Here is a 56,062-nt window from a genome sequence, read left to right as displayed (position 1 = left end):
GGTGGCTCGATCACCTTCCGCACTCCGATGCTCTGGGCTATCGGCTTCATCTTCCTGTTCACCGTTGGCGGTGTGACGGGTGTGGTGCTGGCCAATGCTGGTGCAGACCGCATGCTGCACGACACCTATTATGTGGTCGCGCACTTCCACTACGTGCTCTCGCTTGGTGCCGTGTTCTCGATCTTTGCTGGCTGGTACTACTGGTACCCCAAGATGTTCGGCTACATGTACTCCGAGTTCCTGGGCAAGCTGCACTTCTGGACCATGTTCGTCGGCGTGAACCTGATCTTCTTCCCGCAGCACTTCCTCGGCCTCGCCGGCATGCCGCGTCGCTATATCGACTACCCGGATGCCTTCACCCTGTGGAACCGTGTTTCTTCCATCGGCTACTACGTGACCTTCGTGGCAATGATCATCTTCTTCTACGCCACCTGGGAAGCCAGCCGTAAGAAGCGCCCGGCCGGCGACAATCCGTGGGGCGACGGTGCGACGACCCTGGAATGGACGCTGAGCTCGCCTCCGCCGTTCCACCAGTTCTCGACCCTGCCGCAGATCGACTCCTCCAAGGCGCACTAAGCGGCCGGACTTATACACTCTCCGCGGAGCGCGCCCTGTGCGGTCCGCAACATGAAGGAAACGCAAGTGGCATACATGGACAGCATGAAGGATGCGCCCGCTCTGACGGGCGAAGCACGGGTGGGCGACTACCTTGTTCTCCTCAAGCCGCGCGTCATGTCGCTTGTGGTTTTCTGCGCCCTTGTGGGCATGCTGATCGCTCCCGGTGAAATCAATCCGATCATCGGGCTCATCGCCATCGTGGCGATTGCCATCGGCGGCGGCGCCTCCGGCGCGCTCAATATGTGGTACGACGCCGATATTGACGCGATCATGAGCCGAACGATCAACCGCCCCATTCCGGCCGGCCGCGTTACCAAGGGCGAAGCCCTGGCATTTGGCCTGATCCTGTCTGCCTTTTCCGTTGCTCTCCTCGGTCTTGCGACCAATTGGGTCGCGGGAGCATTCCTGGCCTTCACCATCTTCTTCTACGCTGTCGTCTATACGATCTGGCTGAAGCGATCGACGCCCCAGAACATCGTTATCGGCGGCGCTGCTGGAGCCTTCCCGCCCATGGTCGGCTGGGCGGCGGTCACTGGATCGATCACGCTCGACAGCTTTGCGCTTTTCCTCATCATCTTCCTGTGGACGCCGCCCCATTTCTGGGCTCTGGCGCTCTACAAGCAGGGTGACTACGGCGCCGCTGGCATTCCGATGATGCCCAATGTTGCCGGCGTCGCCTCGACCAAGCGTCAGATCTTTGTCTATTCGGTTCTGTTGGCGCTGAGCTCGCTGCTGCCGGTCATCCTGGGCTTCTCGAGCCTGATGTATGGCGCTGTTGCCGCTGCCACGGGAGTGGGTTTCATTTTCCTCGCGTTGCGCCTTCTGCGTGCGCCGGACGGGGTCGATATGCGCAAGGCTGCACGCAAGCTCTTCACCTATTCGCTGAGCTATCTCTTCGTGCTTTTCATGGCCTTGCTCGCAGACCACGTCGTCATCAGCCTAGGAGTGTTGTGAGATGGCCAGCCATACCGATCAATTGCCCGCAGGGAACCCCTCACCGGTGGCGCCTAGTCCGTCCCGCCGTCGCGCCCGTTCGATCGCCCTGGCTGCGGCCCTGCTGCTCTTTGCCGTTACCTTCTACGTGCTGACCCTGGTCAAGATGGGCCCGGCGCTGTTCGACCGGATGCTGTAATGAGCACTGAAATCCTTCAGCCGCAGCCCCGACGCAACGAGAAGACAGGCCTGGTCCTGCTCGGCCTTGCTGCCGGCATGGTTGGCCTCGCCTTTGCGGCTGTTCCGCTCTACCAGCTGTTTTGCCAGGTGACCGGCTATGGCGGGACCACTCAGGTCGCCGATGCCAATCCTAAGGGCGTCATTGCACGCGAGATGAAAGTGCGCTTCGACGTCAACGTCGAAAATGCGCTTCCCTGGACAGTCAAGGCCGCTGCGCCGATCACCGATCGCATCGGTCAGGTCGACACGGTGCACTACCTCGCGACCAACACATCCGACAAGCCAGTGACCGGTCAGGCGATCTTCAACGTCTCTCCGGACAAGGCTGGTATCTACTTCAACAAGATCGAGTGCTTTTGCTTCACCGAGCAGACACTCCAGCCTGGGGAAACGGTCGAAATGCCGATCGTCTTCTTTGTCGATCCGGATCTGGACGACAACCCCGAACTCAACACGATCAAAGAGATTACTCTCTCTTATACCTTCTACGCTTCAGAGAATGAGGGAAGCTGAACATGGCCGCGATTGAAAAGAACCATGACTACCACATGGTAGAGCCGAGCCCGTGGCCCGTTGTGATGTCGGCCGCTGTCCTCGTGATGATGGTCGGCGTCGTTTTCTGGATGCGCGACTGGACCCCGTGGATCTTCGCCATCGGCTTCGCCGGTGTGCTCTATTCCTTCTACGGCTGGTGGTCCGATGTGATCAAGGAAGCCAATAATGGCGTTGATCACACCCCCGTGGTGCAGATGCACCATCGATACGGCATGATCCTCTTCATTGCCTCGGAAGTGATGCTGTTCGCAGCCTTCTTCTGGGCCTATTTCGACGGCTTCTTCCGTCTCGACGACGTCGAGCAATATGCGCGCGTTGCCGCCACGGGCGGTCATTGGCCTCCTGCCGGGGTCGAAGTGTTCGATCCGTTCCACCTGCCGCTGTTCAACACCCTCATTCTGTTGACCTCCGGTACGACCGTGACCTGGGCGCATCACGCCCTTCTGGAAAATGACCGCCAGGGTCTGCGTTGGGGCCTGGCCCTGACCGTCGCTCTGGGCGTTCTCTTCTCCTTTGTTCAGGCGCTGGAATACAGCCATGCCGGCTTCTCCTTTACCGGCAACATGTATGGCGCGACCTTTGTCATGGCGACGGGTCTGCATGGCTTCCACGTTCTGGTCGGCACGATCTTCCTGGCCGTGTGCCTGTTCCGTGCGCAGGCTGGTCACTTCACCCCCGAGCGTCACCTCGGCTTCGAATTTGCAGCCTGGTACTGGCACTTCGTGGACGTTGTCTGGCTCTTCCTGTTCGCTTCCATCTATGTGTGGGGCAGCTGGGGCGTAGCGCTCAACCACTAGCCCCGAGCAGGGGATCTTTCGGGGGCGCAGCATCTGCTGCGCCCCCTTTCTCATTGGAGGCGCTCATGGCGGCATCCAGCCCAATCCTGACCGGCATTCTTTGCCGTTGCCCGCGCTGCGCCAAGGGGTCACTGTTCTCGAGCTACCTCAAGCTTGCGCCGAATTGCGCCCGCTGCGGTCTCGACTATGCCTTCGCCGACAGTGGCGACGGACCAGCCGTATTCGTGATTTTCCTCGTCGCGCCCCTGGTCATCATTCTCGCCTTGGCTGTTGGCTCGGTCATCCCCATGGCCCCGTGGGTGCACCTCCTGGTCTGGATACCGGTCACGCTCCTCCTCTGCCTGGCGCTCCTGCCCCCGTTCAAGGGCGTCCTGGTCAATCTCCAATTCAGCAATGATGCCCATGAGGGACACCAATGACCGCGACTACCACCCGCTCGCTGCGCTGGACCGATTGGCTCTTTGCGGTGCTGATGCTGATCCTCGCGGCCGTGTGTGCCTTCCTCGGCTCCTGGCAGATGCAGCGCCTCGCTGAAAAGGATGCGCTCGTGGCGGCCGTCGATGCACGGTTGACCGCTCCGGCGATCCCGGTTCCGACTGCGGAAGAATGGTCAGCCCTCGATTACGAGCAGCTGGTTTTCCAGCCCGTTTCCCTGACCGGCGCCTATCGCTACACCCAGACCGTCACGGTCTTTACCAGCCTGTCCAATGCCAACGGCCAATATGGTGGTCCCGGCTATTGGGTTGTCACCCCGTTCGAGCTCGAGCAGGGTGGCACGGTTTTCGTCAATCGCGGATTTGTGCCTACGCAACTCCAGGAGGCCGCCGCACTGGGAGACCTCCATGGCGAGGATCCTGGCACCGTGACGATAACCGGCCTGTTCCGTACGGCCGAGGCGGCGGGCATGATGACGCCCGAGCCAAATATGTCGGATCGGATCGAGTGGGTGCGTGATCCAGCGCGCCTTGCCAAGATGGTCGATCCGAACCTTGCTCCGATCGCGCCCTTCTATGTCGATTTGCCGGCAGGGGCACCCGGCGATCTCCCCCAAGCTGGCGAGACGGTCATCAGCTTCCCCAATAATCACTTCGGCTACGCACTGACGTGGTACGGTTTTTCCATCGTGGCCGTGGTCATGGTCGGCTTTTGGCTCTGGCGCCAGCGGCGGCCACTGGCAAAGTGAAAGCATGCGGAAGCTTGCGGCTTTTCCGTGCTTTGACTAGGTTGCGACAATTCCAAGAGGGCTCCTCCACCCGATGCAGTTTGTTTCAACGCGCGGCCAAGCGCCAGCGCTAGGCTTCTCCGACGCAGTTTTGGCCGGTCTTGCTTCTGATGGCGGACTCTACGTTCCCGCGTCCTGGCCGCAGTTCACCTCTGATGAAATTGCCGCCTTTGCCGGTCGGCCCTACGCGGAAGTCGCTTACGACATCATCTCGCGCTTTACGGGCGATGAGATTCCCCCACCGGCGCTGCGCAAGATCGTCGACGGCGCATACGCTTCGTTTCGCCACCCGTCCGTTGCGCCGCTGATCGAGCTTGAGCCGGGCCATTTCGTGCTCGAGCTCTTCCATGGGCCGACACTGGCGTTCAAAGACGTCGCCATGCAGTTCCTCAGCCGCATCATGGACCACATCCTGACCGAGCGCGGCCTAAAGGCGACAATTGTCGGGGCTACCTCGGGTGATACCGGCTCGGCTGCAATCGAGGCCTTCCGCGGCCGTGATACGACTGACATCTTCATCCTCCATCCGCAGGGCCGCACCTCCGAAGTGCAACGTCGGCAGATGACCACAGTGCTCGACACCAATGTGCATAACATTGCCGTCGAAGGGACCTTCGACGACTGCCAGGATGCCGTGAAGGCGATGTTCAATCATCACGCCTTCCGCGACCGTGTTCGCCTCTCCGGGGTGAACTCCATCAATTGGGGCCGTATCGTCGCCCAGATCGTCTACTATTTCACCTCCGCAGTGTCCCTTGGCGCTCCGCATCGGCCGGTAAGCTTTACCGTGCCCACCGGCAATTTTGGCGACGTTTTTGCCGGTTACTGCGCCAAGCGCATGGGCCTGCCGATCGAAAAGCTGGTGATCGCCACCAATGCCAACGATATCCTGCGGCGGACGATGGATACGGGCCGTTACGAAATGTCGGGTGTTTCGCCTACGATCAGCCCGTCGATGGACATCGAGATATCCTCCAATTTCGAACGTCTGTTGTTTGAATCGGTGGGTCGGGATGCCACTGCCGTGAGCCGGATGATGGCCGCCTTGAAGCAGTCGCGCGGCTTTGAGCTTCCCGAGCAATCCATCGCTGCCATACGGCGCGAATTCTCGGCGGGCACGACCGACGAGGCCCAGACCAGCGCCACCATTTTGCAGACTTGGCGCCAAGCTGGTTATCTGCTCGATCCGCACACTGCGGTTGGCGTTGGGGTTGCGCGTCACGAGATCAAGGCGGGGACGCCGATGATCTCGCTGGCGACCGCCCATCCTGCCAAATTCCCGGCAGCAGTGTCCGCTGCCGCAGGAACAAATCCTGCCTTGCCTGATTGGCTCGGCGATCTTTATCAACGGCCGGAGCGGCTGGACGTATTGCCCAACGATCAGAGGGCGCTGGAAGACTTCATCTCGTCGCGCACGCGCGCGGCCTGAAACCACTTTATGGGAGTGACGGTGCTTCGTACCGTTGGCTCAGGAGAACGAGTGTGAGCGTACAATCGACGACCCTCGACAACGGCATGGTTGTGCTGACCGACGACATGCCCCATCTCGAAAGCGCCTCGCTTGGCGTGTGGGTAAAGGCAGGCGCGCGGTCCGAGCGAAAGGCCGAGCACGGCCTTTCCCACCTCCTCGAGCACATGGCCTTTAAGGGCACCAAGTCTCGCAACGCCTTGGAGATCGCCGAGTCGATCGAGAATGTCGGTGGGGACCTGAACGCCGCGACGTCGATTGAGCATACCGGCTATTTCGCGCGCGTCCTCAAGGACGACGTGGTGCTTGCTGCCGATATCCTTGCCGATATCCTCCAGAATTCTACCTTCGATGAGGACGAGATGACCCGCGAAAAGCAGGTTATCGTCCAGGAAATCGGCGCGGCGCGCGACAATCCCGATGACCATGTCTTCGATCTCTTCCAGGAAGCCGCGTTTCCCTCGCAGCCGATTGGACGCACGATTCTGGGTACAGTCGACTCGGTCCGGGACTTCTCTCCCGAAATGGTCCGCAAATATATGCGTCGGAACTATGTGGGTGACCACATGGTCCTCGCAGCGGCGGGCAATGTGGACCACGATGGTCTCGTGGAAGTGGCGCGGGAACGCTTTGCAGATCTGGCGCCGAACGGCGCGCCGGCGCCACAGCGCGCGGAATATAGGGGCGGCCAGGAACGTCTCGTTTCCGACCACGAGCAGGCCCATATCGTGCTTGGTTTTGAGGGTCGGGCCTATAATTCCGACGGTTTTTATGCCGCTCAGGTCCTCGCATCCGTTCTGGGCGGCGGCATGAGTTCGCGTCTCTTCCAGGAAGTGCGTGAGAAGCGCGGCCTCTGCTATTCGGTCTATTCGTTCCACTGGGCCTTCGCCGATAGCGGGGTGTTCGGCGTTGCGGCGGCCACCGGGGAGGATGAGGTCCCCGAACTGATTCCGGTTGTCATCGACGAACTGCGCCGTGCCGCACAAACCATTTCCGAAGAGGAAGTGGTCCGTGTGCGCAATCAGATTCGCGCTGGCCTGTTGATGTCGCTCGAAAGCCCCTCGGCTCGCGCCGGGCAATTGGCGCGCCAACAGATCCTCTGGGGTCGCACCATTCCGATGCAGGAGACGGTTGAGCGGATCAACCGGATCACGGCCCAGCGCGTTCGCGAAGTTGCCGAGCAGATTTTTACGTCCGGCACGCCCACTCTTGCGGGTATTGGGCCGATCAGCGGCCTGGCCGATGTCGAGAGCATCGGCGAGAGGCTTCGGCGCTGACCCCATGCAGTGGCCCTGGTCTTCTCCGGCGCCATTAGTCGAACTTCGCGGCAAGCGCTTGAGCATGCGTTTGCCGCAGATGCGGGACTATGAAGAATGGGCCGAACTGCGTCGCGTCAGCCGGCCGTTCCTAAAACCATTCGAACCCCGCTGGACCGAAGCTGACCTGACCAGGCGATTGTTTGCCATGCGCGTCAAGCGGGCGCGCCTGGAGGCGGAGCAGGGGACCGACTACACGTTTTTGTTGTTCGTTGGCACCGGCGGCAAGCAGGCGCTCGCCGGCGGCATGACCCTGTCCAATATTCGCCGGCGAGCGGCCCAGTTCGTTACCCTTGGCTATTGGATGGGCCAAAGCTATGCGGGCAGGGGCCTGATGAGCGAGGCCGTTTCCATGGCCATGCCGTTCGTCTTCGAAACGCTCGACCTGCACCGCGTCCACGCGGCCTTTCTCCCCACAAATATCGCCTCGCGGCGTGTTCTCGAAAAAAATGGCTTTGTCGAAGAGGGCTTTGCCGAGCGCTATCTGCAGATCGACGGGCGCTGGGAGGATCATGTGCTGATGGGGCTCACCCGCGAGCGCTGGGATCTGCTGAGGCTTGGCCGGCGCACGCCTTCGTTCTAGCTTGGCCAAGGTGTTGCCGGCGCGCAACACCCGCTAAAGCTTGTCGCAGCCTGCAATCTCCCGTACCAAGGAGGCGCTCCCCAGGGAGGTCCGAATAATAAACGGCGCGTCCGCACCGCACGATTGCGCGGAGAGCTGCCACAAAGAAGCCTTGTGCAGGAATTAGCTGCCCCTGATGCGTCATTTGCTTTCCCTCGCGTGTTTCCTCGTTTTCGCGCTCTCTGGCCTTGCGCCCGCGCGCGGCTTCGAGGTCATCTCCGTCCCCGAGGACGTGAACGCCGTCAATCTGTCCGAAGTCATCGAAGTGGTGCGCGGCAATGACGGCCGCGTTCAATTGTCCACGGCGCCCGACGCGGACGGCATCATCCGGCGCATCGAGGTCTTGGCGAGCGAACAGGGCACCAATCCCAGCTTTGCCCTCTTCGCCCTGCGCAACGATAGCGACCAGCAGATCGAGCGACTGCTTGTCGCCCCGTTCTTCCGCCTGCCAGGCTCCGGTGTCTTTCAGCCGGATTTGGGCGAGGCCCGGGTCAGCGCGGTAACGCCGAGCGTGGGCATCCGGCCCGTCAGGCTATCGGATCCCGAGGCCGATGTTTTCGAGGTCACTCTCGATCCCGGCTCGACGGTCACGCTGGTTGCCGAATTGTCGTCCGGCAACTTGCCGGAGCTCTATCTCTGGCAGCCCAACGCCTATCGCGACTATGTCAACTCCTTCACCCTGTTCCGGGGTGTCGTGCTCGGCGTGGCCTCGCTGGCCGCCGTCTTTCTCACCATAATGTTTGTGGTCAAGGGGCGCGGTGTTTTTCCGGCGACGGCGGCCTTCGCATGGGCGGTGCTGGCCTATCTCCTCATCGATTTCGGCATTCTGGGCCGCCTGTTCTCGATTTCGGCGGGCGGGGTGCAGCCTTTGCGTGCCGCCGCGGAGGCAGGCATTGCCACCACCTTGGCAGGCTTCCTGTTCATATATTTGAACCTGCATCGCTGGCATTTGCGCTTCATCCATCTCGCGCTCGGCCTCGCAGCGCTTTTCCTCGCCCTTTTCGCTTTTGCGTTCTTCCAGCCCGCTATCGCCGCCACCATCTCGCGTCTTGTGCTGGCCATGCTGGGGCTCTCCGGCTTCTTCCTGATCTTGCTGCTGGCGCTGCGTGGCTATGACCGTGCAGTGCTGCTCGTGCCCACCTGGATCATCTTCATCGCCTGGCTGTTTTATGCCTGGCTGGTGATTTCCGGACAGGTCAGCAATGACGTCGCCCAGCCGGCCGTCGGGGGTGGCCTGGTGCTTGTGGTCATGCTCCTGGGGTTCACAGCCGTCCAGCATGCCTTCTCGGAGGGGCAGGTCTCCATCGGCACATTGAGCGAGGTGGAGCGGCGGGCGCTGGCGCTTACCGGTTCCGGCGACTTTGTCTTCGATTGGAATATCGATCGCGATCGGGTCACCGTGAGCGATGAACTTGCCATTCGTCTCGGTGAAAAGCGCGGTGCCCTGCGCGGCGCCATCAAGCGCTGGCTCGACCGGGTGCATCCCGATGATCGCGATCGTTTTAGAACGGCGTTTGATACGCTCGTTGAGCTGCGCCGCGGCAAAGTCTCGTCAGACATCCGGGTCGCCGGCCATGACGGCACCTATCGCAGTTTCCGCATGCGGGTGAAGCCGGTTCTTGGTGGCGATGGCCAGGTAAACCGCATCGTCGGAACCCTGCAGGACGTCACCGAAGATCGCGCAGCGCGCGAACGCCTTCTCCACGACGCGGTCCACGACAGTCTTACCGGCTTGCCTAACAAGCAACTTTTCCTCGATCGCCTGGAGCGCGCCCTGGAGCGTGCGCGCCTGCCGGGCGGTATCAAGCCGGCGGTGTTCCTTATCGACATCGACAGGTTCATGGAGCTTGAGGAGCGTATCGGCCACTCTGCGTCCGACTCCGTGCTGCTGGCCATGTCGCGCCGCATATCCCGCGCGATCCGTCCCCTCGATACCGTGGCGCGCATCACCGGCGATCAGTTCGCTGTCATCCTTGCCTCCGAACAGGCAGCCGGCAAGATCGCCGAGATCGCCGAACAGATCCGCAAGGCACTGAAGGCGCCCTTCAACTTTGGTGATCGCGACCTGACGCTTTCGGCCTCTATCGGCGTCACGATCTACGACAGCAATCCCGCCTCTGCGGCCGATGTGCTGCGCGACGCCGAACTGGCCATGTACTACGCCAAGCGTCTCGGCGGTGATCGCATCGAGGCCTACCGGGCCTCGGCGCGCTCGATTTCGACCTATAATCGCGCTAGCGAGGAAGATCTGGAACGCGGGATGAAGGACGGCGAGTTGCATGTGCAATTCCAGCCCGTAACCGACATCATCACCGGCCAGATCGTCGGTGCGGAAGCGCTGATGCGCTGGAACCACCCCACGCGCGGCGCCGTGAACCCCGATGAGTTCGTGCCCCTGGCCGAGCGATCCGGCCAGATCGACAAGCTCGGGCGCCTGGCCTTCGAGCAGGCAGCCACCCAGACACGCGAATGGATGAACAGCATCGGGCTTCCCGAGGAGTTCTTCGTTTCCGTCAATCTGTCGCCGACCCAATTGGCGACGGAAAGCATGCTGGCGGACATGCGGAGCCTGCTCGACAGGGATAAGGCACTGGCGTCACGCCTCAAGCTGGAGGTCACTGAGGGCCAGGTGATGAGCAATCCCGAGCATTCCGCTTACATGCTGGAGGCGTTGCATGGTCTGGGGGTCGGCCTGGCGCTCGACGATTTCGGCACTGGCCACTCTTCGCTGAGCTATTTGCATCGCTTTCCGTTCGACACGATCAAGATTCCAGCCGCTTTCGTGAAGATGGGAACGGATACAGGAATTGCGCATACCCAGGGGCCCATCATCAAGGCGATCGTGGCCCTGGCGCGGGACCTGGACTTGATGGTGATTGCCGAAGGCGTGGAATCGCTCGACGAGATCGAACGTCTCCGTCAGCTCAATTGCCGGCTCGCCCAGGGCTTTGCCTTTGGCACGGCGATGACGGGCGCCGAGCTTGCCCGCAAGCTGATGGCGCAGCAGGGCCGTTGACGGCCGTCCGGGCTTCAGGCGTGGCCGGCGTCTGAGCTCAGGGATGCTCTCGTGATATGCAGTCGGGCCAGCGCCTCGTCATAGCGATCCTCGACCGGAACGTCGAAGAGCAGCGCCCGGTCGAACGGCACGGTCAGCCATCCATTGGCGCCGATTTCGGTCTCAAGCTGGCCCGGACTCCATCCGCAGCACCCCAGCGCGAAGAGGGCGGCCTTGGGAGCAGGTCCGAAGGCGATGGCCTTCAGGACGTCAAGCGTTGCCGTCAGCCCCAGTTCTTCCGAGATCTTGTAGGTATTGCCGCTGTGATAGTCGGCGGAGTGAAGCACGAAGCCACGGCTCCGCTCGACTGGACCGCCACGCATGACTGCGCGGTCGCGAATGATGTCTGGCAAGCGGATGACGGCGTCAGGATCTCCCAGGTCGAGCTCGTCGAGAATGTCGGAAAAGCGCAGGCTGGCGAGTTCGTGATTGATCACCAAGCCCATGGCGCCATCGTCCCCGTGCCCCACGAGGAGGATGACGCTTTCCGCAAAGCGTTCGTCCTCCATATCGGGCATTGCGACCAGGAATTGTCCTTCGAGCGAGTTCATCTCTAGATAGTAGGGTGCCGCTTGCGCCGTGCCAAGCGCAGCAAGTCTCCACGCTTGACATTGACCATCACGAAGGCCTGAACTGGCGTCAGCTATTCCTTCATGCTCTCCTGCGCTAATGCCACGGTCATGCGTATCCTGCCCCTTCTGCTCGCCCTGATCGTTACCCCTCCCTTCGCCGTTTGCGCGGCCGAGACGCCGTGGCAGGAGGTTGCTCCCGGTGTTTCGATCCGCCTGATTTCAACGGGGACGGTGAGCGCTGAAGGAAAGACGCTCATTGGCCTCGAAATCGATATGCCGGCGGACACCAAGACCTATTGGCGTGTTCCTGGGGATACAGGTTTGCCACTCGGTCTCGATTTCCTGGGGTCGGCAGGAATATCCGGACATCAGGTGATCTGGCCCTACCCGATCCGCGAGAAGAAGGGCTCCTATCTCGACTATGTCTATTATGGCCCCACAGTGCTGCCGATCGAGGTCACGCTGGCTGGCGCCGAAGCCGAGGCGGCAGTCAGCGCCACATTAGGCATCTGCTCCGATATCTGCGTTCCCGCCCGGGCCAGCTTCGATCTCAACCTGGAAGAGGGGTCTGTCGACAAGGTCAATTCGCTTCGCCTCCGCCAGGCGGTCGCACAGGCGCCGATCGCCTGGGATGGTGGCGACCAACCCCTGGGCGACGTCGATTTTCTCCCCGACGAGAAGGCGATAGCGGTCGAGATCACCGACCCCGGTTTCGACATTTCTTCGCTTATCGCGACGACGCAGACAGGAAAGCCGCTTTTTGGCATGCCGCAAAAAAGCCCCCAACAAGACCTAGTGCTGCTTCCCATCCTGGAGAAAACCGAGAATAGTGGCTTGGAAGGCCAGGATGTTCAGCTCACATTCATGACCGGTATGGGAGCATTCGAGCTCAGCCGGACGATTGGGGCCGACGACGAGTAAATAGTGCTGCCCATGGCGAAGGGACCATCTGGTCTTGTATGTAGGCTGAAAGCCGCATATCGCAGGGCAGAGAGTTTTGGGCGTATGGCGGCTCCTAGCCGCCGAGAGGGTATAGGGCACATCCACGAATGATTGAGCGGGGCAACGCGATCCCTTCTGTCGGGGTCAAGCTGGTGAATGCGTCCGGTATTTCCGATGTAACCAGCGATGCCGTCCTGGGCGAGGGGATTGTGGTTCTCTTCTCCGTCCCCGGGGCTTTCACACCCACTTGCCACGTCAATCACCTCCCCGGGTTTTTGGCGAATGCCGGAAAGCTCAGAGCGGCGGGAGTGAGCAAGATCGTGTGCGTCGCCGCCAATGACCAACACGTCATGAAGGCCTGGGCGGAGTCCAGCGAGGCCCTCGATACCATCGAGTTCATGGCCGACGGCAATGGCGAACTGGCGCGGATGCTTGGTCTTGCCAAGGATCTTTCACCCTTCGGAATGGGCACGCGCTATGCCCGCGCCGCAATGATCGTGCGCGACGGTGTGGTGTCCGATGTTTTCGTCGAGGATGGACCGGGGGTGAACGCCAGCGGCGCCCCTGCGATCCTCATGGCGCTTGAAGCCGCCAATGCATAATCGAGCCGGGAGCACGCTCATGACCAAGAACACCTTGATCCGTGTCGTCGCCTCGGCGGGCCTTGCCACCCTGCTGGCAGGTTGCTCGATGGGCAGCATGTTCGGGGGCGGGTCGACCGCCTCCAGCGCCAATCTGCAGAATGCGACGGCCACCCCGGCTGCGGTTGCGCAGGCACAGACCAATGCCCTTCCGGCCATCGCCACGCAATGCCCGCCCATCAAGGTCCGCCTTGGCGGCGAAGCCATGTTCTACTATGGCGGCGGCCGCACCGGCGATCCCAAGGCGCTGCAATATCAGGGCGTCATCGACGAGACGACGCGCAATTGCGTCGTTTCCAATGGCCTCATCACTGTCAATATGGGTGTGTCGGGCCGTGTCCTCCTTGGCCCTGCAGGGACGCAAAGCTCGGTCAATGCGCCGATCCGCTTTGCAGTCGAGCGCGATGGCCAGGCCATCTTCTCGGAAAAATACACCATTCCCGTAGCCGTCACTCCGCCAGCCCAGTCAGCTGAATTCGTCAAGGTGGTGGAAAATGTCGCTGTGCCCTATCTGGGCGGTGAGACCATCACCATCTGGGTCGGCTTCGACACCCGCGGGTAACAAGCTCAGCTTCCAAGAAAAAAGGCCCGGTGCAAACGCTCCGGGCCTTTTTCGTTACTCTGCTGCCTTCGGCAGTTCGGTCGGTCGTTCCCAGCGCAGGATTGGCTGGCGGGCCGCCCGCGTTTCGTCGAGGCGACGACGCGGAGCCTTCATGGGCGCGGCAGTGAACCGGGCGCTGTTGCCTGATTTGGCGTCCTGCGCCAGCTCGGCCATGACGTCGCAAAACTTGTCGAGGGTCTGCTTGCTCTCGCTCTCGGTGGGCTCGATCAGCATGGCCCCGTGCACGACCAGCGGGAAATACATGGTCATCGGGTGGAAACCCTCGTCGATCAGCGCCTTGGCGAAATCGAGCGTGGTGACGCCGGTGTCCTTGAGGAAGCTGTCGTCGAACAGGGCCTCGTGCATGGTCGGGTAGTCGGGGAAGGGGACCGAGAACAGGTGCTCGAGACGCGCCTTGACGTAATTGGCGTTGAGCACGGCATCCTGAGCCGCCTGTGCGAGGCCGTCAGCGCCGTGGCTCAGCATATAGGTCAGCGCCCGCACATACATGCCCATCTGGCCGTGGAAGGCCGTTACGCGGCCCAGTGCTTGGCTCTCGACATGTTCCACCAGCTCAAGGCCGTTCTCTGCCTTGCGCACGAAGGGGACGGGCGCAAAGGGCGCCAGCGCTTCGGACAGCACAACCGGACCCGCACCCGGCCCGCCGCCGCCATGGGGCGTCGAGAAGGTCTTGTGGAGGTTGATGTGCATGGCGTCGATGCCGAGATCGCCCGGACGCACCACGCCCATAATGGCGTTGAAATTCGCGCCATCGCAGTAGAAGAACGCGCCGGCCTCGTGGATCGCCTTGGCAATCTCGATTACCTGGGGCTCGAAGAGGCCGCAGGTATTGGGATTGGTCAGCATGATCGCCGCGACGTCGGGCGAGAGCGCCGCCTTCACAGCCTCCACGTCGACCGTGCCGTCATCCTTGGCCGGCACGGGCTTCACGCTATAGCCGAGGAAGGCCGCGGTTGCCGGATTGGTGCCGTGGGCGCTTTCCGGGACGAGGACGATGCGGCGATGGGACTGACCGCGGGCCTCCTGTGCAGCCTTGATGGCCATCATGCCGAGGAGCTCGCCATGCGCGCCGGCCTTGGGCGAGAGCGCCACGGCAGCGGTATTGGTGAGCGTCATCAGCCAGTAGGAGAGCTCGTTCATAAGCTCCAGCGCACCCTGCACGGTGGAGACCGGCTGCAGCGGGTGGATGTCCGAAAAGCCCGGCAAACGGGCCATTTTCTCGTTGAGACGCGGGTTGTGCTTCATCGTGCACGACCCCAGCGGATACATGCCGCTGTCGATCGAGTGGTTCATCCGCGACAGGCGCACATAGTGGCGCATGGCTTCGGGTTCGGTGAGGCCGGCCAGGTCCAGCTTGGTCTGGCGGCCAAAACCGCCGAGACGGTCGTTGGAAAACTCGACCTCGGGGAGGTCGACGCCGGAATGTTCGGTGTCGCCGATCTCGAACAGCAGCGGTTCATCGGGGATCAGCGCCGAACCGGAGGCATTGGTGCTGCCGCCGGTGCCGATGCCGGTGGGGCGGCCTTGCGTGTTCATGCTCATGCCAGTTCCTCCGTCAGAGCCGCGGAAAGAGCAGCAATATCAACGTCTGTAGTGAGTTCGGTGGCAGCCAGGATGATGAGGTTTTCCACCTCCGGATCCCCCGGCAAGAGGCGGCTGGCGGGGACGCCGGCGAGAATGCCGCGCCGGGCCAGGCGCTCGACCACCGAAGCGGCCGGCTGGGTGACGCGGATGGTCATCTCGTTGAAGAAGGTCTTGTTGAGGACCTCGACGCCCGGGATTGCGGCCAGAGCATCGGCCAGCTTGATCGCGTTGGCGTGGTTGAGGCGGGCGAGGCGAACGAAGCCGGCTTCGCCGAGAAGCGACATATGGATCGAGAAGGCCAGGGCGCAAAGCCCTGAATTCGTACAGATATTTGACGTCGCCTTCTCGCGACGGATGTGTTGCTCGCGGGTGGAGAGGGTGAGGACGAAGCCCCGATTGCCATCGGCATCGACGGTTTCACCGCAGAGCCGGCCGGGCATCTGGCGGATGAATTCCTTCTTCGTCGCCATGAGGCCGAGGTAGGGGCCGCCAAAATTGAGAGCATTACCAATGGATTGGCCTTCGGCGACGACGATGTCGGCACCCAGTGCACCGGGGGCTTCGAGCAGTCCCAGCGACACCACCTCGGTGATGACCACGATCAGCAGCGCACCCTGGGCGTGGGCTGCATCGGCAGCCGCCTTCATATTGCGCAAATGACCATAGAAATCAGGGGTTTGGATGACGATGGCGGCGGTGTCGCCGTCAATCTTATCCAAGATATCCCCCTGGCCCTGCGGCGAGGGCGACAGGCAGACAAGGTCGGAATCGTCCTTGAGATAGGCCTTCACCACGTCCCTATAATGGGGGTGGAGACCACCGGAGAGGATAATCTTGTTCTTTTTCGTTATCCTGCGGGCCATTAGCACCGCTTCGGCCGTGCCGGTCGAGCCGTCATAGAGCGATGCGTTGGCGACGTCCATGCCGGTGATCTTGGCCACCTGCGTCTGGAACTCGAACAGCATCTGCAGCGTGCCCTGCGAGATCTCCGGCTGGTACGGCGTATAGGCCGTAAGCCATTCAGAACGCTGGATAAGATGGTCGACCGTGGCGGGTACATGGTGACGGTATGCACCGGCCCCGACGAAGAACGGACCATCGCCGGCAGAATGGTTCTTGCCGGCCAAGGCGCGCATATGCGCTTCGACGAGAAATTCAGGGCTATGTGCCGGAAGATCCAGCACAAAATTCTTGAGTGCAGCCTTGGGGACGGCGCTGAACAGCGCGTCGATATCGGGCGCGCCGATGACGCCGAGCATGTCGGCGCGCTCATGGGCGGAGTGGGGGAGATAGCGCATGAAACTCAGGGGCTTAGAGGGTCAGATCGGCATAGCCGTCGGCGTCGAGCAGGGTCTCGATTTCGGCGGAATTGGCCACGCGGATCTTGAACATCCAGCCTTCGCCCTCGGACGCAGTGTTTAGCGTTCCGGGCGAATTCGTTAGCACAACGTTAACTTCGACGACCTCACCGGAGACAGGCGCATAGATCTCGGAAGCGGCCTTCACCGACTCGACTACGGCGGCCTCGTCGCCCTTCTTGAGCACCTTGCCGATCGCCGGCAGTTCGACGAAGACGATGTCGCCGAGCTGCTCCTGGGCATAATCGGTGATGCCGACGGTGCCGATGTCACCCTCGACGCGGATGTATTCGTGGTCTGGCGTAAATTTCGTGGTCATGGCGGGGCCTCAGGCTGGCTTGCGGAAATAATTGTGGGGGACGAAGGGGGCGGCGACGGCTTCGGCGGGCTGCAGGCGCCCCCTGACCGAGACTTGCAGCTTGCTGCCGATAGCGGCGTGTTCTGGTGGCACGAAGCCAAGGGCGATGGCCTTGCCCAGCGTCGGAGCAAAACCGCCGCTGGTGACGACGCCAATGGCATTGCCGGCAGCATCAAGAATTTCAGCGCCTTCGCGGGCCGGCGCGCCTTCGACGATGAGGGCGACACGTTTGCGGCTGAGCTTTCCCTCACGCTCGGCGAGAATACGCTGGGCGCCGGGAAAATCGGCGGCCTCGCGGCGGCGCTTGGATACGGCAAAGCCAAGATCGGCTTCGATGGGGGAGATGGTCTCGTCGAGGTCGTGGCCATAGAGCGGCAGGCCGGCTTCGAGACGGAGGGAATCGCGGGCGCCGAGACCGATTGGTTTGACACGCTCGTCGGACAGCAGGGTCTCCCAGAGGCGCGGGGCCTGCTGCGGCGAGCAGAGGATCTCGAACCCATCCTCGCCGGTATAGCCGCAGCGGGAAATGGTCAGGTCTTCATCACCCCAGGGGAAGGTCGAATAGGTCATGAAACTGAGTTCGGAGACGCCAGGAACGAGCTTGGACAGAATTTCGGCGGCCTTAGGGCCCTGGAGGGCGAGGAGCACGTTGTCGTCGGCGCGCTGGAGCCTGGCCCTGTCGCCGGCGGCGGCCTTGAGACGCGAAAAATCGGCTTCCTTGATCCCGGCATTGACCACGATATAGAGCGCGCCCGGATGGAGCGGGGAGCGGCCAATCATGAGGTCGTCCAGAACGCCGCCGTTCTCGTTGAGGAACAGCGTGTAGCGGATCTGGCCGGGCTTGAGGTTGAGGATGTCGCCGCAGACCAGAGGTTCGACGATACCGGCGATCTCTGTATAGTCGCTGTCGGCGTCGCCAGTCGAGCCGGTGAGGGTCAGGAAGCACGGGCCCATATGGCTGACGTCGAACAGGCCAGCCTGTTCGCGGGTCCATTTGTGCTCGGCCATGATGCCGGTGGGATATTGAACGGGCAGGGAATAGCCGCTGAACGGCACCATGCGGCCGCCCGCAGCAATATGCTGGTCATTGAGCGGCACGGTAAGGAGGGTTTCAGCTTCGGACGCGGACATGGAGCGCTCTCTGGTTGGGCAGGCGACACGACAAGGCTCCGCCATTTGGCGGAAATGCGTGCCCCCTCTGTCCTTGCCCTGAGAGATTTCCCGGCTGAGCGCCGGTTGCTCCTTCGGAGAGGCCGCAAGCGACCTGCTTTCCAGAGTGTTTGTCCGACTACGGTCCGGTTGCCTGAGAGTTTCCGGGGCGGTTGCTCCTTCGGCGCCGGCCTAAGCCGATCTCTCCCGCAGTCGCCGGCACCATGGTGGAGAAATTTAATGGCGTCAATCGGGGTTGGTGATTGTCCACGTGGGGTGGGGGAGATGGATGGGTGGGAGTTGCGTGAGTGCTTTTGTCTGCTCTGGGTGCCCTCGGGCTCGACCCGAGGGAAGGGATGGAAAGGTCTTGGGGGTGTTGGCCGCACTTGGGCCCTGACCAATTGTTTACGGTGTCATTCCTGCGCAGGCGGGAGCCTCTGTTAACGGAGGTCCCCGCGTTCGCGGGGATGACACAGAGGCGGGACAGAGCTTGGAGCGCTGTGCGGGTGGTTAGTGGCCCTCGGGTCAGGCCCGAGGGAAGCCCGGTGATTGGGGGAGCGCTGTGCGGGAGCGGTGGGGACTGGGCGCACAAAACAAACAACAAAAAAGGCGGGCATTGCTGCCCGCCTTCAAATCTGGAGAACCAAGAGGACTTAGTTCAGACGACCGGCGACGTCGGCGATGGCCTTGTCGATGATCTGACCGCCCTTGGCATTCATTTCGTTGCTCAGCACGGTGCGGGCAGCTTCCACGGCCAGATCGGCGGAGCGGGCACGCACTTCGGCGATGGCCTGGGCTTCGGCCTGGGCGATCTTGTCTTCCACCGACTTGGTGCGGCGGGCGACGAGGTCGGCCAGGGAAGCCTGCGCTTCGGCGGTGAGGCGAATGGCCTCTTCCTTGGCGGCGGTGATGATGCCTTCGGCTTCGGCCTCGGCAGCGACGCGCTTCTGCTCATATTCGGCGAGCAGGGCGGCGGCTTCCTCGCGCAGGCGCTTGGCCTCGGAGATGTCCGTCTCGATCTGCTTGATCTTCTTGTCGAGCATGTTGCCGATGACGCGCGGGACGCCAACATAGATCAACAGGCCGATGAAGAGGACCAGGCCGACGAGGGCGTAGAAGCTGTTATCGAGCCATTCCATCGCGATTACTCCTTGGCCTTGGCGACTGCAGCGCGGACATTGTCTGCATTGACGTCACCGACGAGCTGGCTAACCAGCGCCTGAGCCGTGTCGGCGGCGATTTCGTCGACATGGGTCAAAGCTTCAGCCTTGGTCGCGGCAATGCGGGCTTCGGCAGTGGAGACCTTGGTGGCGAGATCGGCTTCGACAGCGCCGCGCTTGGCAGCGAGATCAGCCTGGATCGCCTCACGGCTCTCGTTTGCGATGCCCTGTGCCTTGGCCTTGGCCTCGGCAAGTGCCTTCTCATAGGCGGCGATGGCGGCGTCAGTCTTCTGACGAGCCTGGTCGGCGGCGGCCAGATCGGCTTCGATCATGGCCTGGCGCTTTTCGATGATGCTGCCCATCTTGGGAAGGGCAATCTTGCTCATCAGCAGGTAAAGCGCGGCAAAGGAAATAGCGAGCCAGAGCAACTGGCTGGGAAAAGTAGCCGGATCGAAGGGCGGGAACACGTCCGAATGATGGGCATCCCCATGCGCTTCGGTGGTGGCGTGCGTGTCGGCCGTCGGATCGGCATGGACTGCGTCGGCGCCTTGCGCTTCTACATTGTCCTCGGTCGGCGTTTCCGCCTCTTGGGCGAAGGCTTGCGTTACCATCTGGTCGGTCCCGTTTAATCCAGCGTCCGGCACATGCCGGACAGAATGGGCGCAGCCGGGCAGGCCCGGCTGCGCAAATTCATCGTCAACCTATTAGGCGACGAACAGCAGGATCAGAGCAACCAGGAACGAGAAGATGCCCAGAGCTTCGGTCATGGCCATACCAAAGATCAGGTTACCGACCTGGCTGGGTGCTGCGGACGGGTTGCGCAGGGCACCCGACAGGAAGTTCGAGAAGATGTTCGACACGCCCAGGGCGGCACCAGCCATACCCAGAGTTGCGATACCGGCGCCGATCATCTTTGCGGCTTCAACATCCATTTGTTTGTCCTTTCGAGGGTCAAAAATTCCGGCGAAAAGCCGCCGTTTAAGGGACTCAACGCCTTAGTGTGATGGGTGGACCGCGTCGTTGAGATACATCGAAGTCAGCACCGCAAACACATAGGCCTGCACTACCGCGACGAGCAGTTCGAGTGCCGTGATTGCCACAGTCATGATGAGCGGCAGCAGGGCACCCAGCCAGCCAAGCGCGCCAAGGGCACTGAGGCTGACCACAAAGCCAGCAAACACCTTGAGAGTGATATGGCCGGCAAGAATGTTACCGAACAGACGAACCGACAGGCTGATCGGGCGCGACAGGAACGAGATGATCTCGATCGGCACCACGATGGGCAGCACATAGGCAGGAACGCCGGCAGGAACGAAAAGCTTGAGGAACTTGAAGCCGTGACGGAAGAAACCATAGATGATCACGACGCCGATCACGAGAAACGCGAGGGCAGCGGTGACGATGATGTGGCTGGTCACGGTGAAGAAGTAGGGGAACATGCCGAGCAGGTTTGCCACGAGCACGAAGCCGAAAAGCGAGAACACGAAGGGGAAGAACTTCATTCCCTCGGTGCCGGCTGAACTTCGCAACATATTGGCCACGAAGCCGTAGGCCAGCTCACCCATGAGCTGGAAACGACCCGGAACCAGCGCGTTGCGCGAGGCGGACATCACCATGAAACCGGTGAGGATCACCACGGTGGCGACCATGAAAAGCGCCGAATTGGTGAACGAGAAGTTCATCGCCGTGCCGGCTGCTTGGTCACCGATGTGAATCGGGATCAAATCGGAGATGACAAACTGGTGGATCGGGTCAGTACCGGCCATGGAGCCCTCTAAGCGTCATCAATCTATTGCCCGCTTCCGGCATCCTTGTCGGAACCGTCTTTTGGCTCCAACGGGACTGCCGTCGCGGCATTCATTTCGGCCACCACACGGGTGACATTCAATATTCCAGCAGCGAAACCCATCATCAGCATGATGAGCATGGCCCAGGGGCTGGTCCCCAATCCAAGGTCGATCAGATAGCCGATAACGGCACCGACCAGCACAGCCGCCACGAATTCACTGCCGATGCGAATGCCTCGGTTCATGCCTTCCGACGACCCGGAATTGCCACCCGCGGATCTGTTGTCCGCCAGCATGCGCTCCCGCTTGGCCAAGGCAATGCGCGATGCGAGATCCCGCGTTGCCTCGGTGGCGCTATCGGTTTGGCCTTGGTTCTCCGGCGGTTTTGCCATCCGCACACTCCCCTTGGCCGGCCCTTACCCGCTAAAACGGGCGCGCCTCCTAAGTCGGGCGCAACATAGTGGTGCCCCCTTATGGTGTCAAGGCGCGCCTTGATAGATTAAGATCATGTTTTAAAAGGGTTTTTTCCACTGGAGGCCGGGTGCGGCATGCTGTCCACAGCTCAATTCTGGCGGAGTCATGGCGATGGAGGAGGATTCTCTCCCGGGCGGGACGCCGGCCGGCACCATATTTTGGCCCGAGGCCCGCTCTATCAAGCCATCAGGCGCATGTGGCCCACCCTTTTTGCCGGGGCCCGCCGGACAACAGCATTACCGGAACGTTAACAATTTCTCGACACTGGTTGCGGTAAGGTTTTCGGCCGCTCTCGGGGGACATCATGGCACGATATGTCGACGATTATACTGCGCTGTTCAGCAACCAATCGAGCTGGAACCAGCCCTATGGCGGGACCATCAAGGCCAAGGCGCTCTTTCTGACCTATTCCTTTGCCGAAGTCGTTCCCGCCAATATCGAAGGCGTAAAATATAGCGACCCCAACTATTTCCGTCCCCTCACCGGCGCGGAGCGGGCCTTGTTCCGCGAGGCCATCAAGACCTGGGAGGATGTCTCGGGCATCGTCTTTTTCGAAGTGCCTTCGGGAATGGGCGATATCGAGGCGGGTGGCTACCAACTGGCGGGGACGGTGGCCGGTCAGGGCTCCATGCCGTCCTCGGGTGTCTACATGAAGGGCAGCCAGCCGGCCCTGTTTTCGCCCAGCTATGGCTATGACGGGGTCTTCCTCGATCAGAAAACCGGCATGAATCTTCATGTCATGCTGCATGAAATCGGCCACACGCTGGGCATGGAGCATCCTCACGACGGCACCGAACCGCTGCTGAACCCCAGCAAGGACAATGGCGCCAATACGGTCATGACCTATAATGACTATGACAATCGCCTGGGCGTCATGGACGCGCAGGCCATCCAGGCCATGTATGGCACGCCGGGACAGAAGGGCACCCAGATTGCCAGCTGGAACTGGGACCAGGCGAGCCTGACCTTGACCCAGAGGGGGACCGCCGCCTCCGAAATCATCCATGGTACCGGCGCGCACGATGTCATCTATGCCGGTGGCGGCCGCGATCTCGTCGTGACGCGGAGCGGCAATGACGTGGTCTATGTCAGCGGCAAGGTTTTCAGCGTCAATGCCGGAACGGGCTTCGACATCGTCGTCACCGACATCTCCCGCTCCGTCTTGTGGGAAGTGTCCCGCAGCGGCGATATCGTCCACATGATCTCCCACGGGGCCAGCGACTGGGACATGATCGTGATGCAGGCCGAGCGGATCAATTTCACCGACGCGGTCCTCGCCTTCGACTATGACGGCAATGCCGGTCAGGCCTATCGGCTCTATCAGGCGGCGTTCAACCGCACGCCGGATGAAAAGGGCCTCGGCTTCTGGATCAAGGCGATGGATCAGGGGCAGGGCAATGTCTATTGGGCAGCCAGCAATTTCATTGGCTCCAATGAATTTGCCTCGCTCTATGGCACCGCCTCCAGCGTCTCCGACGAGGCCTTTATCGGCCTGCTCTACCGGAACGTGCTCAAGCGTGGGGCCGACGCGTCGGGGTTCGCGTTCTGGATCGACGAAGGGCTGAAAAAGGGCATGGGCCGCGACGCCGTGCTGGTCAATTTCTCGGACAGTGCCGAAAACAAGGCCAATGTCGCCGGCCAGATCGAGGATGGCATCTGGTTCGTCTAGGCCGTAGCCCCGAAGCTACACGGCTTCGAGGAAGCTTTCGGCGGTCTGGAGATCGACCGAGACCAGTTGCGAGACGCCGCGCTCGGCCATGGTGACGCCGAAGAGCCGGTCCATCCGGCTCATGGTGATCGGATTGTGGGTGATGGTGAGGAAGCGCGTATTGGTGCGCTGGCGCATGCTCTCGAGCAGATTGCAGAAGCGCTCCACATTGGCGTCGTCGAGCGGCGCATCGACCTCGTCGAGCACGCAGATCGGCGCCGGATTGGTGAGGAAGACGGCAAAGATCAGGCTCATCGCCGTCAGCGCCTGCTCGCCGCCTGAAAGCAGCGTCATGGTCTGGGGCTTCTTGCCGGGCGGACGGGCAATGATTTCGAGCCCGGCTTCCAGCGGATCGTCGCTTTCGACAAAGGTCAGCTCCGCCGTGCCACCGCCAAACAGTGTCGTGAACAGCTCCTGGAAGTGGGCGTTCACCTTGCCGAAGGCCTCGTTGAGCCGCGCCCGGCCCTCGCGGTTGAGCGCGGAAATCCCGGCGCGCAACTTGGCGATGGCTTCAATAAGCTCATCGCGGTCGCGCACCATGGTGTCCCGCTTTTCCTGAACCTCTTCCGCTTCCTTTTCCGCCGAAAGATTGACGCCGCCCAGACGCTCGCGCTCGGCTTTCAGCCGGTCGAGCTTCTGCTCGATGACGCGTTCGGCCGGTAGCGCTTCCTCGGGGCGGATGCCGGAGACTTCGAGCGTCTTGTTGGCAGCAATGCCCAGCGTTTCCTCGACCTGCCGCTCGATCTGCTGGCGCTGGGCCATATTGCCCTTGAGGCGCTCTTCGATGCGGCTGAGTTCGATGCGCACTTCGGCGAGCTTTTCGCTGGCGGCGCGCAATTGCTTTTCGGCCTCGCGCCAGAGGGTCTGGGCCGCGCCGAGACGGTCGCCGGCCTCGCCATGGGCTTCGGCGGCCTCCTCGATCTGCTCTTCGAGCTGGGCCTTGCGATCGGCAAAGCCATCCGGCGCATCGGCAAGCTGGCGCATCTGGGTTTGGACATCGGCGGTGCGCTGGTCGAGCGTGGCGAGGTGTCCTTTTGCGCTTTCGAAACGCCGCTGCCAGGCGGTGCTGTCGCGCATGAGCTGTTCGAGACGCGAGCGGCGCATGCGCGCGGCGGCATCGAGATTGGAGAGTTTTGCGCGGGCCTGCTCGGTTTCGTCCCGCAGGCGGGAAAGGCGCCGCTGGCCGGCCTCGACCTCCTGGGCGACTGAGCCTTCGTCATCGGCATCGGCCAGCGCGTCCTCGGCGGCGGCACGGCGCTCCTCGATTTCCTCGAGGCCGGCGAGAATACGGCTATGAGCTTCCTCGAGCGCCGATTTGCGGCTGGCAAGATCGCCCAGGGCGCGCTGTGCCGTATCGAGGAACGATTGGGCAACACCGATGGCATGCTGGGCCGCACGCCACATTTCGCGACGGCTGCGCTCTTCCTGGCGCGCGTCGTCGAGCTGGCGGGTGAGATTGTCCACATCGCGCCGCCAAGTGTTGCGCTCGGACTTGGCGCGGAGGATTTCTTCGTCCAGCTCGGCGAGACGATTGCGCTGGGCGAGGCGCTGCGCCGCCGGGGTCGGAGCGTCGGCCGCCGAGACCAGTCCATCCCAGCGCCAGAACGCGCCATCGATGGTCACGAGGCGCTGACCGGGCCAGAGGGCCTGCATCAGGCTGGGCCCGTCAGCCGGATCGACAAGGCCGATCTGGTCGAGGCGCCGCTTCAGCAAGGGGGTGCCGACGACGTAGCGCGACAGCGGCTCGGCGCCCTGGGGCAGGGCCGGATCGTCATAGCCTTCAATGGCCACCGACCAGTGCATCGGTGCCCCGGCATCCGAGGACGCTTCGAGATCATCGCCCAGCGCCGCACCGAGTGCGGTTTCGTAGCCGGGTTCGACCCGCAATTCATCGACGATTGCCGGCCACAGGCTGGCGCCGATATTGAGCATCTTGCCGAGCGTGGTGGCCTCCGCTTCAAGACGGGTCACCAGCGCGTCGAGCTCGCCGAGGCGGGGGCGCGCGTCGTCGAGCCTGCCCTGCGCATTCATGGCGGCTTCTTCGGCGGCGAGGGCGGTTTCCTCTGCCTCCTCGGCGTTGTCCTGCGCCTCGGTCAACGCGGCGCGGGCCTCATGCACCGCCGCATCCGCGTCGAGCGTTGCCGAGATCTCTGCCATCTCGGCCTCGACGGTGCTTAGCTCCTGCTGCAGGCGGGCGCGTCTTTGCTGGGCATCCTGGGTCATGCGGAGCGCCTCGGCGCGGCGGGCGCGCAATTGTGAAAGCCGGTCGGCGGCACTTCGGCTCTCGGCTTCCGCCGCGATGACAGCGTCCCGCGCGGCCTCGGCCAGTTCCTGGGCCGCATCATATTCGGCCTGGTTCTCTTCCTGCTCGGCTTCGAGATTGGCCCGCTCTTCGGCATAGGCGGCGAGGGTTTCCTCGCTTTCCTCGACCAATTGCCGTTCGCGCACGCCATCGGCGGCGATCTGGCGGAGGCGATCCTCCAGCTCGGCGCGGCGCTGGTCCATGCGGCGCGCTTCGTCGGCCAGCTGTTCGTGGAGGATCTTGTAGCGCTGCAGCACGGCCCCGGTCACCGCCTCGCGCTCCTTGAGCGGAGTGAGCGCGGCCTCGCTGGTGTCGACGCGCTTTTTGGCCTCATGCTCTTCGTGCATGGCATCGGCGAGCTGGCGGATCAGCACGGACTGCGCGGCCTCGGCCTCTTTTTCGGCGGCACGGCTGGCGACCCAGCGAATGTGAAACAGCGTCGCCTCGGCGCGCCGGATGTCGCCGGAAAGGCTGCGATAGCGGATGGCGAGGCGCGCCTGGCGTTTCAGCGTCTCGAGCTGGATCTCGATCTGGGCGATGACGTCTTCGACACGTTCGAGATTTTGCTCGGCTGCCCGCAGGCGCAATTCGGCCTCACGGCGGCGCGAATGCAGCCCCGAAATGCCGGCTGCCTCTTCGAGCAGCGCCCGTCGCGCCGTGGGCTTTGCCGCGATCAGCTCGCCGATCTGACCCTGGCGCACCATGGCGGGAGAATGAGCGCCGGTGGAAGCGTCGGCGAACAGCAATTGCACGTCGCGGGCGCGCACTTCCTTGCCGTTGACGCGATAGACCGAGCCCTGCTCGCGTTCGATGCGGCGGGTCACTTCGAGCACATCGGCAATATTGAGGGCGGCGGGGGCGGTGCGATCGCTATTGTCGAGGACGAGGGTCACTTCGGCCGAGTTGCGCCCCGGCCGATTGCCCGAGCCGGAAAAGATCACATCATCCATGCCCGAAGCGCGCATGGCCTTGTAGGAATTCTCGCCCATGACCCAGCGCATGGCTTCGACGAGATTGGATTTTCCGCACCCGTTCGGCCCGACAATGCCGGTGAGGCCCGGCTCCATGACCAGGATGGTTTCGTCGCTGAAGGATTTAAAGCCGTGCAGCCGGAGGCGTTCGAATTTCACGGATTTTCCCCAGTGCCAGCGGGGAGGGCGGGGGAGGAGGCGTCGGGATAGGGGGGCGTCCGCACCCCCTCCCAACCTCCCCCTTCAAGGGGGAGGTGCTGCATAAAGTGTATGGTCAGGCCGGCACGCTTGAACCCAACAGGCAGGCAAGCGTGTCGACTGACAAGCTTACGGCTGGGCAGGGGCCGGTGCCATTGTGCCGCCGGCTGGTGCCATTGCGTCGCCGGCCGGAGCCATGGCGTCCGTCGCAGGAGCTTCGGTCGCAGCGGTTGGCGCGACGAAATCGGCAGGCACAAGCGGGTCGATCTCGGCAGCGAGCTGCGCAAGCGTCTTGTCTCCCGAAAGCGTCTTGCCATTGACATAAAAGGTCGGCGTGCCCTGGAGTCCGAATTCATTCAGCGCCTGTTCGCGCTGGGCTTCCATCCCGGTGAACAGGTCCTGATTCGTCAAGGCAGCTTCAAAGCTTTCCTGGGTAAAGCCAAGCTGCATGGCCACGTCGAGCATCGCGTCGCGCGGCTTGTCCGAGGTGCCCCATGTGGTCTGGGTCTTGAAGAAGGTCCCGATGACATTGTGGTAATTGGCTTCGCCGGCAGCTTCGGCCAGCATGAAGATGGCCGCGTCGAGCACGTTGCGCACGAAGGGGCGCAGGATGAACTTGACCTTGCCCGTGTCCACATATTCGGCTTTGAAGTGCTCATAGACGGTGTTGTGGAACGTCGCGCAGTGCGGGCAGGTCGGCGAGGCATATTCGATGACGGTGACCGGTGCATCCGGATTGCCCAGGATCTTGTCTGCAATCCCGCCGGCTGGGGCCATCAGCTTGGCCTGGTCGATCACGTCGCCTTCGGCAGCCTGGCTGGCCGAAATGCCGCATAGGCTCAGCGCCGATGCTGCGGCTGCAAGGACAAGGGTCTCACGGCGATTGAATTTCACGTCTCAGGCTCCTGGTTTTTATGACGGCGACACTACACAAGGCCGGCGTGTCGGCAAGTGGGCAAGATTATCACTTGGGGGTGAACACTCATTCCCTTTTGTTGCCGGACCGGCTGGAGAGCGCCAGTCCGAGGGTTCTCAGCGCTTCGCGCAGCTCGCTATCTTCCACTTTTTCGACCGCTTCGCTGACCTTTGCGATTTCGCTCGGGCTCGGCTCCCTGGTTTTTTGGGTCTTCCGGCCTGAACCCGGCGTGAACGGCTCCGCCGAGAGGCGGACGTCCTGAACCAGCACATAGCCGAAATAGCGGTTCACCGCCGCAGCGATCGCCGGGGCGTCATGCTGTGCAAGAAGTGCCTGTCCCGGCGCGCAGCGCAGATAAAGCACGGCGCCTTCATGGCTGTTTGCGGATTTGCGCGGCCAGACCAGCTTGTCGGGCATGGTGATTTGATCATAAGGGCGCGGGGCGATGGCCTGCCAGTGGGTGATGATATCGCGCGTGGCAAAGCCGCGCTTCTTGAGCACGGGATCGAGCGCCCCCGCCAGCACATCGGCGAGGTTGAGCGTCTTGTTGCGGCGTTTGGGCTCGGGCGTGGTATCGGCCATGTCGGTCTACTAGCAGATAAGCATGCAATGGCCTATATTGCTCGGACTGGAGCACACCATGATCTCTGACGAGACAGTCACTCTCGAATTTCTAAGTCGGCAGCAGGCACAGCTGCTGGATGAACTTCGCGCCGTTCGGATCGAAAGCCGGGAGATCCGCCGCTCCTTTACCCTTATTTCCGAGCATTTTTCTCGGCAGGAACATCGGATCGTCGAACTTCGCGACGATCTGGAGACGCTGGTTAAGCTCGAATTGGGTGGCGCCATCGCCAATCTGGAAACCCGCCTCGAAACAGCGCTTGAGGGGCGTCTGGACGGCTACGTTTCCCGTCTGGATGGTGTGGAGCTTCGGCTTGAACGCCTCGATGAAAAGCTCGACGCCATACTGGCCGCTGTAACGCCTCGATAGTTTGAATTCATGCAGCTCATCTCTCCGCGCCGGATCGACGCGGCCGCAATTCTCGCCTGGTATGACGACCACGCGCGGGATCTGCCCTGGCGCGTGTCGCCCGCTGATCGGGCCGGCGGGGTAAAGCCCGATCCCTATCGCATCTGGCTGAGCGAGGTGATGCTGCAGCAGACGACCGTTGCGGCGGTCAAAACCTATTTCCTCCGCTTCACCAGCCTTTGGCCGAGTGTCCACGATCTCGCCGCGGCGCCGCTCGACGCCGTGCTGCGTGAATGGGCGGGGCTGGGCTATTATGCCCGGGCGCGAAACCTGCATGCCTGCGCAATTGCGGTGGTGGAGGAGCATGGCGGCGTGTTTCCGACGACTGCGGCGGGACTTTTGAGCCTGCCGGGCATTGGCGCCTATACCAGCGCGGCCATTGCCGCCATCTGCTATGACGAGAAGGTCGCCGTGCTCGACGGCAATCTCGACCGGGTGCTGGCGCGCTATTATGCGCTGCCGGTCCCGGTGCGCGAGGCCAAGGACGAACTCTGGGCGGCCCTCCAGGCCTCTGTGCCGGCGCGCGCCGGCGACTTTGCCCAGGCAATGATGGATCTGGGGGCGACGATCTGCGCGCCGCGATCCGCGCTGTGCATGCTCTGCCCGCTGCAGTCGGACTGCCGCGCGGCAAGAGACGGCACGCCGCTGCTCTATCCGATAAAGCCGGAAAAGGCCGAAAAGCCGGTGCGCAAGGGCCATGCCTTCGTCATGACCGACGCCGATGGCGACGTCTATCTGCGCACGCGGCCGGACAAGGGGCTATTGGCCAAGATGACCGAGGTGCCGACGTCAGAATGGACTTCGGAATTGGGCGAACCCGACTACCCGCTGGCCGCCGAGTGGCGGCATCGCGGGCAGGTCGTGCATGTGTTCACCCATTTCCGGCTGGAGCTGGAGGTTTGGTCGGCCAGTGTGGCGCCCGATGGGCTCGACACCGGCTGGTGGAGCGCCCCGCACGCGCTCGGCGGCGAGGCACTGCCGACCTTGTTCCGAAAGGTGTTGGCGCAGGCAGGGCTGCGCTAGCGGCGGCCGAAGACCCGGTCGGCGATATCGGTGTTCCGGCTCGCGGCCATGCCGGGAATAAGAAGAGCATCGATGAACCACCAGACGGCCACGATGAACCACAGAAAGCTCAAAAGCCCGAAGCTGACCAGGGTGACGAGCAGCACTATGCCGGACAATGCCAGCATCAGAAGCCCGCTGAGCGGGCGTCCGAGATAAAACCTGTGGGCGCCGACATAGCCGAGGAACGCCCAGAGGAGGTAAGCCACCAGCAGGGACTTCTTCTCGATGTCATATTGGGCTGAAACCCGATCCGTTGCCATTTTTACCCTCAAAAAGCTGCGACACCGAAAATGGGACTTCTGCCCCAGATTTCAAGGCTTTGCCGAGGGGACGAGCACACAAAAAAGCCGCCGGGGCAAACCGGCGGCCAGTCGATAGAGCCTGAGACGATTGGAGGTCAGGATCAGGCAGAAAGCAAATCAAGTTTTTGGCGCACGCTGGCCCGCAACACGTCGATGGGCTCGAGAACGCCAAGATAGTCGTGGTGCCAGAAGGTCCACCCGTTGCATGCCTCGGCTTCCTGAACCAGGGCGCCGACCTTGTGGATCGACCCCTGGTGCGGACCCGAGACGAGCGAGCCGTCTGCACGAACCATGGCAGAGTAACGTTTCGTTAAGTCGAAAAGTTGCGCGCCCGGTTCGATCAGGCCCTGTTCGACCAGCGAACCGAAGGGAATGCGGGTTTCCTTGCGCTTGGGCGTGACCGACTGCAGCGCGTCGAACACGGCGGGCCGGATCGAGGCGATACGCTGGCGCGCCGCGGCGATATAGGTTTCCTCGCGTTCGATGCCGATGAAATGGCGTCCGAGCTTGCGGGCCACGGCGCCGGTCGTGCCGGTGCCGAAGAAGGGGTCGAGCACGATATCGCCGGGCTTGGTCGTTGCATTGAGAATGCGGAACAGGAGCGCTTCGGGCTTCTGGGTCGGATGAACCTTGCTGTCATCCTCGCCCTTGAGGCGCTCGGCCCCGGTGCAGATGGGGAACAGCCAGTCGCTGCGCATCTGCGTGTCGTCATTGGAGAGCTTGAGCGCTTCATAATTGAAGGTGACGCGGCTCTTCTGGCTCTTCGAGGCCCAGATCAGCGTCTCATGCGCATTGGTAAAGCGCGTGCCGCGGAAATTGGGCATCGGGTTGGCCTTGCGCCAGACGATGTCGTTGAGCATCCAGAAATCGAGATCCTGGAGTGCCGTGCCGACCCGGAAAATATTGTGATAGGAGCCAATGACCCAGATGGCGCCATCGGGTTTGAGCAGACGCCGCGCAGCCTTGAGCCAGCCGCGGGTGAAGGCGTCATAATGGGCAAAGCTGTCGAACTTGTCCCAATCGTCGTCGACCGCGTCGACCTTGGACTGGTCGGGACGGGTCAGACCCTGCTCGAGTTGCAGATTGTAAGGGGGATCAGCGAAAATCAGATCGACGCTGCCGGCCGGCAGGGAATTCATGTGGTCGATGCAATCGCCCACGAGAATAGTGTCGATCGGGAGGCGGGTGGCCTCTTCCGCATTGACCTCAACGGCCATACGCGCGGTACGCAACATACTCTTAACCCTAACGCAGCACTAACAATTCACTTATAGGCGCTCAGGGTTAAGGGAGGGTTTGCAAGGTGTTAGCGAGGGGTTAAACCTCGACCACGACACGCGTCTGTTGCACCAGCAGCGCCGCGACCGGAGCGAATTCGGCGCGGTGGTGGCGGCATGGGCCGTGGGCGTTGAGCGCCGCGAGATGGGCGGCGGTGCCATAGCCCTTGTGGCCCGAAAAGCCGAAATGGGGCGCGTCGCAATCCATGATGGTGCACATCCGGTCGCGCACGACCTTGGCGACGATGGAGGCTGCGGCGATGGACACGCTGCGGCCGTCGCCGCCGATAAGGGCCAGGCCCTCGCAGGGCAGGCCGGGCGGCACGTCGCGGCCATCGACGAGCACACGATCCACCGCGCAGGGCAGGGCGATCACCGCGCGGGCCATGGCCGCGAGCGTGGCGCCGCGAATATTGCGGGCGACGATCTCGTCGGGGGGCGCGGTGGCGATGGCGACTTCGGCAGAGGCCATGATCTCGGCATAGAGCGCCTCGCGCCGCTCGGCCGTCAGCTTCTTGGAATCGTTGAGGCCCTCCGGGATCCGATCGGGATCGAGCCGCACGGCTGCGACGACGACGGGACCGGCGAGCGGGCCGCGCCCGGCTTCATCGACGCCGGCGACAAGGCGTGCGCCGCGCGCCATCAGCATGGATTCGTGGGAAAAATCGGGACAGTCCGGCAAAGCGTCGAGGAGGCTGGGGCCGGTCTGAACTACGCTCTTGCGGGCCATCAGCGTGACGCCTCCAGCCGAGAGGCCAGTTCGGTCCGGTCGGCGACGAAGAGATGGTGGGCGCCACGATTGGTTTCGCGCACGAAATCGGCCAGTGCCTGGCTCGACGCGACCCTGTCCGCAATATCACCCATGATGATCAGGCGGAGGCGATAATTCTGGAATTTCTGGATAAAGAGACCGGCCAGCGTCGTGCTCAGCTGGAAAAACTCCGGCACGAAACGTTTGGCCGGAACGACGATGGCGTCAATCTCCATGCCATAGGTCTGGCCGATGACATCGAGCGCGTCCGCCTCGCTGGACAATTGCGGACCATCGGCGTCCAGCACCAGCAGTCTCACCCCGTTGATCGTCTCTTCGGCCATACCCGGCTCCGGGAGTTCTCGTTTCTGGCCTCTTCTGATATAAGAGTCTCGCCGGGGGGCAAAGCCGAGAGTATCTTCATGCGATATGTCGCAGGCCTTGCCGCCCTTGTCTGCCTTTCCCAATCCGTGAGTGCCGAGCCTTTCCACCACTCTTCCGGGGAGTGGCGCGAATATCACCGGGATTGGCTCGCGGCCTGTCCGGCGGCGATCGACGAGGATGGTCCCGACTTCTACAGCTTTTCCTGCTTCGCCAGCACGGGCAGCCAGGCCCAGAACAGCGCCGCGCTGCCTGCCTACAAGCTGACATTGATTCTGAACCGTCTGGATGGCGCGCTCGACATCGCCGTCACCGTCGCAGCCGATGACGCGATTTATGACGAAGCCCGGCCGATGGTCTTGAAACTGTCGGGCGAGCCGCCGATCAGCCTTGCCATGCGGACCGATATCGAGACCCGGTACAACACTATCAACCAGTATTTTGTCGTGGATGCCGAATTGCGGGCGCGCCTTGTCGATTTGATGAAGGATCGTGCGGCCCTGACGCTGGCCGTGCCATTGGAGGGCCGGCCGGCACCGGTCGAAACCCGCCTCTCGCTTCAGGGCGTCATGGCCGCGCTCGATTTCATGACCACCAATTCCCGTCGCGTCGCGCAATACTGAATAAGAGCATTTCACCGCGTCGCCGACGCGGTGAAATCAATCCAGGCGCTTGCTTTGTCGCCCGTCTGGACCGGAAAAGTGGTGCCCGATGTCCGCGAACGCCCTGGATCAGAAGAGGCTCATCTGCCGTGTTTCCAGGCGCGGCGCTTCGAAGAGATCGGCCCGCAGCGGCGGCAGCTTGGGATTGAGCCCATAGCGCTCGCGCGCCTTTTCGAACCTCTGGCGGAGCAGGGTGGCATAGGGGCCTTCACCGGTCATGCGCGTGCCCCAGCGCGAATCGTAATCTCGCCCCCCGCGCGTATCGCGCACCAGCGAGAGCACGTGCCGCACCCGGTCCGGGAAATGGCGCAACAGCCATTCGCGGAACACGTCGCGCACTTCGCCGGGCAGGCGGAGGAGGATCATCGAGGCGCTGATCGCGCCCTGCGCCTTGCCGGCATCGAGAATGCGTTCCAGCTCCATGTCGTTGATAGCCGGGATCATCGGCGAGGCGAAGATGGCGGTGGGAATGCCGGCCTCGCTCAGCGCCTTGATGGCTTCGAGCCGCCGGGCGGGGGAGGAGGCGCGCGGCTCCATCTTGCGGCTCAGCTTGTGGTCCATCGAGGTCACCGAGATCGCGACCTTGACCAGATTGAGCTTGGCCAGCTCGGTGAGGATATCGAGGTCGCGCAGGATCAGCGCCGACTTGGTGGTGATCATCACCGGATGTTTGGTTTCCAGCATCACTTCCAATATGCCGCGCGTCAGCTTGTGCTTGCGCTCGGCCGGCTGGTAGGGGTCGGTATTGGTGCCCATGGCGATGGCCTTGGGGCGATAGGATCTCGCGCCAAGCTCCTGGCGCAGCGCTTCCACGGCATTGGCCTTGACGTAGATGTCGCGCTCGAAATCGATCCCCGCCGAATGGCCGAGATAGGCGTGGGTCGGCCGCGCAAAGCAATAGGAACAGCCGTGCTCGCAGCCGCGATAGGCATTGATCGAGCGTTCGAAAGCGATATCGGGGCTGTCATTGGTGGTGATGATGGTCTTGGCGCGCTCGAGATGCTCGGTCGTTTCGAACAGCGGCATCGGTTCGACATTGCCCCAGCCATCGTCGAAATTTTCGCGGGCGTGGGTTTCGAAGCGGCCGGAGCGGTTCGACTGTGCGCCGCGTCCGCGCACGCTTTCCGCATTGATGAGCTCGCGCCGCGCCAGATCCGCATCGCGGCTCAGGCTCAACCTCTCCAAGGCTTCGAAGGACGGGGCCTGATAAAGGGCCATGATATGTCTCCTGACTGCCGAGCCGGAGGAGAATCGCGCTTCCTCCGACGTCCGGAAAGACTTAGCATGCCGATGAGAACAAAACAAGAACATGCATTTTCGCGGAGTTCCTGCTGACATTCATATTGGCAGGGGTGCCATGCATTACAAGACTTTACGGACTGGTCTTGCGGGCGTAGACAGGCTCCCTTTCGGCGTCCCCCTGTCGGTTCGTTTTGCCTCCTCAGATCTGGCTCCGCCCGCGTCCTTGAGGCCGCGCGCTGCGTGATCATGCTGACAGGTCCTGTCGCCGATATTTCGCAATTCCCGTGTCGATCCCCGCCGGTCTCCCCCGTCGTGTGGACGCTACGCCGATCGAGAGAGAACAAGATGACAATGGACGCTACGCTTGATGCGGTGCCCGAAATCGCGCCGCAGCACCCCGACAATGCGGCTCGCAACAAGCTGGTCATCGCGCTTCTGCTCGTCTCCACCTTCGTGGTGTTTCTGAACGAGACCATCATGAGCGTGGCCATCCCCCATCTGATGGTGGATCTGGGGGTCACCGCCAGTGCCGCGCAATGGCTGACGACCGCCTTTCTTTTGACCATGGCCATCGTCATCCCGATCACCGGCTTCATGCTGCAGCGCATCAATACGCGGCCGATCTATATGGCGGCGATGGCGATCTTCAGTGTCGGCACGCTCATCTGCGCGCTGGCGCCGGGGATCGAATTGTTGATCGTCGGTCGCGTCGTCCAGGCCGTCGGCACCGCCATCATGATGCCGCTGCTGATGACCACGGTAATGTCGCTGGTGCCCCCGGAAGGCCGTGGCAAGACCATGGGCAATATCTCGATCGTCATGTCGGTGGCCCCGGCCATCGGCCCGACGATTGGCGGGTTCATCCTGTCCCAGTTCGACTGGCGCTTCATGTTCTATTTCACCCTGCCCATCGCCGTCGGCGCGCTGGTGCTGGGTGCGATCAAGATCCGCAACGTCTCGACCCCGCGCTATGCGCCCCTCGATGTGCTGTCGGTGATCCTGTCAGCACTGGCCTTTGGCGGCCTCGTCTATGGGCTTTCCAGCCTTGGTGAAGGCGCAGAACACGGCTCGGCCATTCCGTCCTGGGCCCCGATCGTCGTTGGTGTCGTGGCCATGGCCATCTTCGTCTGGCGCCAGATCGGCCTTGCCCGCAACGACAAGGCGCTGCTCGACCTGCGCACGCTCCAGCACACCAATTATTCGGTGTCGCTGGTCACCGCCGCCATCGCCATGGTGGCGCTGCTGGGCACCTCGATCCTGATCCCGATCTACACCCAGTCCGTGCTCGGCCTCAATACGCTGCAGACCGGCATGATGCTGCTCCCGGGTGGCTTGATCATGGGTGTTCTCGGCCCGGTGGTTGGTCGCCTCTACGACAAGGTCGGCCCGCGTCCGCTGCTCGTGCCCGGCGTCGTCGCCGTCACGGCCGTCATGTGGGCGCTGACCACGGTCAGCCAGCACACCGCGATCTGGCAGGTGATTGCCGGCCATATCGTGCTCAGCATCGGCCTGGCCTTCACCTTTACCCCGCTCTTCACCACGGCGATGAGCTCCGTGCCGCCGCGCTTTTACTCGCACGCGTCGGCGATTCTGAGCTCGGTGCAGCAGGTTGCCGGTGCCGCCGGCATTGCGCTCTTCGTGGCGGTGATGAGCCTGCGCTCGGCTGCGGAAGCGGCCGCCGGCGAGGCGCCGCTCGATGCGCTGGCAGCCGGTATCCGCGCAGGCTTCCTCTGCGGCGCCATCGTCTCGGTCGGCATGGTGATATCGGCCTGGTTCGTCCGCAAGGGCAATGGCGATGCCCCCGGTGGCCATGGCGGCCACTAAGGCCAATTGACATGAAAAAAGGCGCCGGAGAAATCCGGCGCCTTTTTTGTTGGGTTCAGGCCGCTATTTCGTAGAGGCCTGGAATATGGGGCCCCTTGGGCACGATGCCATTGGGGTTGAGCGCCTTGACCGAATAATAGCCGCGCTTGATGTGGTCGATATCAACCGTCTCGCGCACCCCGGGCAGGTTGAGAACGCGCAGCATATAGGCCTGCAGCCGCGGATAATCGGCAACGCGCCGGAGATTGGTCTTGAACAGGCCATGATAGGCCGCGTCGAACCGCACCAGCGTCACGAAGGCGCGGATATCGGTTTCGGTCAGCTGATTGCCGACGAGAAAATCCTGGCCTTCGAGCCGGGCGTCCAATTTGTCCAGCGCCTCAAAGACGTCGGCAAAGGCCTCGTCATAGGCGATCTGCGTCGTGGCAAAGCCGGCCCGATACACCCCATTGTTGAACTTGGGATAGATATAGTCGTTGAGCGCGTCGATCTCGGCGCGCAGCGCCTCGGGGTAGAGGTCCTGCGCGTTCCTTGCGAGATCGCCAAAACCGGAATTGAGCATGCGCAGGATATCGGCGCTCTCATTGTTGACGATGGTGTTCTTCACCTTGTCCCACAGCACCGGCACGGTGGCACGGCCGCTGATCTGCGGATCGGCCTTGGCGTAGATCTCGTGCATATAGGTCGCGCCGGTCAGCGCGTCGGGCTGGGCAAAGCGCCAGCCTTCTTCGCTCAGTTCCGGCTCGACGATGGAGACGGAGATCACATCGTCGAGCCCCTTGAGCTTGCGCCCGATCAGCGTGCGCGAGGCCCAGGGACAGATGAGCGCGACATAGAGATGATAGCGGCCGGCCTCAGCCTTGAACCCGCCTTCGCCGGTGGGGCCAGCGCTGCCGTCCGGCGTCACCCAGTTGCGAAAGCTCGAGGTCTGGCGGACGAAGCCGCCCTTTTCATCGGTGCCCTGCACCGGCTGCCAATTGGCAACCCATTTTCCATTGACCAGCATCTTACTTCTCCCCGCGCACAACGAGATTGAGGGCAATGCCCCAGGGGTCGGTCAGCTCATGACCGGTCACACCGGCGCTCTCGGCAATGGCGTCGCGCTGCGCGGCGCTGTCGAGAATGAGATCGAAGCCGACAAGGCCGGTCGTGTCGGGGGCGAGGGGGCCCGAACCACGGCTCGCCCACATATTGGTGGCCAGCTGATGGTGATAGCCGCCGGCGCCATAGAACACCGCGCCCGGATAGCGGCAGGTGACATCGGTCCCCAGCACGCCGGCATAGAAAGGCTCGGCCTTGGCGACGTCGCCCAGCTGCAGATGCACATGGCCCACGATCATGTTTGCCGGCGCGCCGTTCCAGACCCGGGTGGGGTCGAGATCGAGCAGCGCGTCGACATCGAGAGGATCGGTGGTCATGGCAATCATCCCGCCGTCATGCGGCCAGTCGGCGCGCGGACGGTCGGCATAGATTTCGATGCCATTGCCTTCGAGGTCGTTGAAATAGAAAGCCTCGCTCACCGCATGGTCCGAAGCGCCGCCGACGGGGATGCGTTCGCGGGCGATCTTGCGCACCCAGGCGGCGAGATCGACGCGATCCATGAGGAAGGCGGTGTGGAAGAGACCCGCCGCGCGCTGGCTGCGCTGGGCGAAATCGGGATTGCCGCGCAATTCGAGCAATGCCTCGCCGCCGGCGCCGAGGCGCAGGCTGTTGCCGTCGCGGCCGAGCGTTTCGAGATCGAGCAATTGCTTGTAATAGTCCGCCACCGCATCGAGCTGGCGCACATTGAGGGTCACCATGCCGGTTTGCATGGGCGCCGTGGGCGAAATGGACATGGGCTTTCTCCTGATGGCGCCGTTTGCGCCCTGGCCCTGAAGATGCCCCCTTTGATCGGTTTCTTAAAGTGAACGACAGCGAACGTGTTGTTCGCTGATTGTCACCGCTCTGCCAGTCTCGGCATCAGCTCGACAAAATTGCACGGCTTGTGCCGATAGTCGAGCTGGTGGGTGAGCAACCCCTCCCACGCGTCGCGGCAAGCGCCGCGCGAGCCGGGCAGGCAGAAGACGAATGTGGTGCCGATAAGGCCCGCCGTTGCCCGGGACTGCAGCGAGCTCGTGCCCACGGTCGTCGCCGAATATTGGTGGAACAGCACCGAAAACCCGTCCATGCGCTTGTCGAACAGCGGTTCGATAGCTTCGGGCGTCACGTCGCGGCCGGAAAAGCCTGTGCCGCCGGTGGTCAGGATCACGTCCACCGTCGGATCGGCGACCAGCGCCTGTACGGCGGCGCGGATCAGCTGGATATCGTCGCGCACCACCTGCCGGCCCGCACAGGAATGCCCGTCGGCCTCCAGCAGAGATTTCAGCAAGGCCCCGCCCGTATCCGTCTCGAGGTCCCGGGTATCGGAGACGGCGATAACAGCGATGGACAGGGGCTTGAACGCGCGGTCCTCAAACCGGTCGGTTTTGAACATGGCTGCCGGCCTCCGGAGTTTCGATCAATTCGTCAGGGACCGCCGCTTCAGGACGGGTGATGATCTCGCCATCCTCGTCGTCGCCGTCCGCTCGAGGGTCCATGGCGACCGATTCCGGGGTGACCTGCTTGTCATTGGCCATGGGCTGGAACGGCGCGCGATCGGCGGCATCGACGCTCTTGCGGACGCGCATGCGCAGGAAGGCGAAAATGGCGACGATGACATGGAAGAGCGCCGTGACCATGAACAGGGCCATGGGGGCGATGGCACTCATCAGCATCGAGGCGATGAGCGGTCCGATGGCGAGCCCGAGCCCGAGGATCAGCAGCATGCCGCCCGCGATCTTGGCGAAATTTCCCTCGCGCGCGAAGTCGTTCGCATGCGCCACGGCGATCGGATAGAGCGGGTTTGCGGCAAGGCCATAGAACGCAAACAGCACATACATCAGCCAGCCTTCGCCCGGATTGAGCAGCACGACCAGAAGGCCGACAAAGGCCGCGGCAAGGCCAAGCCCGATCATCACCTGCCTTCGGTCGATGCGGTCGGAAAGCCGGCCGAACGGGATCTGGCCGATGGCGCCGGAAATCGCGGCAATGGCAAAGAGCAGCGCAATGCCTGAGGAATCGAGGCCCTGTTCATACCCATAGACGGGCGCCAGCGTGCCGAACGAGCCGTTGGCCATGCCGCAACAGAAGGCGGCGACGGCAGCAACGGGGGAGGTCTTGATAAGAAGCGGCAGGTCGAGCTTGGCCGAGGCCAGGGGGCGCGGCTGGGGGCTCGAGGTGAGCGATGTGGGCAGGACCGCGCAGATGAAGCTGATGGCGCCGATGACGAAGGGCAGATAGCCCACCGTGCCGGTCACCGACATGGCGATCTGCCCCAGCGTCGAGGCGCCGAGATTGATGGTGACGTAGATTGAAAAGATGGTGCCGCGGCTCTTGTTGTCGCTGACCTCGTTAAGCCAGCTTTCCACGATCATCGCCGCGCCGGCAAAGCAGAAGCCGCTGAGCGCCCGCATGACGATCCAGCCGACATCGTTGATCCACAGCAGATTGAGCAGAATGGTGACGGTGCCGATTGCCGCCATCACTGAAAAGGCGCGGATGTGGCCCACTTTTCGCACGATCATCGGCACGAGAATGGAGCCGGCGACGAACCCCACCGACCAGCCCGTGCCGATAAGGCCCAGCGCGGGAAGGGAAAATCCCTCTTCCGCGCCGCGCACCGAGAGCAGAAGGCCCTGGAGGCCGCCTCCAAACATCAAAAGGGCCGAGCTGATGAAGAGGGCGTAGATTTTGACGACGGAAGCCATGGCGCTTTCGAGACTGGGAATTCGAAACGTTGCAAATCACCTGAAGGTGACCATAACGCGGCAAAACTTAATGGACAGGCCAAACTCTTCCGTCGGGCGGAAAGTTCAGGGCAAGCGGGAGGGATAACGCGAGGCGCTGTGCTTGTGTGCGGTTCGTTCGGTCGCCCGGTGTTTGGTCATTGATGACTTCACAAACGCGATCCCCACCTCCCTCGAAGGGGGAGGCAAGCAAAGCTAGGCCACTGGGCCGTAGCGGCGCTCGGAGGGGGTGTGGGGGCCCGGGAACGCCGGGAACTCACTCCAGCCCCAGCGCGTCCATCTTCATCTTGAGACTGAGCAAATCGCGCCAGGCTTGTTGCTTGGCCGCGGGGTTGCGCAGGAGATAGGCCGGATGCAGCGTCGGCATGCCGTCCGTGGCGTGGTTGCCGATGCTCACTTCCTGCCATTTGCCGCGCATCTTGATGATCCCGGCTGTGGTCTTGAAAATCGTCTGCATGGCCGATCCGCCCAGCGTCACCACGAGCTTTGGCGCCACAAGTTCCACCTGCCGATGCAAGAACGGCAGGCACAATTCCATCTCTTCGGGCGACGGCGCACGATTGCCGGGCGGGCGCCAGGGCACGGAATTGGCGATATAGACCTTGGTGCGATTGAGCCCGATTGCCGCCAGCATCCGGTCGAGCAATTGCCCGGAGCGTCCGACGAACGGCTTTCCGATCCGGTCCTCCTCGGCACCGGGCGCTTCCCCGATCAGCATGATCTTTGCCTGGGGATTGCCATCGGCGAACACCAGCTGGGTGGCGCGGAATTTGAGCCCGCAGCCATCATAGGCCTCCAGCATGTCCCGCAATTGATCCAGCGATTGAGCAGAACGCGCCAGCGCGCGCGCTTCGGCGGGGTCTCCGCCCACCGGTCCGGGAACCAGCGGCACGGGAGCCGGTGCCGCCGCGCCGGGCAGGGGGGCGATACGGGACGGAGCCGCCGCACTGGCGACAGGCGGCTTCTGCGCGAACCGGTCGACCGGCTCTTCGCCCACGGCCAGATCGACGCCGGCGGCACGATACCAGTCCAGCACCGAAAGCAGTTCGGCGTTATTGAGCGCGTGATCTTGAGACATCGCCCCCGTTATGTCACACCCCATGCGGGGCGACCAGTCGCCTCCAGCTCAAGAGGATGTTTGCCCATGGCAGAGGCCGGGAATCGCGAGGTACTGTCGACCGACGTGCTGATCGTCGGGGCGGGACCGGCCGGACTTGCCGCCGCCATTCGCCTCAAGCAACGCCATCCCGATATCGCCGTCACCATTGTGGAAAAAGCCGCCGAAATCGGTGGCCACATCATTTCCGGGGCCGTCATGGATCCGGTCGGGCTCGACGCGCTGATCCCCGACTGGCGACTGAAGAACGCGCCGGTCGGCCCCGATGTGACGACCGACACCTATCATTTCCTCACCACCAAAGGCGATTTCGCCTTTCCCCACGCGCTGATCCCCCCGCAGATGCGCACCAGGGACGGCATTGTCGTCAGCCTCGGCGATCTGGTGCGCTGGCTGGGCGAAGAGGCCACCGCCCTCGGCGTCGACATTTTCCCGATGACGGCGGCGGTCGATGTGCTGCGGACGGGCGATGGCCCGGTGCGCGGCATCATCACCGGCGATCTCGGCCTCGACCGGGACGGCAATCCCAAGCCCGGTCACGCCGAAGGCATTGCGCTCGAAGCCAAATATACGCTGATCGGGGAGGGGGCCCGTGGCTCGCTCGCCAAGACGATCATCGGTGATTTCGGCCTGGCTTCGGGCAAGAGCCCGCAAAAATACGGCCTTGGCATCAAGGAAGTCTGGGAAATCCCGGCGGATCGCCACGAGCCCGGCAAGGTCGACCACTATCTCGGCTTCCCGCTCGACAACGCCACCTCCGGCGGTGGCTTTGCCTATCACGCCCAAGACCGAAAACTCTATCTCGGCCTCGTCGTCCATCTCGACTATGCCGACCCCACGCTCTCGCCCTTCGACGAATTCCAGCGCTTCAAGACCCATCCCGCAATCGCCCCGCTGCTCGAGGGGGCGACCCGCCTCAGCTATGGCGCGCGAGCGCTGGCCTCGGGCGGCTGGCAATCTCTGCCCGATCTCGCCTTTGCCGGTGGTGCGCTGATCGGCTGTGCGGCCGGCTTCATGAATGCGCCGCGGCTCAAAGCCATCCACAACGCCTTCCTCTCGGGTATTGCCGCTGCCGATGCGGTGGGCGAGGCTGTCGCCGCCGGTCGCCAGCATGATCGCATCGAGACGCTGCAGGAACGGGTGCTGGAAACCGGCATCGGGGCCGAATTGTTCGGCGTGCGCAACATCAAGCCGATGTGGAGCCGCTTTGGGACCCTGTTCGGCGCCGGTCTTGGCGGGTTCGATCTCTGGTGCCAGTCGCTGCTGCGCTTTTCGATGTTCGGCACCCAGCGGAGCGATACATCAGACGCCGCAAAGCTCAAGCCCATTGCCGCAGTGACCCCGCGCACCTATCCGCGCCCCGATGGCACAACTACTTTTGATCGGGCGTCGTCTGTCTTCCTCGCCAATCTGTCGCATGACGAAGACCAGCCGGTACATCTCAAGCTGGCCGACCCCAGCATCCCGATCCGCGAAAACCTGCCGCTTTATGGCGAACCGGCCCCGCTTTATTGCCCGGCCGGTGTCTATGAAGTCGCCGAGGAGAACGGCGCGCCGGTCTTCCGCATCCACGCGGCCAATTGCGTGCATTGCAAGACCTGCGACATCAAGGATCCGTCCCGGAACATCACATGGGTGCCGCCCGAAGGGGGCTGCGGGCCCAATTACAGCGGAATGTAAAACCACCTTTTCGTGGGTGACCTTGCGGCGCAGTCCTAAAACGGACAATCTTTGCCGCCTAATAGCTGCCGGTAACGGCAATGGGAGAGTTGAGCGAATTGACCCTGCTTTCGAGACGAATGGCGCGACCCGTTTTTGCCGCGCTGATGGTGCTGGCTTTCAGCCCCCATGTGGCAGCCCAGAACAACCCGCTGGCTGCACTCGACATGCTTCAGCTCTATCGCCCCAGCATTAGTGGCTCGTTCCTGGCCGGCAACCAGGCCCTGGATGAGCTGCGCACCGACGAGGCCGCGCGCTATTTCGGCCAGGCGGCCCAGTCCGATTGGGAAAATCCGCTGCTGGTCGAGCGCGCCTTCGTCGCCTACGCGGCCGATGGGCAGATCGGCCAGGCGGCCTCCGTTGCCAAGCACCTTGTCGACCTGACCGGCACCAATGAACTGGCCGACCTCGTCGTGGCCTCCGAGGCCATCAAGGAACGTCGCTACGGCGCGGCAGAGCGCATGCTGCGCAATGTCTCGCAGGACAGCTTTACCGGCATCACCGCCGCGATCCTGCGCGCATGGGCGCTGGTGGGCGACAATCGCTACGCCGAAGCCGATGAACTGCTTGAGACGCTTGGCCAGACCGGGCTGGAGGACTTTCTCGTTTTCCACCGCGCGCTGATGGCAGAAGTCGCCGGCGAACGCGCCATTGCGCTCGACCTGGCGGAAAAGGCCTTCGAGAACGAGCCCTATGTGGCCCGCATGGTCGAAGTCTATGCCCGCATGCTGGCCAATGATGGTCGGTTCGACGAAGCCGAAGACGTCATTGCCACGTTCGAAGACCAGGGCCTCACCCATCCGGTGGTCACCGTGGTCAAACAGGCGGTAGAAGCCCGCCAGCGTCCCGGCGTATTCACCCCCAATGTCCAGGTCGGCGCCGCCGAAATGTTCCATGGCATTGGCGCAGCGCTGACGCGCGACGGCAGCAAGGACCTTGCTCTCGTCTTCCTCCGCCTCGGGCTCTATCTCGATCCCAATGCCGATGTCATCGCTCTGGCGGTTGGGCAATTGCTCGACAGCGCCTCCCAGCATGACGCCGCCAACAAGATCTACGACGCAATCCCCGTCACCTCGGCGGTCAAGCCGACAGCGGTGGTCCGCGTCGCGCAAAATCTCGATGCCGTGGGCGACCGGCCGGAAGCGCTGCGCCGGCTGCGCAATATCATTGCCGCCAATCCCGATGATCTGGATGCCGTTTCGGTGCTGGGCGATCTCCTGCGCTATGATGAGCAGTTCGCCGAGGCCGCCGAGGCCTATTCGCGCAGCCTCGAGATTTCCGGCGGCGAGGCTCCCGCCGACTGGCGCTACTACTATGTCCGCGGCATCGCCTATGAGCGCGCCAAGGAATGGCCAAAGGCCGAGGCCGATTTTCTCAAGGCGCTCGACCTCAACCCCGACCAGCCTGCCGTGCTGAACTATCTCGGCTATAGCTGGATCGACCAGGACATGCATCTCGATCGCGCCCTCGGAATGATCGAGAAAGCCGTCGAGGCGCAACCGCAGGATGGCTATATCGTCGATTCGCTCGGCTGGGCCTTCTACAAGCTCGGCCGCATCGACGAGGCGATCGAGACGCTCGAGCGCGCCGTCATGCTCCTGCCCAACGATCCCGAGATCAATGATCACCTCGGCGATGCCTATTGGAAATCGGGGCGCCGGCTCGAGGCGCGCTTCCAGTGGAATGTCGCGCGGGCGGTGGACAAGGATGGCCGCGTTACCGAGCGCACCGGCCCCAAGCTCGCCGAAGGACTGACACCGGAAAACGAGACCGAATAGTCCCGGCCCCGATGACCCTTTTCCATACCCAGGCAGCGCCGGCCAAGATCAATCTGGCGCTGCACGTCACCCGTCGTCGCGACGATGGCTATCACGACCTTGAAAGCCTCATCGTCTTTGCAGATCTGGCCGACGAGCTTTCCGCCACGCCCGCCGATGCCGACAGCCTGACCATTTCCGGCCCCTTTGCCGCGGGCCTCGGGGTGGGCAGCACCAATCTCGTCATGCGTGCGCTGGCGGGTTTTCGCGCCCGCTGGCCCGGTCTGGTGCCGGATGGACTGCGCCTGCACCTGGTCAAGAACCTGCCGGTCGCCGCCGGCATTGGGGGCGGTTCCGCCGATGCCGCCGCTGCCCTGCGCCTTCTTGCGCGCATGAGCGGGCACGATTTGTCGGTCGCCGATCTGGCCGATCTCGCCACGACTTTAGGGGCCGACGTGCCCGCCTGCCTCATCAGCCGACCGCTCGTTGCGCGGGGTGTGGGTGAAATCCTGTCGCCGCTGCCCGATTTTCCAGCGCTGTTCATCGTCCTGGTCAATCCGCTGGTGCCGGTGGCGACGGCGGATATTTTCCGCCGGCTCAACGCCCACGACAATTATCCCCTCCCGGCCTTGCCCAGCCCGCTGACCCGTCCCGCCCAGCTCGGCCTCTGGCTGGCCGAAACCCGCAACGATCTGCAGCCGCCGGCGATCAAGCTGGTGCCGGTCATTGGCGAGATCATTGAAGAACTGGCGCAGACACCTGGCTGCATCCTGGCCCGCATGTCCGGTTCGGGCGCCACCGTCTTCGGCATTTTCGGCTCCGAAGGCCAGGCCCACGAAGCCGCCCAGATCATGCGCCGCCACAATTCCGAACACTGGGTCGCCGCCGCACCGCTGCTTGGTGTTTAGGCCAATACCCCCACCCAACCTCCCCCTGATAGGTGGAGGGGTCACCTATGGTGCTGGAGCGCCGTTCCACACCCGCACGGAGCTTCCCTCGGGCTCGACCCGAGGGCCACTCTGCGAGCCCCAAACCGACATTTTGCACGTGGATAGAGGCCCTCGGGTCGAGCCCGAGGGAAGCCCGGTGAAAGGGGAGGGGCGCTATTGCCCAGCCTTGAAACCCAAGGTCTAAGACGCCCGGCCCACACTGTGGCGGACCACGTCGGCGAGGATGGTCTTCATCTCGCTCTCGGGCAGGGGGGCCAGGGCGGCAATGGCCGCGTCGGCATGGGCATGGGCCTTGTCCAGCGTGCGCTTGAGCGTGTTGTGGCGGGTAAAGATCGCCACTACCTGGCTGACTTCGAGCTCGCTCGCATCGACCTTGCCCAGCGCCGAGGCGATGATCTGCCGTTCGGCTTCGCTGCCTTCGGCCAGGGCGAGAATCACCGGCAGGGTCATCTTGCCCTCGCGCAGATCGTCGCCGACATTCTTGCCCAGCGTGCCGGTCTGCCCGCCATAGTCGAGGGCGTCGTCGACGAGCTGGAAGGCGTTGCCGAGCTCGATGCCGTATTGCGCCAGCGCCGCGCGCCCGGCTGCATCGGCGCCGCCGGACATGGCGCCCACTTCGCAGGCCGCCTTGAACAGCACCGCCGTCTTGGCGCGGATCACTTCGGCATAATCGGCTTCGGTGGTGGTGAGGTCGCCGGTCTTTGCCAGCTGGAACACTTCGCCCTCGGCCATCACGGCGGACGCGGCGGAGAGCACGCCGAGCGCATCGATATCGCCGGTCTCCACCATCATCATGAAAGCCTGGCCGAGCAGGAAATCCCCGACCAGAATGGAAGCCTTGTTGCCCCAGACCATGCGGGCCGCAGGCTTGCCGCGGCGCATATCGCTCTCGTCCACGACATCGTCGTGCAGCAGCGTCGCATTGTGCATGAATTCGACGGCAGCGGCGAAATTGATCGCATTGCCCTTGCCGCGACCGAAGAGAATGGCAGCGGCCACGGTCAGCATCGGGCGCAAACGCTTGCCGCCGCTCTCGATGAGATAGCGGGCCAGCTCGGGCACCATGTCGACATGCGATTCGGCACGGCTCAGGATCAGCGCGTTGACCTGCGCCATATCCTCGGCCGTTGCCGCCAAGAGCCGATCGACCGCATTGGTCGTTTCAGCCTGCTTCGTCTGGGTCAGAACAGAGACCGCCATTACCGTCCTCTTTTTGAGCGCAGCGGCAAAACGGGTTGAGCCTGCCACGCCCGCGCATATATGGTCGCGCGAAACCAGCCATCCGGGTGCGATGTCCCTAGACCAGCCCAATCCGTTTGTAAAACACCAAACCATAACGCGCGACGCCTTTTTGGGCGGCAGGCTCATTGTGTCGCAGCCGAGCCACGGCTTTCGGGCGGGTCTCGATTCTGTCCTGCTCGGCGCCGCAATCGCGCGGAACACCAACAATCTGCTCGATCTCGGCGCCGGCGTCGGCACCGCTTCGCTGGTGTCGCTGACCCTGGGTCTCACCGGCACCGCCACCATGGTGGAGCGTCACGAGGAGACCGGAGCCCTGGCGCGCCGCAACATCGCCGAGAACGGGCTCGCCTGCCGCGCCAATGTGCTCGCGCTGGATATCCTCGAAAAGCCCGCCCTTCGCCGCGAGGCGGGGCTCATCGACAATCACTACGATGCCATCATCGCCAATCCGCCCTTTTTCGGGGCCGGGCAGGGCACTCTGGCCCCCGAAGACAGCCGTGCCGATGCGCGCCACATGCCGGTCGATGCGCTCGATACCTGGCTGCGCTGCGCCGCCGGGGCCGCCAAGGCCGGGGGCGAAATCATCTGCATCTATCCCAGCGCCGGCCTGGGCGCGCTTCTCGCCGCCATCACCCCGCGTTTCGGCGCCGTCACCATCCTGCCGCTCACCCCGCGCCCCGATCAGCCTTCCAACCGTATCTTGGTGCGGGCCATCAAGGGGTCGCGTGCGCCGCTGACGCTGCTCGCCAGCCGCCCGCTCCACGGCGAGGACGGGCGCGCCTTTTCGCCTGCATTCGACGCCATTTTTCGCGGCACCGGCGCACTCGACTGGTAATCCCTTGGCGCCGTGCCTAAATCAGCCGGGACAACAGGAGAGGACATGGCCGATTTGACCAGCCCCAAGCCCAATTGGTTCGCCCGCCTTATCCGTCGCACCCCGACCATTCCGGTCGTGCGCCTCCAGGGCGTCATCGCTGCCGAACTCCGTCCTGGCAGGCTCAACATCGCCGGGGTCGAACCCCTCCTCAAGCGCGCCTTCGCCTTGAAGTCGGCCCCCGCCGTGGCCATCGTCATCAATTCGCCCGGTGGCTCCCCCGTTCAAAGCCGGCTGATCTCGAAGCGCATCCGCGAACTGGCCGATGAGAACGACAAGCTGGTCCTCGTCTTCGTCGAGGATGCAGCGGCGTCGGGCGGTTATTTCATCGCCGTGGCCGGCGACGAGATCTTTGTCGATCCTTCCTCCATCGTCGGCTCCATCGGCGTCATCATGGCCGGCTTCGGCTTTGTCGGCGCCATCGACAAGCTGGGCATCGAGCGCCGCGTGCACACCGCCGGCCGCAACAAATCCACGCTCGATCCCTTCCTGCCGGAAAGGCAAGAAGATGTGGAGCGCATCAAGCAGTTCGAACTCGACATCCACCAGGTTTTCATCGACCACGTCAAAGCCCATCGGGCGGGGCGGCTCAGGGCCGACGACGATACGCTCTTTACCGGCGAATGGTGGACGGGCCTGCGCGGGGTCGAACTCGGCCTCGTCGATGCCATCGGCGATCTGCACTCGACCCTCCGTCAGCGCTTCGGGCCGGATATCGAGCTCAAGTTCATCGCGCCCAAAAAGCCTTTCTTCGCCTTGCCGCGCTTGAGCATTTCTGCTTCTGGCGTGCTAGATGATGCCGTCTCAACCCTCGAAGATCGTGCCCATTGGGCCCGTCTCGGCCTATAGAAGTTTTTCGGCCATGCTCCTGCGCATTCTTCTGTTCGCGGCCCTCGCCATTCTCATCTATTTCGGTGTCCGCCGCATCTGGCGCGACTGGTCGGGCAAGTTCAATGCCGATGCCGAAGAGGCAAAGCGGCTCGCCCGCGCCCGAGACCTGGCCGATCGGCAGACCCATGACGTCATCGACCTCAAGCGCGATCAGGACGGCACCTTCCGGCCGGGCGACAGGGATGGCAACGACAAGCGCCATTGACCACCGGGGGCGTCCAAACTAGAGGTTTGTCCCGCATATATGCAGGATAATTGTCGATGACCTCTCGCCCCGCCCATATGGACCCGAAGAACTCGTTTCAGGGTCTTATTCTGACGCTGCAGAATTTCTGGGCCGAGCAGGGCTGCGTCATCCTGCAGCCATACGACATGCAGATGGGCGCTGGCACGTTCCACACCGCCACAACGCTTCGGGCGCTCGGTCCGAAGCCCTGGAAAGCCGCCTATGTGCAGCCCAGCCGGCGTCCAAAGGACGGCCGCTACGGCGAAAACCCCAATCGCCTGCAGCACTATTACCAGTTCCAGGTCATCCTCAAGCCATCGCCGGAAAACATCCAACAACTCTATCTCGATTCGCTCGCCGCCATCGGGCTCGACGCCTCGGTGCACGATATCCGCTTTGTCGAAGACGATTGGGAAAGCCCGACCCTGGGCGCCTGGGGTCTCGGCTGGGAGTGCTGGTGCGACGGCATGGAAGTCAGCCAGTTCACCTATTTCCAGCAGGTCGCCGGCTTTGAGTGCTCCCCGGTTCCGGGCGAGATCACCTATGGCCTCGAGCGCCTTGCCATGTATGTGCAGGGCGTCGAAAACGTCTACGACCTCAATTTCAACGGTCGCGAAGGCGATGATAAGGTCACCTATGGTGACGTCTTCCTGCAGAACGAGCAGGAATCCTCGAAGTACAATTTCGAGGCCGCCGACACCGACATCCTCTTCCGCCATTTCGAGGATGCGGAAAAGGAATGCCGCGCCATCCTCGCCAAGGGCGCCGAAGGCAATCGCCAGACCATGGCGATCCCGGCCTATGAGCAGGTTGTGAAGGCCTCGCACAATTTCAACATGCTCGACGCCCGCGGCGTCATCTCGGTCACCGAGCGCCAGAGCTACATCCTGCGCATCCGCGAACTGGCCAAATCCTGCGGCGAAGCCTGGCTGCAGACCGCCGGTGGCGGCGCGGAATAGTTTTTTTGGGTGTTGCTGAGGGTCTTTCGACCCCCACCTAACCTCCCCCTGGTAGGGGGAGGGATCGGCCTGTGTGGGCTGGTAGTTCGAGAGCCCCAATAGTTCGAGAGCCCCGATGGGCTCCTCCCCCTATCAGGGGGAGGCTGGGTGGGGGTGCTCAGAGCCCCACGACAATCCCTAAGCCTCGGCCGCAGCCTTCACTTCGACCACGGTCAGCATCTGCCGCTTGTCGGCGCGGTCGCGCCAGGTGATGGACTGGCCGGCCTTGAGACCGATCAGCGCCGTTCCGATCGGCGTCATCACCGAAATCTTGCCCGCGGCAATATCGGCCTCGGCCGGGTAGACCAGCGTCACATCCTGTTCGGCCCCGCCATTGGTGCGATAGACGACGCGCGCGCCCATGCGCACCACATCCTCGGGCAGCTTGGCATCCTCGACGACGCGGGCACGGTCCAGCTCGTCGAGCAGGGTCTCGGCCAGATCCGGCATGCGGTCCAGCCCGGCACGCGCCAGGCGTCCCAATGTTTCGTGGTCGGTGGTGCCCAGCACAAGGCGGGGCGACAAATCTCTGGTGGGCTGCGTCATGGCAACAAATCCTCTCGGCCCGCGGCGCGCGAAAAAGCGCGTGGCCGGGCGGGCGTCTCATTTGGGAAAAAGTGAACGGGCGCTGGGAGCAAAAGAAAGTAAGCCTGCCCTAAGCAGGCTCCAGCGCGAGCAAGCCTAGGGCTTCAGTCCTGCGACCAGGAAGATGCGGTGATGCGAAAGGCTCGTGTTCATGGCTTGAAAGCTAGTGTCGCCACGGGAAAAGTCAAGCCTGCCCCTCGCGCGCCCCTCCCAAGCAATTGCGCCAATTGAGGGAAACTGCCACTGTCCCGGCCGATACAACCCGATATCCCAAGGGAGCCAGCGTCATGGAATGGGTCATTCTGGTACTTGCCGTTGCCGTGATCGGCTACGCCATCATCATCTACAACGGCCTGGTGAAAAACCGACAGATGGTCGAGGAGGGCTGGAGCGGCATCGACGTCCAGCTCAAGCGCCGCACCGACCTCATTCCCAACATGATGGAGACGGTAAAGGGCTATATGGGCCATGAGCGCGAGACGCTCGAAGCTGTCGTGAAAGCCCGTGCCGCTGCCACCAGCGCCGCCGCCGCAGGTCCCGAAGCCCGCGCCAAGGCCGAAGGCGAACTCTCGGGAGCCCTGGGGCGCCTGCTCGCCGTCGCCGAGGCCTATCCCGACCTCAAGGCCAACACCACATTCCTCGAATTCCAGCAGACCCTGCGCACCACCGAGGACGAAATCCAGATGGCGCGCCGCTACTACAATGGCGCGGTCCGCGACATGAACATCCAGGTCGATTCCTTCCCATCCAATTTGGTCGCCAATGCCTTCCGCTTCACCAAGGCGCAATATTTCGAGCTCGACAACGAAGCCGAGCGCCAGGCGCCTACGGTAAAGTTCTGACCCCTGCCATGGCGTTTTTCGTCCGGCTGCTGACTGCCTTTGCAGTTCTCGTGGCGCTATCCCTTCCCGGGGCGGCGCGCGAGGAAATCCTGGCCTTTGCCAGCGACGTCACCCTGCGCACGGACGGTTCTGTCCGCGTCGTCGAAACCGTCGATGTCAGGGCCGAAGGGATCGATATTCGCCGCGGCATCTATCGCGATATCCCCACCGTTCTGCTCGGCCCCTCGGGCAACAAGATCCGGGTCGATCTCGCCGTGGAAGGCGTTACCCGCGCCGGAGCCCCGGAAGACTATCGCGTCGAGCGCATGGGCAATTTCCAGCGCATCTGGATCGGCAGTTCCGAGCGCCTGCTCACGCGCGGCCAGCACCGCTATACCATCACCTATGTCATGGACCGCATGGCGCGGCCCTTCGCCGATCACGACGAACTCTATTGGAACGCCACCGGCAATTATTGGGACTTTGCGGTGCTGAAATCGGTGGCGCGCGTGACCCTGCCCGCGGGCGCGGTCATTTCCGATGCGGTCGCCTATACCGGCGATGTCGGCTCGTCCGAGCAGGCCGTCCGCGTCACCCGGGAGGGCGATAATATCGCCATCTTCCGCACCGAGCGCGTTCTCGGGCCGGGAGAGGGCATGACTTTTTCGGTGTCATTCCAGAAGGGCATCGTGCAGTTTCCCGAAGGCCTTGATGCCCTCGTGCAGTCCGCCTCAGACCTGCGCGAGGTCTGGCTGCCGGTGCTCTTCGTGCTGATTCTGCTGGCCTATAATTTCACCGCCTGGTCCCGCGTCGGCCGCGATCCGCCCAAGGGTACGATCATCCCGCTGTTCTATCCGCCCAAGGATTTCTCGCCGGCGCTCACCCATTATGTGCACAATTGGGGTTTCAAGAACTCGGGCTGGACGGCGCTGACGTCAGCCATTTTCAGCCTCGGCGTGCGCGGGCTCGTCACCATAAAAAATGTCGACGACACGCTGTCCATCACCACGACCGGCAAGGGGCCTGCCGAAAAGCTCCCGGTGGGCGAGGAAATCCTCTTCCGCTATTTCGATGCCGCAGGGACCGTCACCCTCGACAAGGCCCATGGTGTCGAGCTTTCCAGCCAGCGCGAAAAATTCACCAGCGCCCTCACCCGCGAAAACCGCTCTGTCTGGTTCAACCACAATTGGGGCTTTGCCCTGATCAGTTTTGTCATGGCGGCCCTGATGATGGTCGGCATGGTGGCCCTCGATATTCTCGAGCCGGTCTGGCTCTTCGGCGCCTTTGTCGGCGGCGTCTTCGTTACCGTCATTGGCTCGATCTTTTTCAGCGTGCTGCGCCAGGGCGGCTGGCAGCGCTTCATCATCATCATTTTCCTCGGGTTTTTCGGCTTCAACTTCGTCGGGGGCATCGCCGAGAGCTTTACCGGGATCACCATCAACACCGCGGCCATTGCGGCGGCGTCTCTGGTCGCCATCAGCGCCATCTTCGCCGTGCTGATGCGCGCGCCCACCGTGCAGGGCCGCAAGATCATGGACGAGATCGAAGGGTTCAAGCTCTACCTCGAAACCGCCGAAAAGAACCGGCTCAATATCGACAAGGAGCCGCCCATGACCATCGAGCGTTTCGAACGCATCCTGCCCTATGCCATCGCGCTGGGCGTCGAAAAGCCGTGGTCCGAGCATTTCGAGGCCGAGCTGGCGCGCAATGCCGTTTCCGATGCGCAGGGTGTCTATGATCCGCACTGGTATGGGGGCTCACGCAATTTCTCCTCGGGTAGCCTGTCCAATGCCATCAGCACCGCTTCGTCGGGCATGGCCGCAGCCATGATAGCGGCCCAACCGGTCCAGGCCAGTTCGTCCGGGTCGTCTGGTGGGGGCGGGGGCTTCTCCGGCGGTGGCGGCGGCGGCGGCGGCGGGGGAGGCTGGTAATTCGATGGCCGAGCCCGCACCGCCCTATGCGCAGGACATCATCGCCCCCGTGGCGGTCTATCACCTGCTCGAATATGGCGACGCCACCCCGGACCGGCCCGACGAATTCGGCTTCTGGTACAATTACATCGACTATGTGTTCGAAGAGGCGGGGGTGAGCCTTCGTGCCCGTCACTATTTCGACGAGCCGGGCAGGGCGCTGCTGCTGGCCGACTGTTCGGACGATCCCTTCACCCTGAAGGTGCTGGTCTTCCTCTCCATGCGCTATGGCGCGCTCAAATGCCTGCGCGAGGGCAGCTACGAGATCATTCCGCGCGCCATCATGGATCGTGTACGCGACATGCGCGAAGCGCACCTGGCCTCCCACGCCAGCTGACACGCGCTGGCGTGTGGACATCTGGCGGCGCGCTTGCTAGGCAAACCGCGCCCATTCCAATCGGTAAGCCATCATGCCCGAACTGCTGCTCGAACTCTTCTCCGAGGAAATCCCGGCCCGCTTCCAGCGTCGCGCCGCCGAAGACCTCAAGAAAGCTGTCACCAATTCTCTGGTCGATGCAGGTTTGGTCTATGAGGGCGCCAAGGCATTCGCCACGCCGCGTCGCCTGGCGCTGACAATATCCGGCCTGCCGCCGCGCTCCCCCGATACGCGCGAAGAAAAGAAGGGCCCCAAGGTCGGTGCCCCCCAGCCCGCAATCGACGGCTTCTTGCGCGCGGCCGGCCTGTCGTCCATCGACCAGGCAACAATTCAGAGCGACCCCAAGAAGGGCGATTTCTACATCGCGCTGATCGAAAAGCCCGGCGCCGACGCGGTCGAACTGCTGTCCGCCATCCTGCCGAAAATCCTCACCGATTTCCCCTGGGCCAAATCCATGCGCTGGGGCTCGGGCAGCTTCAACTGGGTGCGTCCGCTGCGCGCCATCACCGCCACATTCGGCACCGAAAACGACGAACCCATCGTCGTGCCCTTTGCCGCCGCCGGCATTGAAGCGGGCCAGACCACGTTCGGCCATCGTTTCCTCGCGCCCGACGCCATCCGCGTAAAACGCTTCGACGACTACGTGACCGCACTTGAGCGGGCCAAGGTCGTTCTCGATATCGACCGCCGCAAGGACATTATTCGCGCCGATGCCGATCACCTCGCCTTCGCGCAGGGGCTGACTGTCATCGCCGATGAAGGCCTACTCGAAGAAGTCGCCGGCCTCGTCGAATGGCCCAATGTCATGATGGGCAGCTTTGATCCTGATTTCCTCAAACTCCCCGAGGAAGTCATCATCGCCACCATCCGCGCCAACCAGAAATGCTTCTGCCTCCGCGATGGATCGGGCAAGCTGGCGCCGAACTTCATCATCATTTCCAATACCGTCCCCACCGATGGTGGCGCCACAATCGTGGCGGGCAATGAACGCGTCATCCGCGCGCGCCTCTCCGACGCGATGTTCTTCTACAATTCCGATCTGGCGCTGCCGCTCGAGCATGGCCTGCCCAAGCTCGAAGAGACGGTGTTCCACGCCAAGCTCGGCAGCCAGTTTTCGCGCATCGAGCGCCTGGTCAAGCTTGCCGGCGAGATCGCCCCGCAGATCGGCGCCGATCCGGAACGCGCCAAGCGCGCCGCCATGCTGGCCAAGGCCGATCTCACCACCCAGATGGTCGGTGAATTCCCCGAGCTGCAGGGCCTGATGGGCCGCTACTACGCCACCGCCCAGGGCGAGCCCGCCGATATCTCCACCGCCGTCGAAATGCACTACAAGCCGCTTGGCCCCACCGATCAGGTTCCCACCGAGCCGGTCTCCATGGCCGTTGCGCTCGCCGACAAGATCGATCTGCTTACCGGCTTCTGGTCGATCGACGAAAAGCCCACCGGCTCGCGCGACCCGTTTGCGCTGCGCCGTGCAGCGCTGGGCGTCATCCGCATCATCACCGAGAACGGGCTCAAATTCCCGCTCCAGGTCGATGCCGATCTCCTCGCCTTCTTCCATGACCGCCTGAAGGTGTCGCTGCGCGAATCCGGCGCCCGTCACGATCTCGTCGACGCAGTGCTCTCGGCCGACAGCGACGATATGCTGCAGATCACCCAGCGGGCGGAGGCCCTGTCGAGCCTGCTCTCCACCGACGACGGTGCAAATCTGCTGGCCGGCTACAAGCGCGCTGCCAATATCCTCGCGGCCGAGGAAAAGAAGGACGGCAAGGCCTATGCCGGTGCCGTCGATCAGTCGGCGCTCAAGCTGCCCGAGGAAACCGCGCTCGCCGCCGCCGTCGAGGCGGTCCACGCCGCCGTGGCCTCTCATGTCGGCAAGGATGACTACAAGGCCGCCATGGGCGATCTCGCCACCCTGCGCGCGCCTGTGGATGCCTTCTTCACCGCGGTGCTCGTCAACGATGCCGATGCGGCCATCCGCACCAATCGCCTCAACCTCCTCGCCCGCCTCCGCGACACCATGCGTCTCGTCGCCGATTTCGGGAAAGTCGCGGGCTAAGTCACCAGACCGGCCACATCCCCGAGCTGCCTCCCTCCCCCCTCGCGGGGAGGGATTGAGGGTGGGGGGACGAGAGCCACGCTGTATCCTCGTTGACTGCCCCCTTGGCACCAACTGCCGCGCCGCGCATTATCCGATCGAAGTTTCTCGGAGTTTCCAAATATGTCTGTCGGCCTGATCGCCCTGCTCGATGACGTTGCAGGCCTGGTAAAAGTCGCGGCTGCCTCTCTTGATGACATAGCCGGCCAGGCGGCCAAGGCCGGTGTGAAGGCCGCCGGCGCCGTCATCGACGACGCAGCGGTCACCCCCAATTACGTCCACGGTTTCACCGCCGACCGCGAACTGCCCATCGTCGGCAAAATCGCCTGGGGCTCGATCAAGAACAAGCTGCTGTTCCTGCTCCCCGCCGCGCTTCTGCTCAGCCTTTTTGCGCCCTGGGTGATCACGCCACTGCTCATGCTGGGCGGTGCCTATCTCTGTTACGAAGGCGCAGAGAAGGTCTTTCATCTCTTCGCGCCGCACGAGGCGGAGCAGCATGAAGCCTCCCTTGA

General features: G+C 62.9%; 56 protein-coding genes and 1 riboswitch (2 of these 57 running past the window's edge). Of the genes, 31 read left to right on the top strand and 25 right to left on the bottom strand.

Going from position 1 to position 56,062, the window contains the following annotated elements; translation table 11 throughout:
* The 11 genes from ctaD to N0P34_RS16225 all read left to right on the top strand — a co-directional run.
* On the top strand, positions 1-576 hold the end of the coding sequence (ctaD, locus tag N0P34_RS16275; RefSeq protein WP_275604271.1) for a cytochrome c oxidase subunit I. 1,119 nt of this gene lie to the left of the window's left edge; only the last 576 of its 1,695 coding nucleotides appear in the window; its start codon lies beyond the left edge, outside the window; the stop codon is at positions 574-576.
* Positions 577-651: 75 nt separating this feature from the next.
* Entirely contained in the window at positions 652-1,572 is a 921-nt protein-coding gene (locus N0P34_RS16270) for a heme o synthase (RefSeq protein ID WP_275607005.1), read from the top strand.
* Between the two features lies 1 nt (position 1,573).
* Positions 1,574-1,750 (top strand): hypothetical protein, encoded by a 177-nt coding sequence (locus N0P34_RS16265; protein WP_275604270.1) that lies wholly within the window; start codon positions 1,574-1,576, stop codon positions 1,748-1,750.
* Positions 1,750-2,304 (top strand): cytochrome c oxidase assembly protein, encoded by a 555-nt coding sequence (locus N0P34_RS16260; protein ID WP_275604269.1) that lies wholly within the window; start codon positions 1,750-1,752, stop codon positions 2,302-2,304. The genes N0P34_RS16265 and N0P34_RS16260 overlap by 1 nt, the downstream gene beginning before the upstream one ends.
* 2 nt (positions 2,305-2,306) lie before the next feature.
* Positions 2,307-3,143, top strand: coding sequence for a cytochrome c oxidase subunit 3 (locus N0P34_RS16255; RefSeq protein WP_275604268.1), 837 nt, complete (start codon positions 2,307-2,309; stop codon positions 3,141-3,143).
* 65 nt (positions 3,144-3,208) lie between these two features.
* Positions 3,209-3,562, top strand: coding sequence for a DUF983 domain-containing protein (locus N0P34_RS16250; RefSeq protein WP_275604267.1), 354 nt, complete (start codon positions 3,209-3,211; stop codon positions 3,560-3,562).
* On the top strand, positions 3,559-4,326 hold the full coding sequence (locus N0P34_RS16245; protein WP_275604266.1) for an SURF1 family protein: 768 nt from the start codon (positions 3,559-3,561) through the stop codon (positions 4,324-4,326). Before N0P34_RS16250 ends, N0P34_RS16245 begins: the two co-directional genes overlap by 4 nt.
* A 73-nt stretch (positions 4,327-4,399) precedes the next feature.
* The gene (gene thrC, locus N0P34_RS16240) at positions 4,400-5,794 is read left to right on the top strand and encodes a threonine synthase (protein ID WP_275604265.1); all 1,395 of its coding nucleotides are present in this window, start codon (positions 4,400-4,402) and stop codon (positions 5,792-5,794) included.
* 53 nt (positions 5,795-5,847) lie between these two features.
* Positions 5,848-7,110 carry a pitrilysin family protein gene (locus N0P34_RS16235; RefSeq protein WP_275604264.1) on the top strand — a complete coding sequence of 421 codons (1,263 nt, stop codon included), beginning with the start codon at positions 5,848-5,850 and terminating at the stop codon, positions 7,108-7,110.
* A 64-nt stretch (positions 7,111-7,174) separates the two neighbouring features.
* Positions 7,175-7,732, top strand: a complete 558-nt coding sequence (locus N0P34_RS16230; protein WP_275604263.1) for a GNAT family protein — start codon at positions 7,175-7,177, stop codon at positions 7,730-7,732.
* A gap of 175 nt (positions 7,733-7,907) precedes the next feature.
* Entirely contained in the window at positions 7,908-10,787 is a 2,880-nt protein-coding gene (locus tag N0P34_RS16225; RefSeq protein ID WP_275604262.1) for an EAL domain-containing protein, read from the top strand.
* Between the two features lie 14 nt (positions 10,788-10,801).
* On the opposite strand, the gene N0P34_RS16220 is transcribed toward N0P34_RS16225, so the two are convergent.
* On the bottom strand, positions 10,802-11,377 hold the full coding sequence (locus N0P34_RS16220) for a YqgE/AlgH family protein (protein WP_275604261.1): 576 nt from the start codon (positions 11,375-11,377) through the stop codon (positions 10,802-10,804).
* A 129-nt stretch (positions 11,378-11,506) separates the two neighbouring features.
* Here N0P34_RS16220 and N0P34_RS16215 point away from each other — a divergent pair, with 129 nt between their 5' ends.
* The 3 genes from N0P34_RS16215 (at position 11,507) to N0P34_RS16205 (ending at position 13,543) form a co-directional block, all read left to right on the top strand.
* Positions 11,507-12,319: a protein-disulfide reductase DsbD domain-containing protein gene (locus N0P34_RS16215; RefSeq protein WP_275604260.1), complete on the top strand. Its 813-nt coding sequence runs from the start codon at positions 11,507-11,509 to the stop codon at positions 12,317-12,319.
* Positions 12,320-12,447: 128 nt separating this feature from the next.
* Complete coding sequence (locus tag N0P34_RS16210) at positions 12,448-12,942, top strand: peroxiredoxin (protein ID WP_275604259.1); 495 nt, start codon at positions 12,448-12,450, stop codon at positions 12,940-12,942.
* A gap of 19 nt (positions 12,943-12,961) precedes the next feature.
* Positions 12,962-13,543: a hypothetical protein gene (locus tag N0P34_RS16205; RefSeq protein ID WP_275604258.1), complete on the top strand. Its 582-nt coding sequence runs from the start codon at positions 12,962-12,964 to the stop codon at positions 13,541-13,543.
* 54 nt (positions 13,544-13,597) lie between these two features.
* On the opposite strand, the gene gcvPB is transcribed toward N0P34_RS16205, so the two are convergent.
* The 9 genes from gcvPB to N0P34_RS16160 form a co-directional block, all read right to left on the bottom strand.
* Positions 13,598-15,145, bottom strand: a complete 1,548-nt coding sequence (gene gcvPB / locus N0P34_RS16200; protein WP_275604257.1) for an aminomethyl-transferring glycine dehydrogenase subunit GcvPB — start codon at positions 15,143-15,145, stop codon at positions 13,598-13,600.
* The gene (gcvPA, locus tag N0P34_RS16195) at positions 15,142-16,485 is read right to left on the bottom strand and encodes an aminomethyl-transferring glycine dehydrogenase subunit GcvPA (protein ID WP_275604256.1); all 1,344 of its coding nucleotides are present in this window, start codon (positions 16,483-16,485) and stop codon (positions 15,142-15,144) included. Before gcvPA ends, gcvPB begins: the two co-directional genes overlap by 4 nt.
* 13 nt (positions 16,486-16,498) lie before the next feature.
* Entirely contained in the window at positions 16,499-16,864 is a 366-nt protein-coding gene (gene gcvH / locus N0P34_RS16190) for a glycine cleavage system protein GcvH (RefSeq protein WP_275604255.1), read from the bottom strand.
* A 9-nt stretch (positions 16,865-16,873) separates the two neighbouring features.
* On the bottom strand, positions 16,874-18,034 hold the full coding sequence (gene gcvT / locus N0P34_RS16185; protein WP_275604254.1) for a glycine cleavage system aminomethyltransferase GcvT: 1,161 nt from the start codon (positions 18,032-18,034) through the stop codon (positions 16,874-16,876).
* Between the two features lie 150 nt (positions 18,035-18,184).
* Positions 18,185-18,272: riboswitch (glycine riboswitch) on the bottom strand.
* 433 nt (positions 18,273-18,705) lie between these two features.
* The gene (locus tag N0P34_RS16180; protein WP_275604253.1) at positions 18,706-19,191 is read right to left on the bottom strand and encodes an ATP F0F1 synthase subunit B; all 486 of its coding nucleotides are present in this window, start codon (positions 19,189-19,191) and stop codon (positions 18,706-18,708) included.
* Positions 19,192-19,196: 5 nt separating this feature from the next.
* The gene (locus N0P34_RS16175; RefSeq protein WP_275604252.1) at positions 19,197-19,823 is read right to left on the bottom strand and encodes a F0F1 ATP synthase subunit B; all 627 of its coding nucleotides are present in this window, start codon (positions 19,821-19,823) and stop codon (positions 19,197-19,199) included.
* A gap of 93 nt (positions 19,824-19,916) precedes the next feature.
* Positions 19,917-20,144 carry a F0F1 ATP synthase subunit C gene (locus N0P34_RS16170; RefSeq protein ID WP_275604251.1) on the bottom strand — a complete coding sequence of 76 codons (228 nt, stop codon included), beginning with the start codon at positions 20,142-20,144 and terminating at the stop codon, positions 19,917-19,919.
* Positions 20,145-20,207: 63 nt separating this feature from the next.
* Positions 20,208-20,978, bottom strand: coding sequence for a F0F1 ATP synthase subunit A (locus tag N0P34_RS16165; RefSeq protein ID WP_275604250.1), 771 nt, complete (start codon positions 20,976-20,978; stop codon positions 20,208-20,210).
* A gap of 23 nt (positions 20,979-21,001) precedes the next feature.
* Entirely contained in the window at positions 21,002-21,391 is a 390-nt protein-coding gene (locus N0P34_RS16160; RefSeq protein WP_275604249.1) for an AtpZ/AtpI family protein, read from the bottom strand.
* Between the two features lie 386 nt (positions 21,392-21,777).
* On the opposite strand from N0P34_RS16160, the gene N0P34_RS16155 reads away from it, so the two are divergent.
* Positions 21,778-23,142: a DUF4214 domain-containing protein gene (locus N0P34_RS16155; protein WP_275604248.1), complete on the top strand. Its 1,365-nt coding sequence runs from the start codon at positions 21,778-21,780 to the stop codon at positions 23,140-23,142.
* Between the two features lie 15 nt (positions 23,143-23,157).
* On the opposite strand, the gene N0P34_RS16150 is transcribed toward N0P34_RS16155, so the two are convergent.
* From N0P34_RS16150 to N0P34_RS16140, 3 genes are all read right to left on the bottom strand, one after another.
* Positions 23,158-26,613, bottom strand: a complete 3,456-nt coding sequence (locus N0P34_RS16150) for an AAA family ATPase (protein ID WP_275604247.1) — start codon at positions 26,611-26,613, stop codon at positions 23,158-23,160.
* A 168-nt stretch (positions 26,614-26,781) separates the two neighbouring features.
* Positions 26,782-27,546, bottom strand: a complete 765-nt coding sequence (locus N0P34_RS16145) for a DsbA family protein (protein WP_275604246.1) — start codon at positions 27,544-27,546, stop codon at positions 26,782-26,784.
* An 88-nt stretch (positions 27,547-27,634) separates the two neighbouring features.
* Positions 27,635-28,150, bottom strand: coding sequence for a DciA family protein (locus tag N0P34_RS16140; protein WP_275604245.1), 516 nt, complete (start codon positions 28,148-28,150; stop codon positions 27,635-27,637).
* Between the two features lie 58 nt (positions 28,151-28,208).
* On the opposite strand from N0P34_RS16140, the gene N0P34_RS16135 reads away from it, so the two are divergent.
* Both N0P34_RS16135 and mutY read left to right on the top strand, forming a co-directional pair.
* Entirely contained in the window at positions 28,209-28,559 is a 351-nt protein-coding gene (locus N0P34_RS16135) for a hypothetical protein (RefSeq protein ID WP_275604244.1), read from the top strand.
* Between the two features lie 9 nt (positions 28,560-28,568).
* On the top strand, positions 28,569-29,621 hold the full coding sequence (gene mutY / locus N0P34_RS16130) for an A/G-specific adenine glycosylase (protein ID WP_275604243.1): 1,053 nt from the start codon (positions 28,569-28,571) through the stop codon (positions 29,619-29,621).
* Here mutY and N0P34_RS16125 read toward each other — a convergent pair.
* The 4 genes from N0P34_RS16125 to N0P34_RS16110 form a co-directional block, all read right to left on the bottom strand.
* Entirely contained in the window at positions 29,618-29,923 is a 306-nt protein-coding gene (locus tag N0P34_RS16125) for a TM2 domain-containing protein (protein ID WP_275604242.1), read from the bottom strand. The genes mutY and N0P34_RS16125 overlap by 4 nt on opposite strands.
* Positions 29,924-30,066: 143 nt before the next feature.
* Positions 30,067-31,182 carry a site-specific DNA-methyltransferase gene (locus tag N0P34_RS16120; RefSeq protein WP_275607004.1) on the bottom strand — a complete coding sequence of 372 codons (1,116 nt, stop codon included), beginning with the start codon at positions 31,180-31,182 and terminating at the stop codon, positions 30,067-30,069.
* A 100-nt stretch (positions 31,183-31,282) separates the two neighbouring features.
* Positions 31,283-31,972 carry a ribonuclease HII gene (locus N0P34_RS16115; protein ID WP_275604241.1) on the bottom strand — a complete coding sequence of 230 codons (690 nt, stop codon included), beginning with the start codon at positions 31,970-31,972 and terminating at the stop codon, positions 31,283-31,285.
* Entirely contained in the window at positions 31,972-32,337 is a 366-nt protein-coding gene (locus N0P34_RS16110) for a DUF4180 domain-containing protein (RefSeq protein ID WP_275604240.1), read from the bottom strand. The genes N0P34_RS16115 and N0P34_RS16110 overlap by 1 nt, the downstream gene beginning before the upstream one ends.
* A 78-nt stretch (positions 32,338-32,415) precedes the next feature.
* Between N0P34_RS16110 and N0P34_RS16105 the strand changes: the two genes are divergently transcribed.
* The gene (locus N0P34_RS16105; protein ID WP_275604239.1) at positions 32,416-32,997 is read left to right on the top strand and encodes a hypothetical protein; all 582 of its coding nucleotides are present in this window, start codon (positions 32,416-32,418) and stop codon (positions 32,995-32,997) included.
* Positions 32,998-33,105: 108 nt separating this feature from the next.
* Here the strand turns inward: N0P34_RS16105 and N0P34_RS16100 are convergent, their stop codons facing one another.
* A complete protein-coding gene (locus N0P34_RS16100) occupies positions 33,106-34,254 on the bottom strand; it encodes a PA0069 family radical SAM protein (RefSeq protein ID WP_275604238.1) in 1,149 nt (382 codons plus the stop codon).
* A 369-nt stretch (positions 34,255-34,623) separates the two neighbouring features.
* Here N0P34_RS16100 and N0P34_RS16095 point away from each other — a divergent pair, with 369 nt between their 5' ends.
* Entirely contained in the window at positions 34,624-36,102 is a 1,479-nt protein-coding gene (locus N0P34_RS16095) for an MDR family MFS transporter (protein ID WP_275604237.1), read from the top strand.
* A 55-nt stretch (positions 36,103-36,157) separates the two neighbouring features.
* Here the strand turns inward: N0P34_RS16095 and N0P34_RS16090 are convergent, their stop codons facing one another.
* From N0P34_RS16090 to N0P34_RS16070, 5 genes are all read right to left on the bottom strand, one after another.
* Positions 36,158-37,108, bottom strand: a complete 951-nt coding sequence (locus N0P34_RS16090; protein WP_275604236.1) for a glutathione S-transferase family protein — start codon at positions 37,106-37,108, stop codon at positions 36,158-36,160.
* A gap of 1 nt (position 37,109) precedes the next feature.
* Positions 37,110-37,937 (bottom strand): VOC family protein, encoded by an 828-nt coding sequence (locus tag N0P34_RS16085; protein ID WP_275604235.1) that lies wholly within the window; start codon positions 37,935-37,937, stop codon positions 37,110-37,112.
* Positions 37,938-38,038: 101 nt separating this feature from the next.
* Entirely contained in the window at positions 38,039-38,575 is a 537-nt protein-coding gene (gene moaB / locus N0P34_RS16080; protein ID WP_275604234.1) for a molybdenum cofactor biosynthesis protein B, read from the bottom strand.
* Positions 38,553-39,887 (bottom strand): MFS transporter, encoded by a 1,335-nt coding sequence (locus N0P34_RS16075; RefSeq protein WP_275604233.1) that lies wholly within the window; start codon positions 39,885-39,887, stop codon positions 38,553-38,555. The genes moaB and N0P34_RS16075 overlap by 23 nt, the downstream gene beginning before the upstream one ends.
* 295 nt (positions 39,888-40,182) lie before the next feature.
* Positions 40,183-41,004: a uracil-DNA glycosylase gene (locus N0P34_RS16070; protein WP_275604232.1), complete on the bottom strand. Its 822-nt coding sequence runs from the start codon at positions 41,002-41,004 to the stop codon at positions 40,183-40,185.
* 66 nt (positions 41,005-41,070) lie between these two features.
* On the opposite strand from N0P34_RS16070, the gene N0P34_RS16065 reads away from it, so the two are divergent.
* The 3 genes from N0P34_RS16065 (at position 41,071) to N0P34_RS16055 (ending at position 45,427) form a co-directional block, all read left to right on the top strand.
* Positions 41,071-42,723: an electron transfer flavoprotein-ubiquinone oxidoreductase gene (locus N0P34_RS16065; RefSeq protein ID WP_275604231.1), complete on the top strand. Its 1,653-nt coding sequence runs from the start codon at positions 41,071-41,073 to the stop codon at positions 42,721-42,723.
* A gap of 119 nt (positions 42,724-42,842) precedes the next feature.
* The gene (locus tag N0P34_RS16060) at positions 42,843-44,540 is read left to right on the top strand and encodes a tetratricopeptide repeat protein (RefSeq protein WP_275604230.1); all 1,698 of its coding nucleotides are present in this window, start codon (positions 42,843-42,845) and stop codon (positions 44,538-44,540) included.
* An 11-nt stretch (positions 44,541-44,551) separates the two neighbouring features.
* The gene (locus tag N0P34_RS16055; protein ID WP_275604229.1) at positions 44,552-45,427 is read left to right on the top strand and encodes a 4-(cytidine 5'-diphospho)-2-C-methyl-D-erythritol kinase; all 876 of its coding nucleotides are present in this window, start codon (positions 44,552-44,554) and stop codon (positions 45,425-45,427) included.
* Positions 45,428-45,649: 222 nt separating this feature from the next.
* On the opposite strand, the gene N0P34_RS16050 is transcribed toward N0P34_RS16055, so the two are convergent.
* Positions 45,650-46,669, bottom strand: coding sequence for a polyprenyl synthetase family protein (locus N0P34_RS16050; protein ID WP_275604228.1), 1,020 nt, complete (start codon positions 46,667-46,669; stop codon positions 45,650-45,652).
* 169 nt (positions 46,670-46,838) lie between these two features.
* Between N0P34_RS16050 and N0P34_RS16045 the strand changes: the two genes are divergently transcribed.
* From N0P34_RS16045 to N0P34_RS16030, 4 genes are all read left to right on the top strand, one after another.
* Positions 46,839-47,546: a methyltransferase gene (locus N0P34_RS16045; protein ID WP_275604227.1), complete on the top strand. Its 708-nt coding sequence runs from the start codon at positions 46,839-46,841 to the stop codon at positions 47,544-47,546.
* 45 nt (positions 47,547-47,591) lie between these two features.
* Positions 47,592-48,434, top strand: a complete 843-nt coding sequence (locus tag N0P34_RS16040; protein WP_275604226.1) for a S49 family peptidase — start codon at positions 47,592-47,594, stop codon at positions 48,432-48,434.
* Positions 48,435-48,447: 13 nt separating this feature from the next.
* Entirely contained in the window at positions 48,448-48,681 is a 234-nt protein-coding gene (locus tag N0P34_RS16035) for a hypothetical protein (RefSeq protein ID WP_275604225.1), read from the top strand.
* Positions 48,682-48,758: 77 nt separating this feature from the next.
* Positions 48,759-49,661, top strand: coding sequence for a glycine--tRNA ligase subunit alpha (locus tag N0P34_RS16030; protein WP_275607003.1), 903 nt, complete (start codon positions 48,759-48,761; stop codon positions 49,659-49,661).
* Positions 49,662-49,838: 177 nt separating this feature from the next.
* Here N0P34_RS16030 and rnk read toward each other — a convergent pair whose 3' ends face one another.
* Entirely contained in the window at positions 49,839-50,246 is a 408-nt protein-coding gene (gene rnk / locus N0P34_RS16025) for a nucleoside diphosphate kinase regulator (protein WP_275604224.1), read from the bottom strand.
* A 326-nt stretch (positions 50,247-50,572) separates the two neighbouring features.
* Here rnk and N0P34_RS16020 point away from each other — a divergent pair, with 326 nt between their 5' ends.
* From N0P34_RS16020 to N0P34_RS16000, 5 genes are all read left to right on the top strand, one after another.
* The gene (locus N0P34_RS16020) at positions 50,573-51,127 is read left to right on the top strand and encodes a LemA family protein (protein ID WP_275604223.1); all 555 of its coding nucleotides are present in this window, start codon (positions 50,573-50,575) and stop codon (positions 51,125-51,127) included.
* An 8-nt stretch (positions 51,128-51,135) separates the two neighbouring features.
* On the top strand, positions 51,136-53,037 hold the full coding sequence (locus N0P34_RS16015) for a DUF2207 domain-containing protein (RefSeq protein ID WP_275604222.1): 1,902 nt from the start codon (positions 51,136-51,138) through the stop codon (positions 53,035-53,037).
* A 4-nt stretch (positions 53,038-53,041) separates the two neighbouring features.
* Positions 53,042-53,413, top strand: a complete 372-nt coding sequence (locus tag N0P34_RS16010; RefSeq protein ID WP_275604221.1) for a hypothetical protein — start codon at positions 53,042-53,044, stop codon at positions 53,411-53,413.
* Positions 53,414-53,486: 73 nt separating this feature from the next.
* Positions 53,487-55,511, top strand: a complete 2,025-nt coding sequence (gene glyS / locus N0P34_RS16005; RefSeq protein WP_275604220.1) for a glycine--tRNA ligase subunit beta — start codon at positions 53,487-53,489, stop codon at positions 55,509-55,511.
* Positions 55,512-55,673: 162 nt separating this feature from the next.
* Positions 55,674-56,062: the 5' end (the start) of a DUF808 domain-containing protein gene (locus tag N0P34_RS16000; protein WP_275604219.1), read on the top strand. It continues 592 nt past the right edge of the window; the window shows 389 of its 981 coding nt (coding positions 1-389); it begins with the start codon at positions 55,674-55,676; its stop codon lies beyond the right edge, outside the window.

This window comes from Devosia sp. FJ2-5-3 (assembly GCF_029201545.1).
Taxonomy (GTDB): Bacteria; Pseudomonadota; Alphaproteobacteria; order Rhizobiales; family Devosiaceae; genus Devosia.
This window is presented reverse-complemented; position numbering and strand designations above follow the sequence as displayed.

Coding starts and splice junctions, on each gene's coding strand:
- N0P34_RS16270 (WP_275607005.1), top strand. CDS start 652: ATGGACAGCATGAAGGATGCGCCCGCTCTGACGGGCGAAGCACGGGTG.
- N0P34_RS16265 (WP_275604270.1), top strand. CDS start 1,574: ATGGCCAGCCATACCGATCAATTGCCCGCAGGGAACCCCTCACCGGTG.
- N0P34_RS16260 (WP_275604269.1), top strand. CDS start 1,750: ATGAGCACTGAAATCCTTCAGCCGCAGCCCCGACGCAACGAGAAGACA.
- N0P34_RS16255 (WP_275604268.1), top strand. CDS start 2,307: ATGGCCGCGATTGAAAAGAACCATGACTACCACATGGTAGAGCCGAGC.
- N0P34_RS16250 (WP_275604267.1), top strand. CDS start 3,209: ATGGCGGCATCCAGCCCAATCCTGACCGGCATTCTTTGCCGTTGCCCG.
- N0P34_RS16245 (WP_275604266.1), top strand. CDS start 3,559: ATGACCGCGACTACCACCCGCTCGCTGCGCTGGACCGATTGGCTCTTT.
- thrC (WP_275604265.1), top strand. CDS start 4,400: ATGCAGTTTGTTTCAACGCGCGGCCAAGCGCCAGCGCTAGGCTTCTCC.
- N0P34_RS16230 (WP_275604263.1), top strand. CDS start 7,175: ATGCGTTTGCCGCAGATGCGGGACTATGAAGAATGGGCCGAACTGCGT.
- N0P34_RS16225 (WP_275604262.1), top strand. CDS start 7,908: ATGCGTCATTTGCTTTCCCTCGCGTGTTTCCTCGTTTTCGCGCTCTCT.
- N0P34_RS16220 (WP_275604261.1), bottom strand. CDS start 11,377: ATGAACTCGCTCGAAGGACAATTCCTGGTCGCAATGCCCGATATGGAG.
- N0P34_RS16215 (WP_275604260.1), top strand. CDS start 11,507: ATGCGTATCCTGCCCCTTCTGCTCGCCCTGATCGTTACCCCTCCCTTC.
- N0P34_RS16210 (WP_275604259.1), top strand. CDS start 12,448: ATGATTGAGCGGGGCAACGCGATCCCTTCTGTCGGGGTCAAGCTGGTG.
- N0P34_RS16205 (WP_275604258.1), top strand. CDS start 12,962: ATGACCAAGAACACCTTGATCCGTGTCGTCGCCTCGGCGGGCCTTGCC.
- gcvPB (WP_275604257.1), bottom strand. CDS start 15,145: ATGAGCATGAACACGCAAGGCCGCCCCACCGGCATCGGCACCGGCGGC.
- gcvPA (WP_275604256.1), bottom strand. CDS start 16,485: ATGCGCTATCTCCCCCACTCCGCCCATGAGCGCGCCGACATGCTCGGC.
- gcvH (WP_275604255.1), bottom strand. CDS start 16,864: ATGACCACGAAATTTACGCCAGACCACGAATACATCCGCGTCGAGGGT.
- gcvT (WP_275604254.1), bottom strand. CDS start 18,034: ATGTCCGCGTCCGAAGCTGAAACCCTCCTTACCGTGCCGCTCAATGAC.
- N0P34_RS16180 (WP_275604253.1), bottom strand. CDS start 19,191: ATGGAATGGCTCGATAACAGCTTCTACGCCCTCGTCGGCCTGGTCCTC.
- N0P34_RS16175 (WP_275604252.1), bottom strand. CDS start 19,823: ATGGTAACGCAAGCCTTCGCCCAAGAGGCGGAAACGCCGACCGAGGAC.
- N0P34_RS16170 (WP_275604251.1), bottom strand. CDS start 20,144: ATGGATGTTGAAGCCGCAAAGATGATCGGCGCCGGTATCGCAACTCTG.
- N0P34_RS16165 (WP_275604250.1), bottom strand. CDS start 20,978: ATGGCCGGTACTGACCCGATCCACCAGTTTGTCATCTCCGATTTGATC.
- N0P34_RS16160 (WP_275604249.1), bottom strand. CDS start 21,391: ATGGCAAAACCGCCGGAGAACCAAGGCCAAACCGATAGCGCCACCGAG.
- N0P34_RS16155 (WP_275604248.1), top strand. CDS start 21,778: ATGGCACGATATGTCGACGATTATACTGCGCTGTTCAGCAACCAATCG.
- N0P34_RS16140 (WP_275604245.1), bottom strand. CDS start 28,150: ATGGCCGATACCACGCCCGAGCCCAAACGCCGCAACAAGACGCTCAAC.
- N0P34_RS16135 (WP_275604244.1), top strand. CDS start 28,209: ATGATCTCTGACGAGACAGTCACTCTCGAATTTCTAAGTCGGCAGCAG.
- mutY (WP_275604243.1), top strand. CDS start 28,569: ATGCAGCTCATCTCTCCGCGCCGGATCGACGCGGCCGCAATTCTCGCC.
- N0P34_RS16125 (WP_275604242.1), bottom strand. CDS start 29,923: ATGGCAACGGATCGGGTTTCAGCCCAATATGACATCGAGAAGAAGTCC.
- N0P34_RS16120 (WP_275607004.1), bottom strand. CDS start 31,182: ATGGCCGTTGAGGTCAATGCGGAAGAGGCCACCCGCCTCCCGATCGAC.
- N0P34_RS16115 (WP_275604241.1), bottom strand. CDS start 31,972: ATGGCCCGCAAGAGCGTAGTTCAGACCGGCCCCAGCCTCCTCGACGCT.
- N0P34_RS16110 (WP_275604240.1), bottom strand. CDS start 32,337: ATGGCCGAAGAGACGATCAACGGGGTGAGACTGCTGGTGCTGGACGCC.
- N0P34_RS16105 (WP_275604239.1), top strand. CDS start 32,416: ATGCGATATGTCGCAGGCCTTGCCGCCCTTGTCTGCCTTTCCCAATCC.
- N0P34_RS16100 (WP_275604238.1), bottom strand. CDS start 34,254: ATGGCCCTTTATCAGGCCCCGTCCTTCGAAGCCTTGGAGAGGTTGAGC.
- N0P34_RS16095 (WP_275604237.1), top strand. CDS start 34,624: ATGACAATGGACGCTACGCTTGATGCGGTGCCCGAAATCGCGCCGCAG.
- N0P34_RS16090 (WP_275604236.1), bottom strand. CDS start 37,108: ATGCTGGTCAATGGAAAATGGGTTGCCAATTGGCAGCCGGTGCAGGGC.
- N0P34_RS16085 (WP_275604235.1), bottom strand. CDS start 37,937: ATGTCCATTTCGCCCACGGCGCCCATGCAAACCGGCATGGTGACCCTC.
- moaB (WP_275604234.1), bottom strand. CDS start 38,575: ATGTTCAAAACCGACCGGTTTGAGGACCGCGCGTTCAAGCCCCTGTCC.
- N0P34_RS16075 (WP_275604233.1), bottom strand. CDS start 39,887: ATGGCTTCCGTCGTCAAAATCTACGCCCTCTTCATCAGCTCGGCCCTT.
- N0P34_RS16070 (WP_275604232.1), bottom strand. CDS start 41,004: ATGTCTCAAGATCACGCGCTCAATAACGCCGAACTGCTTTCGGTGCTG.
- N0P34_RS16065 (WP_275604231.1), top strand. CDS start 41,071: ATGGCAGAGGCCGGGAATCGCGAGGTACTGTCGACCGACGTGCTGATC.
- N0P34_RS16060 (WP_275604230.1), top strand. CDS start 42,843: ATGGCGCGACCCGTTTTTGCCGCGCTGATGGTGCTGGCTTTCAGCCCC.
- N0P34_RS16055 (WP_275604229.1), top strand. CDS start 44,552: ATGACCCTTTTCCATACCCAGGCAGCGCCGGCCAAGATCAATCTGGCG.
- N0P34_RS16050 (WP_275604228.1), bottom strand. CDS start 46,669: ATGGCGGTCTCTGTTCTGACCCAGACGAAGCAGGCTGAAACGACCAAT.
- N0P34_RS16040 (WP_275604226.1), top strand. CDS start 47,592: ATGGCCGATTTGACCAGCCCCAAGCCCAATTGGTTCGCCCGCCTTATC.
- N0P34_RS16035 (WP_275604225.1), top strand. CDS start 48,448: ATGCTCCTGCGCATTCTTCTGTTCGCGGCCCTCGCCATTCTCATCTAT.
- N0P34_RS16030 (WP_275607003.1), top strand. CDS start 48,759: ATGGACCCGAAGAACTCGTTTCAGGGTCTTATTCTGACGCTGCAGAAT.
- rnk (WP_275604224.1), bottom strand. CDS start 50,246: ATGACGCAGCCCACCAGAGATTTGTCGCCCCGCCTTGTGCTGGGCACC.
- N0P34_RS16020 (WP_275604223.1), top strand. CDS start 50,573: ATGGAATGGGTCATTCTGGTACTTGCCGTTGCCGTGATCGGCTACGCC.
- N0P34_RS16015 (WP_275604222.1), top strand. CDS start 51,136: ATGGCGTTTTTCGTCCGGCTGCTGACTGCCTTTGCAGTTCTCGTGGCG.
- N0P34_RS16010 (WP_275604221.1), top strand. CDS start 53,042: ATGGCCGAGCCCGCACCGCCCTATGCGCAGGACATCATCGCCCCCGTG.
- glyS (WP_275604220.1), top strand. CDS start 53,487: ATGCCCGAACTGCTGCTCGAACTCTTCTCCGAGGAAATCCCGGCCCGC.